The sequence below is a fragment of the Pedobacter heparinus genome, from assembly GCF_032678725.1.
Lineage (GTDB): Bacteria > Bacteroidota > Bacteroidia > Sphingobacteriales > Sphingobacteriaceae > Pedobacter > Pedobacter heparinus_A.
In genome coordinates, this window is sequence record NZ_JAVTSC010000005.1 from 1 (window position 1) to 57,671 (window position 57,671).

Annotated in this window: 44 protein-coding genes (1 of these 44 running past the window's edge); 22 read left to right on the plus strand and 22 right to left on the minus strand. The window is 41.0% G+C overall.

The genetic code is table 11. From position 1 onward, the window contains the following. From R2Q85_RS09265 to R2Q85_RS09275, 3 genes are all read left to right on the plus strand, one after another. Positions 1–2,431, plus strand: a 2,431-nt coding sequence (locus R2Q85_RS09265) for a gliding motility-associated C-terminal domain-containing protein (RefSeq protein ID WP_316811491.1), incomplete at its 5' end; no start/stop codon positions are given. A gap of 11 nt (positions 2,432–2,442) precedes the next feature. Then, a complete protein-coding gene (locus R2Q85_RS09270; protein WP_316811492.1) occupies positions 2,443–3,438 on the plus strand; it encodes a type IX secretion system membrane protein PorP/SprF in 996 nt (331 codons plus the stop codon). A 90-nt stretch (positions 3,439–3,528) separates the two neighbouring features. Continuing rightward, the gene (locus R2Q85_RS09275; protein ID WP_316811493.1) at positions 3,529–4,356 is read left to right on the plus strand and encodes a TonB family protein; all 828 of its coding nucleotides are present in this window, start codon (positions 3,529–3,531) and stop codon (positions 4,354–4,356) included. Positions 4,357–4,432: 76 nt separating this feature from the next. On the opposite strand, the gene R2Q85_RS09280 is transcribed toward R2Q85_RS09275, so the two are convergent. The 10 genes from R2Q85_RS09280 to trpS form a co-directional block, all read right to left on the minus strand. Continuing rightward, positions 4,433–5,704 (minus strand): nucleoside recognition domain-containing protein, encoded by a 1,272-nt coding sequence (locus R2Q85_RS09280; protein WP_316811494.1) that lies wholly within the window; start codon positions 5,702–5,704, stop codon positions 4,433–4,435. A 110-nt stretch (positions 5,705–5,814) separates the two neighbouring features. Beyond that, positions 5,815–8,610, minus strand: a complete 2,796-nt coding sequence (locus R2Q85_RS09285; RefSeq protein ID WP_316811495.1) for an alpha/beta hydrolase family protein — start codon at positions 8,608–8,610, stop codon at positions 5,815–5,817. A 172-nt stretch (positions 8,611–8,782) separates the two neighbouring features. Then, positions 8,783–10,591, minus strand: a complete 1,809-nt coding sequence (gene yidC, locus R2Q85_RS09290) for a membrane protein insertase YidC (RefSeq protein ID WP_316811496.1) — start codon at positions 10,589–10,591, stop codon at positions 8,783–8,785. Between the two features lie 20 nt (positions 10,592–10,611). Further along, positions 10,612–12,228 (minus strand): CTP synthase, encoded by a 1,617-nt coding sequence (locus tag R2Q85_RS09295; RefSeq protein ID WP_316811497.1) that lies wholly within the window; start codon positions 12,226–12,228, stop codon positions 10,612–10,614. Between the two features lie 155 nt (positions 12,229–12,383). Beyond that, positions 12,384–13,148 (minus strand): GLPGLI family protein, encoded by a 765-nt coding sequence (locus tag R2Q85_RS09300; RefSeq protein WP_316811498.1) that lies wholly within the window; start codon positions 13,146–13,148, stop codon positions 12,384–12,386. Next, complete coding sequence (locus R2Q85_RS09305) at positions 13,149–15,929, minus strand: outer membrane beta-barrel protein (protein WP_316811499.1); 2,781 nt, start codon at positions 15,927–15,929, stop codon at positions 13,149–13,151. A gap of 518 nt (positions 15,930–16,447) precedes the next feature. Beyond that, on the minus strand, positions 16,448–16,981 hold the full coding sequence (locus R2Q85_RS09310) for a hypothetical protein (protein ID WP_316811500.1): 534 nt from the start codon (positions 16,979–16,981) through the stop codon (positions 16,448–16,450). 34 nt (positions 16,982–17,015) lie between these two features. Beyond that, positions 17,016–17,744 carry a 3-deoxy-manno-octulosonate cytidylyltransferase gene (kdsB, locus tag R2Q85_RS09315; protein WP_316811501.1) on the minus strand — a complete coding sequence of 243 codons (729 nt, stop codon included), beginning with the start codon at positions 17,742–17,744 and terminating at the stop codon, positions 17,016–17,018. A gap of 4 nt (positions 17,745–17,748) precedes the next feature. Then, complete coding sequence (locus R2Q85_RS09320; protein ID WP_316811502.1) at positions 17,749–18,363, minus strand: deoxynucleoside kinase; 615 nt, start codon at positions 18,361–18,363, stop codon at positions 17,749–17,751. Between the two features lie 46 nt (positions 18,364–18,409). Next, complete coding sequence (trpS, locus tag R2Q85_RS09325) at positions 18,410–19,408, minus strand: tryptophan--tRNA ligase (RefSeq protein WP_316811503.1); 999 nt, start codon at positions 19,406–19,408, stop codon at positions 18,410–18,412. Between the two features lie 211 nt (positions 19,409–19,619). On the opposite strand from trpS, the gene R2Q85_RS09330 reads away from it, so the two are divergent. From R2Q85_RS09330 to R2Q85_RS09355, 6 genes are all read left to right on the plus strand, one after another. Next, positions 19,620–20,354 carry a lysophospholipid acyltransferase family protein gene (locus R2Q85_RS09330; RefSeq protein WP_316811504.1) on the plus strand — a complete coding sequence of 245 codons (735 nt, stop codon included), beginning with the start codon at positions 19,620–19,622 and terminating at the stop codon, positions 20,352–20,354. Then, positions 20,351–20,641 (plus strand): Asp-tRNA(Asn)/Glu-tRNA(Gln) amidotransferase subunit GatC, encoded by a 291-nt coding sequence (gene gatC, locus R2Q85_RS09335; protein ID WP_316811505.1) that lies wholly within the window; start codon positions 20,351–20,353, stop codon positions 20,639–20,641. Before R2Q85_RS09330 ends, gatC begins: the two co-directional genes overlap by 4 nt. 48 nt (positions 20,642–20,689) lie before the next feature. Beyond that, positions 20,690–21,472: an ABC transporter ATP-binding protein gene (locus R2Q85_RS09340; protein ID WP_316811506.1), complete on the plus strand. Its 783-nt coding sequence runs from the start codon at positions 20,690–20,692 to the stop codon at positions 21,470–21,472. A gap of 3 nt (positions 21,473–21,475) precedes the next feature. After that, entirely contained in the window at positions 21,476–22,024 is a 549-nt protein-coding gene (locus R2Q85_RS09345; protein ID WP_316811507.1) for a cob(I)yrinic acid a,c-diamide adenosyltransferase, read from the plus strand. Positions 22,025–22,230: 206 nt separating this feature from the next. Then, a complete protein-coding gene (locus R2Q85_RS09350; protein WP_008240955.1) occupies positions 22,231–22,452 on the plus strand; it encodes a DUF2795 domain-containing protein in 222 nt (73 codons plus the stop codon). Positions 22,453–22,610: 158 nt separating this feature from the next. Next, positions 22,611–22,772 carry a lmo0937 family membrane protein gene (locus tag R2Q85_RS09355; protein ID WP_015808390.1) on the plus strand — a complete coding sequence of 54 codons (162 nt, stop codon included), beginning with the start codon at positions 22,611–22,613 and terminating at the stop codon, positions 22,770–22,772. Positions 22,773–22,820: 48 nt separating this feature from the next. Here R2Q85_RS09355 and R2Q85_RS09360 read toward each other — a convergent pair whose 3' ends face one another. Both R2Q85_RS09360 and queA read right to left on the minus strand, forming a co-directional pair. Continuing rightward, complete coding sequence (locus R2Q85_RS09360) at positions 22,821–23,501, minus strand: 2-C-methyl-D-erythritol 4-phosphate cytidylyltransferase (RefSeq protein ID WP_316811508.1); 681 nt, start codon at positions 23,499–23,501, stop codon at positions 22,821–22,823. 93 nt (positions 23,502–23,594) lie between these two features. After that, positions 23,595–24,644: a tRNA preQ1(34) S-adenosylmethionine ribosyltransferase-isomerase QueA gene (gene queA / locus R2Q85_RS09365; protein WP_316811509.1), complete on the minus strand. Its 1,050-nt coding sequence runs from the start codon at positions 24,642–24,644 to the stop codon at positions 23,595–23,597. Positions 24,645–24,811: 167 nt separating this feature from the next. Here queA and R2Q85_RS09370 point away from each other — a divergent pair, with 167 nt between their 5' ends. Continuing rightward, on the plus strand, positions 24,812–26,053 hold the full coding sequence (locus tag R2Q85_RS09370) for an ABC transporter permease (RefSeq protein ID WP_316811510.1): 1,242 nt from the start codon (positions 24,812–24,814) through the stop codon (positions 26,051–26,053). 241 nt (positions 26,054–26,294) lie between these two features. Here the strand turns inward: R2Q85_RS09370 and R2Q85_RS09375 are convergent, their stop codons facing one another. Further along, positions 26,295–27,488 carry a pyridoxal phosphate-dependent aminotransferase gene (locus R2Q85_RS09375; protein WP_316811511.1) on the minus strand — a complete coding sequence of 398 codons (1,194 nt, stop codon included), beginning with the start codon at positions 27,486–27,488 and terminating at the stop codon, positions 26,295–26,297. Between the two features lie 135 nt (positions 27,489–27,623). Here R2Q85_RS09375 and R2Q85_RS09380 point away from each other — a divergent pair, with 135 nt between their 5' ends. The 4 genes from R2Q85_RS09380 to R2Q85_RS09395 are packed head-to-tail and all read left to right on the plus strand — an operon-like array spanning position 27,624 to position 30,919. Next, positions 27,624–28,604 (plus strand): cation diffusion facilitator family transporter, encoded by a 981-nt coding sequence (locus tag R2Q85_RS09380; RefSeq protein ID WP_316811512.1) that lies wholly within the window; start codon positions 27,624–27,626, stop codon positions 28,602–28,604. Then, complete coding sequence (locus R2Q85_RS09385) at positions 28,601–29,041, plus strand: NUDIX domain-containing protein (protein WP_316811513.1); 441 nt, start codon at positions 28,601–28,603, stop codon at positions 29,039–29,041. Before R2Q85_RS09380 ends, R2Q85_RS09385 begins: the two co-directional genes overlap by 4 nt. Next, positions 29,038–30,306, plus strand: a complete 1,269-nt coding sequence (bioA, locus tag R2Q85_RS09390; protein ID WP_316811514.1) for an adenosylmethionine--8-amino-7-oxononanoate transaminase — start codon at positions 29,038–29,040, stop codon at positions 30,304–30,306. The genes R2Q85_RS09385 and bioA overlap by 4 nt, the downstream gene beginning before the upstream one ends. A 1-nt stretch (position 30,307) precedes the next feature. Further along, complete coding sequence (locus tag R2Q85_RS09395) at positions 30,308–30,919, plus strand: hypothetical protein (protein WP_316811515.1); 612 nt, start codon at positions 30,308–30,310, stop codon at positions 30,917–30,919. Position 30,920: 1 nt separating this feature from the next. Here R2Q85_RS09395 and pdeM read toward each other — a convergent pair whose 3' ends face one another. Genes pdeM through R2Q85_RS09415 form a run of 4 tightly spaced genes read right to left on the minus strand, consistent with a single transcriptional unit; the run spans position 30,921 to position 36,731 of the window. Further along, entirely contained in the window at positions 30,921–31,556 is a 636-nt protein-coding gene (pdeM, locus tag R2Q85_RS09400) for a ligase-associated DNA damage response endonuclease PdeM (protein ID WP_316811516.1), read from the minus strand. Then, positions 31,553–34,075, minus strand: a complete 2,523-nt coding sequence (locus tag R2Q85_RS09405; RefSeq protein WP_316811517.1) for a ligase-associated DNA damage response DEXH box helicase — start codon at positions 34,073–34,075, stop codon at positions 31,553–31,555. Before R2Q85_RS09405 ends, pdeM begins: the two co-directional genes overlap by 4 nt. A gap of 29 nt (positions 34,076–34,104) precedes the next feature. Then, the gene (locus tag R2Q85_RS09410; protein ID WP_316811518.1) at positions 34,105–35,712 is read right to left on the minus strand and encodes an ATP-dependent DNA ligase; all 1,608 of its coding nucleotides are present in this window, start codon (positions 35,710–35,712) and stop codon (positions 34,105–34,107) included. After that, positions 35,709–36,731 (minus strand): ligase-associated DNA damage response exonuclease, encoded by a 1,023-nt coding sequence (locus tag R2Q85_RS09415; RefSeq protein ID WP_316811519.1) that lies wholly within the window; start codon positions 36,729–36,731, stop codon positions 35,709–35,711. Before R2Q85_RS09415 ends, R2Q85_RS09410 begins: the two co-directional genes overlap by 4 nt. Positions 36,732–37,148: 417 nt before the next feature. On the opposite strand from R2Q85_RS09415, the gene R2Q85_RS09420 reads away from it, so the two are divergent. From R2Q85_RS09420 to R2Q85_RS09450, 7 genes are all read left to right on the plus strand, one after another. Beyond that, a complete protein-coding gene (locus R2Q85_RS09420) occupies positions 37,149–40,364 on the plus strand; it encodes a TonB-dependent receptor (protein ID WP_316811520.1) in 3,216 nt (1,071 codons plus the stop codon). 6 nt (positions 40,365–40,370) lie between these two features. Continuing rightward, positions 40,371–42,260 (plus strand): RagB/SusD family nutrient uptake outer membrane protein, encoded by a 1,890-nt coding sequence (locus R2Q85_RS09425; protein ID WP_316811521.1) that lies wholly within the window; start codon positions 40,371–40,373, stop codon positions 42,258–42,260. A 43-nt stretch (positions 42,261–42,303) separates the two neighbouring features. Then, the gene (locus tag R2Q85_RS09430; protein WP_316811522.1) at positions 42,304–43,497 is read left to right on the plus strand and encodes a DUF5000 domain-containing lipoprotein; all 1,194 of its coding nucleotides are present in this window, start codon (positions 42,304–42,306) and stop codon (positions 43,495–43,497) included. Between the two features lie 28 nt (positions 43,498–43,525). After that, positions 43,526–44,656 (plus strand): DUF4998 domain-containing protein, encoded by a 1,131-nt coding sequence (locus tag R2Q85_RS09435; protein ID WP_316811523.1) that lies wholly within the window; start codon positions 43,526–43,528, stop codon positions 44,654–44,656. A gap of 198 nt (positions 44,657–44,854) precedes the next feature. Continuing rightward, positions 44,855–47,182, plus strand: a complete 2,328-nt coding sequence (locus tag R2Q85_RS09440) for a TonB-dependent receptor (RefSeq protein ID WP_316811524.1) — start codon at positions 44,855–44,857, stop codon at positions 47,180–47,182. A gap of 4 nt (positions 47,183–47,186) precedes the next feature. Further along, positions 47,187–47,969 (plus strand): DUF4249 domain-containing protein, encoded by a 783-nt coding sequence (locus tag R2Q85_RS09445; RefSeq protein ID WP_316811525.1) that lies wholly within the window; start codon positions 47,187–47,189, stop codon positions 47,967–47,969. A gap of 78 nt (positions 47,970–48,047) precedes the next feature. Next, positions 48,048–49,268 carry a GAF domain-containing sensor histidine kinase gene (locus R2Q85_RS09450; protein ID WP_316811526.1) on the plus strand — a complete coding sequence of 407 codons (1,221 nt, stop codon included), beginning with the start codon at positions 48,048–48,050 and terminating at the stop codon, positions 49,266–49,268. On the opposite strand, the gene R2Q85_RS09455 is transcribed toward R2Q85_RS09450, so the two are convergent. Then, complete coding sequence (locus R2Q85_RS09455; protein WP_316811527.1) at positions 49,244–50,113, minus strand: aldose 1-epimerase family protein; 870 nt, start codon at positions 50,111–50,113, stop codon at positions 49,244–49,246. The genes R2Q85_RS09450 and R2Q85_RS09455 overlap by 25 nt on opposite strands. A 92-nt stretch (positions 50,114–50,205) precedes the next feature. Here R2Q85_RS09455 and R2Q85_RS09460 point away from each other — a divergent pair, with 92 nt between their 5' ends. Further along, positions 50,206–52,167 (plus strand): PAS domain-containing protein, encoded by a 1,962-nt coding sequence (locus R2Q85_RS09460; RefSeq protein WP_316811528.1) that lies wholly within the window; start codon positions 50,206–50,208, stop codon positions 52,165–52,167. Between the two features lie 30 nt (positions 52,168–52,197). Here R2Q85_RS09460 and R2Q85_RS09465 read toward each other — a convergent pair whose 3' ends face one another. The 4 genes in view from R2Q85_RS09465 to R2Q85_RS09480 are tightly spaced (at most 19 nt apart) and all read right to left on the minus strand, a layout consistent with a single transcriptional unit that may run on beyond the window. Beyond that, on the minus strand, positions 52,198–54,375 hold the full coding sequence (locus tag R2Q85_RS09465; protein WP_316811529.1) for a S9 family peptidase: 2,178 nt from the start codon (positions 54,373–54,375) through the stop codon (positions 52,198–52,200). A 4-nt stretch (positions 54,376–54,379) separates the two neighbouring features. Next, on the minus strand, positions 54,380–56,245 hold the full coding sequence (locus tag R2Q85_RS09470; RefSeq protein WP_316811530.1) for an LTA synthase family protein: 1,866 nt from the start codon (positions 56,243–56,245) through the stop codon (positions 54,380–54,382). A 10-nt stretch (positions 56,246–56,255) separates the two neighbouring features. Then, entirely contained in the window at positions 56,256–56,933 is a 678-nt protein-coding gene (locus R2Q85_RS09475; RefSeq protein WP_316811531.1) for a hypothetical protein, read from the minus strand. 19 nt (positions 56,934–56,952) lie between these two features. Beyond that, positions 56,953–57,671, minus strand: partial view of an enoyl-CoA hydratase/isomerase family protein gene (locus R2Q85_RS09480; protein ID WP_316811532.1) — the 3' portion only. Its footprint extends 61 nt past the window's final position; only the last 719 of its 780 coding nucleotides appear in the window; its start codon lies off the right edge, out of view; it ends in the stop codon at positions 56,953–56,955.

Here is a 57,671-nt window from a genome sequence, read left to right on the forward strand (position 1 = left end):
CGCTACAGGCAACCAGTGGTACAAGGATGGGGTAGCGATTACAATAAACGGTACTGCCAAAACTTATACCGCTACAGCAACTGGTAATTACACCGTGGTAGTTACCGATGGCAATACCTGCCCAAGCCCAGCTTCAGCAGCGGTTCCGGTTACAGTCAACCCATTGCCAGACCAGCCAACAGTTACAGCTGCTGCTACAGGAACAACCTTCTGTATTGGTGGTTCAGTAGTGCTGACTTCTTCATCAAATACCGGCAACCAGTGGTACAAGGATGGGATAGCTATTACAGTTAATGGTACTGGCCAAACTTATACGGCTACTGAAACCGGCAATTATACCGTTGTGGTAACCAATAGCAATACCTGCTCAAGCCCTGCTTCTGCAGCGGTTCCGGTTACAGTAAACCCATTGCCAACAACGCCTACAGTAACAGCGGAAAGTAACACGATATTCTGTATTGGTAGTTCTGTAAAACTAATCTCCAGTACATTAACCGGCAACCAGTGGTACAAAGACGGTAATCCAATACCTGGGGCAACCAATAAAACCTATACTGCAACAGCAACCGGATCATATTTTACAATTGTAACCAATGCAAACGGATGTAGCAGCCTTCCATCAGCTGCTATTCCGGTAACGGCAAGCCTGTATCCAGAAATACCGGCTATTTCGCCGGCAGGCGCCACTACATTTTGTGAAGGTGGAATCGTCACCCTAACCTCTTCATCCGAAAACGGAAACCAATGGTACAAAAACGGAACACTCCTTCCGGGTGCAACGGGGAAAACCCTGGATGTAAACCAGATTGGTGACTATACCGTAAAAGTTACGAATGAAACCGGTTGTGCCAGTACCATATCAGCTTTAACAAAGGTTACTGTAAATCGTGTACCAAAAGGCTTTGACGACAACATCAATTCATTAAGCTGTTCGCAATCTTCATTTAGCTATAACCTGCAGGCAAAAAATGTAAACAATACCCTAAAAGGAGGTAATGCAGTTGCAGCAAACTTTACCTGGACTGTCAATTCAACTATGTCAGGTGCAGTTAATGGTTCCGGAAAAATCCTGAATGCAACACTGATTAATACCTCAACCACGGAGCAAACTGTAGTGTACATGGTAACTCCAACAGCCGAAACTGGAGGCTGTGCGGGCCCGGCATTTAAAATCAGTGTTCGGATACCAGCCTGTGTGGATATTTCCATCAGCAAAACAGCAGATAAAAATGTGGTCTCAGCAGTTGGTGATCACATTAATTACACCATTACTGTTAGCAATACAGGGAACGCAAATCACTACAACGTATTGGTTAACGATCCATTACTGGGAGGGTCACTTACTCAACCAACCGGCGACAACGGGAATGGCATACTGGAAAAAGATGAAAGCTGGACTTACAGAGGAACTTATACAGTTACGCAAAATGATCTTGATCTGAATGGAATCCCCGCAGCCAATACCGGGAAAATTATCAATACTGCAACAGTAAGTTCGCAGGCATACCCACAATCAAAATCAGCTGTTGCCGAGGTGGGCATCAATATCAATCCGTCAATAGCATTGCTGAAAACAGGGGCCATGAACCGAGGGTTTAAAACCATGACTTATACCTTCAGCATCATTAATAATGGAAATGTGACCTTATATAATCTTGCAGTAAAAGATCCTAAAATCCCAGTGTTAATTGCCTTAAAACAAACTACGCTTGCACCAGGAGCTTCAACAACTGGTACAGCGGAATATACCATCACCAATGAAGAAAAGATTGCGGGTAGTGTTAGCAATACAGCAACGGCAGCAGGATTTACAAAAACAGGAAACCGGGTTACAGATGTCTCGGGCACTGCCGAAAATAATGACGATCCTACGGTAATCGATATCACAAGATATCCAATCGCCATAGATGATTATGCCAGTACCATGGCAGAAGCAGAGGTAGCCGTGCCGGTAATAAACAATGATCGCCCTGCGCTCTTCCCTTTAAACGCGGCAACATTAGAAGTGAAAAGCCAGCCTTCAAACGGAAAATTATTGCTTAATAAAGATGGAAAAGTAGTGTATAAACCAAATAAAGGATTTTTCGGTATAGAGAAGTTTACGTATAAGGTAGATGATGCAAATGGCTTATCGTCAAATATTGCGATAGTTACCATTAATGTTGCGCCTCCGGATCTGGATATCCCAAATACGTTTACCCCTAATGGGGATGGTAAGAATGATACCTTCCTGATAACAGGTCTGGAAAATTACGAGGGTGTAAGTCTTTTTGTTTACAACAGATGGGGAGATGAGGTTTATAAAAATAACAATTACAAAAATGAATGGGATGGCAATGGCTTAAACGATGGTACTTATTTCTATGTGTTGAAACTAAGAACCGGAGCTAAGGAAGAATCGAGACGGAGCTGGATATTGATAAAAAGATAAAAATATAAATAATGAAAACTGTAAAGTGTTTAGTCGTTCTCTCGTATCTCTTCTGCATGCTTGCGGGGCGGTGCATTGCGCAGCAGAACATCCAGTTCTCTCAATATGTATTTAATAGTTTAAGTGTAAATCCTGCCTATGCGGGGTATAAGGAAGAATGGTTTGCCCAGCTTGCCTTACGATCTCAATGGGTTGGGGTAGAAGGTGCTCCACAAACGGGTACAATTTCTATTGATGGAATTGTAGATCCCCGGGACAGGAAAATGGGGCTTGGTTTCCAGATTACTTCTGATAAGATAGGACCTCAATTTACTACTTCGGCAACTGCAAATTATGCCTATAGGTTACAGCTTAACCAGGATGATACACAGCGGTTAAGTTTTGGAATAGGGATTGGCGTTGCACAATATAGCCTGAAAGGGGATATGATCCGGACTTCTGAGCAAGGCGATCAGGCATTGGCAGATGGCAGTGATAACCGGATTGTACCAGATGTGCGCCTGGGTATATATTATAATTCTGATTTTTGGTATCTGGGTGTTTCCCTGATGGATGCTTTTTCAGGCGCTGACGTGAACAGTACTGTCCCTTCAGGTTCCTTTAACATTGTGCGTAGCCGGCATGCTTACCTCATTGGCGGGGCCCTGGCTAACATCTCTCCTGATGTAAGGCTACGACCAAGCCTGATGATCAAAGAAGATTTTAGAGGGCCTACAAGTGCTGATCTGAATGTTATGGCCATATTTAATGATAAACTCTGGTTAGGAGGCTCTTACAGAACAGGTTTTGGCTTATGGAAAAAACAATACGAACAACTTAACCTTAGCAAGCAAAATTCAATCTCGGGTATTGTGCAGGTGTTTGTTACGGAACGATTCCGCATGGGCTATTCTTATGATCATGTAACCAGCAAGCTTGGCAGTAATCAGAATGGCTCTCATGAATTAACTTTGGGCTTAACCTTTGGCCGCGTACCCAGATCATTCATTTGCCCAAGGGTATTTTAATAGCATTATTTTTTATCGCTTATGGAATGACCAGGAATTTAGCATCCATACTTTAAATGTTATGGTATTAACCTTCTAAATTCTAAAGCAATGTTAGGTTCAAAAATCGATTTATTTGGCAATGAATGGCTGGATGTAGTATTTGATCAAAAAAACAAAACCTATGGCGCCTATGCGCTCAGGAGACAAAATTCATCAGATACAGTTAGGGCACTTTTTATCGCGGGATCACTGTTTATCCTGCTCTTTTTATCACCTAAGATCATTAGTTTAATTAAGGGAAACGATACAGTTGATGTGGTACCTGATAAAATAATAGATCTTACACTTCAGTCGCCTCCCCCAATAAATCCTGAAATGCCACCACCGGCAGCAATTGAACCACCTCCTGCAAAGCAGGATCAGGTTAAATTTCTTCCGCCTAAAGTTGTTGAGGATAACCTGGTAAAAGATATAGATCCTGTTCAGATCAGTGAATTAAAAGACGCGACCCCAGGGCAGAAAAATGTTATTGGTGAACTGGACGGTGTGATTGTTATAGAAGGGCCAACTGGAAAAGGACCAAAAGACGCTATTGCAACAGAAGATAATACTGTATATGATGTATTTTATGCACTTGAAGTACAACCTACTTTTCCTGGCGGAATGGACAAATTCTATGCCTATCTGTCAAAAGCTATAAGGTATCCTGCTGCTGCCCAGGAGATCAATCTGCAGGGTAAGGTATTCCTCTCTTTTATTATCGAGAAAAGTGGAGTGCTTACTGATATTAAGATAGAAAGAAAATTGGGCTATGGTACAGATGAGGAAGCCCTAAGAGTTTTAAAAGCAAGCCCTAAATGGATGCCAGGCATTCAAAATGGAAAAGCAGTGCGTGTAAAATATAATATCCCTATTAGTTTTTCAATGGCCCAATAAAGTATACAGTACTGTAAATAATCGATCAAATAAAAAGAGCTGCATAAAGCAGCTCTTTTTATTTGGAAGTATGCTGTTAACCAAAAAACATATAACATAGTCCGATAGCGGTACAAACACCAACCAGGTCCGCAAGTAACATTGCACCAATTGCATAGCGGGTATTTTTAATATTTACGGCACCGAAATAAACAGCAACCACATAAAAAGTAGTATCAGAAGAACCTTGAAGAATGCTTGATAATCTGCCGGCAAAGGAATCGGCACCATGTGTAGTTATCGTGTCAACCATCATACCTCTTGCACCACCGCCACTTAATGGCCTGATCAATGCCGTAGGTATCCCGTCTATAAATCTTGAATCGGCTCCAAGTATCGTGCAAACATGTTTCAGCGCGTTGATAATAATGTCAAAAGTTCCGCTGGTACGAAGTAACGAAATGGCAATAAGCATTCCTACCAGGTAGGGGATAATTCTTATGGCTGTTTCAAATCCACCTTTGGCACCATCTATAAAGGCATCAAATACGTCTATGTTTTTATAAATACCACCCAGTACGATGAGTAAAAAAATCAGCAGCAGCAAGCCATTGCTTAATATGCCCGAAAAAGACTGCAGCTCCTTTGTATTTAAGGTAATCAGGTATAAAACCAGGGAGGCAATTACTGCAGATATACCCAGTACCCAGGCCAATATCGCCGGCTGAAAAACGTTGATCTTCTGTTTAAAAGAAACGATCAGCATAGCTGCCATAGTGGCCACAAAAGTAGCAATCATGCAAGGGATAAAAATTTCTGTGGGGTTGCTTGAATTTAAAGAAGCCCTGATGGCGATGATGCTTACGGGAATAAGTGTAAGGCCAGAGGCATGCAAACATAAAAACATGATTTGCGCATTAGAGGCGACATCTTTGCTGGGATTCAGTTCCTGTAAGCTCTCCATGGCCTTTAAGCCAAATGGCGTAGCCGCATTATCCAGCCCCAGTAAATTTGCTGAAAAATTCATCACCATGTGGCCTGTAGCAGGATGTCCTTTTGGTACGTCTGGAAATAATTTAGAGAAAAAAGGACTGATAATTCTTGATAGCAACCTGATGCCACCTGCTTTTTCCGCAATACTCATAAAGCCCATAAACAGCGCCATTATGCCTATCAGTTTCAAACATATATTTACGGCTGTCCAGCAGGTTTCGATAACACCATCTAATTTCAAAGGATTTGCAGCATCATCTGCCTTACCGATGATCATCCAGTTAAAGATTTCACTTTGTCCAAAAAAGAAACACTTTATACTTGCTACTACAATTGCGATTACGATAAAAGCCGACCAGATTCTGCTTAATGCCATTAAAAATGATTTAGTTCAGGTCTTAAATTTAAAGTTTTGATTCTAATATCCCGTTTTTAAAAGATAATATTATTTCAACTTTTAAAAAGAGTTTAAATGTGGTTTTTGTATTAAGGTTTTTCATCTGTCAGTTCAAATCCCCATGTTTTGCCTTTTTCTGTCGCAGGTATGCCATTTACCATCCATACCGGTGCTTTTGCACCCTTTAAATAGTAGTCGAAAAATTGCTGTTCACGAATTTGTATGTCTTTTCTATTTTGGCGTTGCATTAAATTATGGGCTTCGCTATTGTAATTTAACAGCCAGGCTGGCTTGCCCAATCTTTTTAAGCCGGTAAACATTTCAATGCCCTGATACCATGGCACGGCGCCGTCAGCATCATTTGACATAATCACAACTGGCGTGGTTACGTTGGGTAACTTAAATAAGGGCGAATTTTCTATATACAATTCTGGTTTTTCCCATAAAGTAGCGCCAATCCGGCTCTGAGTTTTTTCATACTGAAATTGTCTGTTCATCCCACTGTCCCAGCGCATCCCGCCATAAGCCGAAGTCATGTTCACTACAGGGGCACCAGCCCATGCCGCTGCGTACATATTTGTTCTTGTGATCAGGTGAGCCACCTGGTAACCGCCCCAACTTTGCCCTTGTATGCCTATTTTAGTGGTATCTACCCAGCTGTTTTTCTTTAATGCTTCAACCCCTGAGTTGATAAATTCTTCTGCAGAGCGACCTGGGTAACCGTTTTCGTAACTGATGTCTGGAGTAAATACCAGGTATCCGTTACTTACAAAGTAAGTAATGTTTAATCTGGATGGGGTGGGGGCCGGTGCCTGATAAGTATACAACCCATCCGACAGTTTCTCGTAGAAATAAGCGATCATCGGATATTTTTTTGCCGGGTCAAAGTTTTCCGGCTTATAAAGTATGCCTTCTGCGGGATAGCCTTTAGGTGTAGTCCATTTTACGAGCTCTGCGGTACCCCAGTTGTAGTTTTGCTGCTGAGGGTTGGTGCTGCTCAGTTTTACCTGGGTTTTCATATCTGAGGATACGAATACATTTGGAGAGGTGGTGTAATTTCCTTTGTCAAAAATTAAATGCTCCGCATCCCGCGCCTTAATCAGACTGGAATATTTCATTTTCTCCATCACTACCAGTTCCGGGTTTTTAGTATTGTCAATGTCTTTTTTATAAAAACCGCTTTCTTTGGTAAGGTTGTTAAAGGCATTAAGCCAGATGTTTCCCCTTTTGCTTAAAAACCTGCTTTCGGGATCTAATTTTTCATAACGGAAGGTGATCTTGTTTTGGCGCCCAAATCCGTTGGTGATATTTTTAGGCTCATTTTTTCCATCGGGAGAAAATTCCCATATATCGTATCTATCATAAATCAGAATGGCTTTATCGTCTTCTGTCCAGGCGGCAGCCCCATAGGCTGAAGGATCATCAGGAACATCGTTTTCTTCATCTGCAAATTTAATGTTTAAGCCATTGTTTAAATGGGTAACCTTTGTGGTAAGTATATTGTAGGTATACCAGTTGGCCGTCTTTTTGTCAAAATAGAGCACATATTTTCCGGCAGGTGAGGCAATGGCAAAACCGGAAAGGCCTTCAATGATTTTTTTTCTTGTACCGGTTTTGGTGTCTATTAAATAATAATCTCTGATAGAACTGGCCGTCCATTGTGACTGGATCCTTTTGCCATAATCTGTGTAAGCAAGTGCAAAGTTGGCGTTACCTTCAGCTACAGGAATCGCGTCAGGAAGTTTTGTATCTGCTAATGGAACAATCTTTGGGTCACTGTTAAATATTTCCATAACAGATAAGTAAGATCTTTTTAGCTCGGTTTCCATATTTTTGAGCTGCATAGGTTGCAGATAGTCATCTTTATAGCCCCAAATATCGAGTTTGGCATTTTCAAAGTCTACCAGCGTAGTATCCTTTGGTTTTTTGACAGGGGCAATACCAAAATATAGCTTATTGCCATCCTTACTGAAATTCAGTTTACCATCGCCACTAACTGCCCATTTAGCTGGCATTCCGGTAATGGCATTATCTACCAGGATCTGTGCGGTATCCAGGCTTGGAGAATTATAATAAATATTGAAATCTTTGATTTCTTTTTTCTCCGGGTTTTTTTCACCTAAAAAAACAAGGTATTCACCGTCATCATTAAAAAGGAAATTTTTAAAATTGCCTTTGCCCTTTACCAATGTATTTACAGTGCCTTTTTCTGTATGGAAAAGGAATACGCCTTCTGCCGCTGTTTTATCTTTTTTTGATCCGGTACAGGCAAAAACCAGTTGTTTGCCGTTTTTATTAAAGCTGTAATCACTTACATAATTAAAGGTACGTTCCACGCCTGTGAGTAAGTTTTTTACTACCAGATCGGTACCTTCCTGTTTGGCCTTGGTATCCGGTTCATCTGTTTTTGCTTTTTTGGAGGTGTCTACAGGTTTTTCCAGCAGATAGGCTATCCATGAAGTACCTTTTTCAGGGATTTTATAGGATTTTACGCTGGCTATTTTTTTTATAGCCTGATTGCCAAGATCGATAATACAAAGAGAATCTTTGGTCATCTCATTTGGTTTTTTCTTTTTTATCCGGCTTTCACGGATGTCTTTAAATTGCGGCTTGATCACCAAAGCGGCATATTTTGAATCTGTACTAAATAACAGGTTCGTGCCCCTGGCTATGTTAACTTTGGTATTTGTTAAAAGATTGTTTAGATATAAGGTTCCGTCACCTTCTTGTTTTACGATGGAGTAAGCAGCCCATATGCCATTATTTGACAGCTGTTTTGTGCCCACTGATTCCCAGCTGTCGTATACCGTATGGTTTAAGGGTTTCTTTTGGGCATAAGTTAAACTTGAAAAAAGAAGGAGGGTAATGCTTAAAAATCTATACATAAAATTGGAGTAGCTGGCTTCGTGCCATGTCAGTGATAAAAGTCTAAAAAAAATGTTACAAATAGTTATTGTATGTCAATTTTTACAATTGCAGGGCCGGTTTGATAGAAGATGGTAAACAAAGAAGCCATATCATTTTACATGATATGGCTTCTTTTATCAAAAAATAATTTTACTTATTCTTTTTTTGTTGTGCGGCTGCTTGTTGTTGCTGGCGCATATAGTCTTCTAATTTGGCACTGAATCCAGATTTCTTTTTCTTTTCTACCGGTTTTGCTTTATTTTCCTGCAATGTTCTGTGGATCTTTTCATCATCAACCATTGTTTTGATCAGGAATTGCTGAGCAAAAGTCAACATGTTAGCCAGGAAGTAGTAGTAGTTTAATCCTGAAGGGTAGCTGTTCAGTACGCCCAGGAAGATAATTGGCATGATATAACCAATATACTTCATTTGTCCCGTTGCCCCTGATATCTGGTTATTGAAATAAGTATAGATCAGCGTAGAGATGGTCATTAGCACACACATCAAACTCAGGTGATCACCAATAAAAGGGATGGTAAAGCCAAATTTGATGAAATCATCGTAGGTAGAGAGATCTTTCATCCACAAGAATGATTCACCTCTTAGCTCAAATAAATTAGGGAAGAAGAAGAAGAAGGCCATTACAAAAGGCAGTTGTAAGAGCATTGGTAAACAGCCTCCAAGTGGGTTTACGCCCACCTGTTTATAAAGTTTTAAATATTCCTGTTGTAAAAGGGTAGGGTTATCATCACCAACTTTAGCTTTAATCACATCCATTTCCGGCTTCAATATCCTCATTTTAGCCATGGAAAGGTATGATTTATAGGTAAGCGGAGACATGGCCACTTTTAACGCGATGGTTAGCAGTAAAATAATTACGCCGTAGCTCCAGTCAAAGCTTTCCAGAAATTTAAACACTGGCAATACAATAAACCGGTTGATATACTTAAGCGGCCAGTAGCCCATATCTACCTGTTTTTCCAGTTCGTAACCCTGTGCTTTCAACGTATCGAATTTGTTGGTCCCGAAATAGAAAACCATGGCATAGCTTTGTGCGGCAAGCTGGTTAAAAGGCAGGACCATATTGGCACCATACCATTTAATTTTTCCTGGCTCGGTACTTACTTTAACTTCAAGATCTCCTTTTTCAAATCCATCTTTAGGTACCAAAGCTGCTGAGAAAAACTGTTGTTTAAAAGAGATCCATTCAATTTTTCCTTCTTTTAGTTCTTCTTTCTCATCTTTGGCTATGCTCAGGTGATCAGGATTCTTGTCTGCATACTTATAGTAAGGAGCAGAATGTTCCTGTTCTTTTTTGCCTGATTTTTCCTGTTCAAGCAAGGTGGCTTCCCAGTTTAAAGCAATGGTATTATTTTGAATAACCTGGTTTAAGCCGTTTAAATTTATGTTAAAACTAACCTGACTGCTGCCTGGCTTTAAATTATAACTATATTCAATGTACTTATCGGCCGAATAATTGGCCCGCATGGTAACCAGACCATTGCCAGGTACCACGGTAAAATAAAGATCGTTTGTACTTACAATTTTACCGCGGATGTTTAAGTTTAAACCAAATTTATTCTGATCTCCATCAAATAAAATTACAGGTTTTCCATTATAGGTTTGATGCCCTTTAACTTCAACTGACAAAATTTTACCGCCTTTATTGGTCAGCGTCAGTTTTAAATTTTCATTTTCAAGTACACTTGTTTGTGCCGTTCCGGTAATGTTTGCTCCAAACGGACCATTTAAAGCTGCTGAATCAACAACAGGTGTAGCTGCAACAGCAGCAGCTACAATAGGTGCGGGAGTATTGACAACTCCGGCCTTTTTAGCCGAGTCAGCAGTAATTCTTTCCTGTTCTTTTTTTATTTCAGCCTCACTTGGCTTAAAAAAATAAAAAGAACCGGCTAAAACGATCATGATCAGGAATAATCCTGTAAACGTATTTCTATCCATTATTGTTAATTAAACGCGTATTATTTTGTTTTCTTCTTCGCAAACTCCATCGCAGCGGCGACAAATTTAACAAAAAGTGGGTGAGGATTAGCAACTGTTGATTTTAATTCGGGGTGAAACTGTCCTCCAACAAAGAAAGGATGATTTTTAAGCTCTACAATTTCGACCAGTTTACTTTCCGGATTTACTCCGGAAGCGATCATGCCAGCCTCTTCATACTGCTCCAGATAGGCACTGTTAAACTCATAACGATGTCTGTGGCGTTCTGTAATGTGTGTTTTTCCATAAGCAGAATAGGCTTTTGTACCTTTTTTAAGGTCACATGGATAGGAACCCAGACGCATCGTTCCACCTTTAGCTGTAATGCTTTTCTGATCTTCCATCATGTTGATGACAGGATGTACAGTTGCTTCATCAATTTCTGTAGTGTTTGCCCCGGTCAAACCGAGTACATTCCTGCCGAATTCAATTACAGCACACTGCATGCCCAAACAGATTCCAAAAAATGGAACATTGTTTTCCCTTACATATTGAATGGTATCTATTTTTCCTTCAATTCCTCTGCTGCCGAAGCCAGGTGCAACCAGCACACCATCCAAATGGGCAAGACGTTCTTTGGCAGTGTCCGGATAGATTGCTTCAGAGTGAATGTACTCTACTTTTACTTTGCATTCGTTTTTAGATCCTGCATGTATAAAAGACTCAATGATAGATTTATAAGCATCAGGTAATTCCACATATTTACCAACCAAACCAATTTTTACTTCAGAAGTCGGGTTTTTTAAGCGGCCAAGGAATTCCTTCCAGCGCTCCATATCCGGTTCATTTTTTTGCGCCAGTTTAAGTTTGCTCAATACAGTTTTGTCCAGCTGCTCCTTCATCATTAAAAGTGGAACGTCGTAAATGGTAGAAGCATCAAGAGATTCGATTACTGCATTTACATTTACATTACAGAACAAGGCTATTTTTTTACGGATATCCAAAGAAATAGATCGTTCCGAACGGCAAACCAGAATATCTGGCTGGATACCGTATTCCAGTAATGCTTTAACAGAGTGTTGTGTCGGTTTGGTTTTTAACTCTCCAGCAGCTGCAAGGTAAGGAATCAGGGTTAAGTGGATAACGATGGCATTGTGTGCTCCTTCTTCCCATTTAAACTGGCGTACAGCCTCTATGAATGGCAGAGATTCAATATCACCAACTGTTCCACCCAGTTCGGTAATTACAATGTCGTATTGGCCGGTTTCGCCCAGTATACGCATGTTTCTTTTAATCTCATCGGTGATGTGCGGAACCACCTGAACGGTTTTGCCCAGATATTCCCCTTGTCTTTCTTTATTGATTACATTTTGATAAATGCGTCCGGTGGTAATGTTGTTTGCCTGTGAAGTGGCAACGTTTAAAAAGCGCTCATAGTGGCCAAGGTCAAGATCTGTTTCTGCACCATCTTCGGTAACGTAGCATTCCCCATGCTCGTAAGGGTTTAATGTTCCCGGATCAATATTGATGTAAGGATCGAACTTTTGGATGGTAACACTATAGCCGCGTGCTTGTAATAACTTGGCTAATGAAGCGGAGATGATGCCCTTGCCTAATGAGGAAGTAACACCGCCCGTAACAAAAATATACTTAGTCATGTTTGTGATTTTCTGAAATAAAGCAGTAATTAAATTGCTGTCTTATTGTTTTTGTACGGGATACAAAGTTAGCAAATAAAACTGAAGCGGGGAGGCAATTTTTATAAATATTCCCTATTGATAAAAAAAGGTTTAAAATCTTATCATAGAAAATGTTAGAGTGTAAAACCATAAAGCCTTTTCCTGGTTTCCTCTGTTTTTTCTTTTTTATCGACATCGTAGCGGGTAAATAATTCGACCAGTTTTTTTAAATCTTTGGCTGTTTCTATCTTTTTCCCTTTTGATGGCGGCACAATTTCTGACTGGTGATTGGTAAAGCTTTCTACTTTTGTAGCAAACCAGGTGGTGTTGTAACGGGGTATAGCCAGCCCCAAAATCACGCCCGGTAATCCGGTAAATCCTTCAGGCCCCCCTCGCAGTAAAATTTCATCTGTATAAAAGGCAACTACATATACACTATCGTAAATTACTCCAATTGCTTTTCTGCATTCGTAACCGGCAATATTTCTGAGCTCGTGCATGATTTTCCAATCCAAATGGGGGATAGTATCCGATAGCAAGTAATCGTCGTCCATAATGTTGCGCTTTAATATGCGTTGGTTTTTGCTGTAATCCGTATAAATTTCGTTGGTTTGTCTGCCCAATGAAAAGGGGAAAAAGCTGGTGTTGTTATCCCGATCTTCTTTTTTTTCTGGTTTAAACAAAGAACTGTTCTGGTCAAAAATAAATTGCCATTCACTGGTCGCGTATTTCTGCATTTTTGCCTTGGCTTCTTCGGGAACTGTTGAGTTGCCCAGACTCCTGATCACATTGATTTTTTTTTCAAACGTAATTTTGCCATAAGTAATAAATACTTCCTGCGCTTTAAGGTCTGGAAATGGAATCCATAACAGTAGTAAAACAAGGGCTTTTAGGTTCATCTATCGTTTTTCAGTGGTTTTTTTGATAAAATTACCACTTATATTCCAGTTTAACCCAATCAACACATAACGCGGAATATAGCTGAAGGTATCTTCACTCGTGAGGTTACCTCCAGCAAATCTATTGTATCCGATTCTCTGGTTCAGGATATCGGTAACGGATAATTTAATTTCAAGCGCCTCACTTTTAAGTAACTTGGTTGATAAATAGCTGTTCCATATGGCGGTATTTATATCTTGTCCAAATGAGGCGTTTGCAGGACGAAAGGCCAGAGAAAAGGAAGTATTAAATTCGAATTTAAGCGGCAATTGCAGTGTTCCTGAAAATTCATGGTTATGGGTAACATTTCTGCCATCGTCAATTTCTCCGATAGATGATTTTCCCGTCATCAAAGAGGCTGATGGTATATAGCTGAATTCTATTTTCTGTGTATAGTAATTTAACGATCCCCTTAAGTTGTATTGTGTGTTTGCTGCTTTGTTCTGGGTAGCGTTTATAATGGCAATCGTATTTGACCTGTTTATACCCAGATCGATGCCAAAGCGCAGGTGTGATTTAATGAAGCCTTTGGAATAGCTGAGGTTTCCACTAATGGAGTTGTTACCACTGGCGTTAACAAAGCTGGATATCCTTTTGTTGAATTCATCAACGAGTTCTGTACTTACGATCGCGTTATTGGTAAAACCATAGTTAAAGTAAGCAGATATATATTGATCTGATTTAAACTGAAAGCTGTTGTAGGATATTCCAAAACTATTGGTAAATGAGGGTCTTAATGCAGAATTTCCAATAATCTGGTACAAGGGATTGTTGATCTGTCTTACCGGTTGTAGCTGATCTATACTTGGTTGCTGCATGTAGCCATTATAATTTACAGCCAGAGTGGTGCCGGCATTAACTTTATAAAATATATTGGTTCTGGGCGAGAGGTTAAGGTAGTTCCTTTGAAAATCTGTTTGCTGATCCAGATCCTTCAATTCAAAATTGGTCTGTGTAGCTTCCAGTCCGCTTGATATGGAGAAATTGTCATAACTGTACTGCAGGATCATTTTTCCAACATTGGAAAAGTTTATAAATTTAAAATTGTTACTCAATGAGTCAATTTTTCTGGCATCAGTTCCTATATTATCGAAAACCAGGCGGTTGCTACCTGAGGAAATAGTCTTAAAGCTATAACCAGCTTCAAGTGTCCATCTTTTAGAGATGCGATCGGTATAGTTCACTCTGGTGCCTAGTGAGTTTTGATTTCCGCTATTCCTTTTTCTAAGGTCAATATCTTCAATTCTGTCCAGTATGCCATTGCTGTCAAAGTAATTGGTAAGGTTAGAGCTGTTTTCTGTACTTTTAATAGTCTGGCTTTCGGGTTGCAGATCTATAGAAAGCGTCCGGCCCTTCTTTTTAAATCTTTTTGACCAATTGATATTTCCGTTAAAGGTTTCGCTGTTTCCTTGTCCGGTATTTTCCTGGCTATTCTTGCTGATAAAAAAGCCATTGCTGGTGCGTGTCTCATTGCTGCTTACAGAACTACTTTCGTTCCTGCTCTTACTGAGTCCAAATGATACTTTTAAGGTGGATTGCAGATCGATGTTGTAGTTGTATGTACCTTTTAAAGACTCGCCGGTGATACTGGTGTTGTTATCTGTTTTTCCCGCACTTAAAAAAATGGTTTCATTGGGTAGTAATTCCTGTGCATTTGCTGTTGTATGGTTAATATTATTGTTGTCAAAGCTTTTAAAATTAACTTTAATGCCCATTTTATTCTCGTTAAATTTATCGGAATAATATGCGCCAAGACTCAGGTTGTTTGGTAAGCCACCCGATGCAGAAATATAATCGTCGTCATCATCGCTGCCAGAAGCGTACATAATTGAACTGCCATCATCACCGACTTCAATCACATCATATTCCTCTCCTTTTAGCTTCCGCATGGAGTTATTGATCTTAGATTCATTATTTAAGCTGGAATAATTGCCATAGATGGCAGCCTTTAGTTTGTTTTTAAAAAGCCCCATCATACCGCCGTAATCTCCAAGGTTATGCATGTTTGAATTCAGATCGACGGTAGAAAGATAGCCATTTCTGGCATTTTCTTTTAACTTAATATTAATGGTTTTGTTTTTTATACCATCGTCTATTCCGGTAAGATCAGAACTTTTACTTTTTTTATCGTAAACCTGTATTTCATCCACTGCATTTGCCTTCAGGTATTTAGTAGCAAGCAGGGGGTCATCTCCAAAAAATTCATCTCCATCAACCAATACAGTTTTTACCAATTTTCCCTGGGCTTTGATGGTTCCGTTTTTATCTACATCTATGCCTGGTAACCTTTTTAAAAGCTCCTGCACATTGGCATTCGTTCTGACAGCAAAGCTGTCAGCCTGAAAAACCAATGTATCGCCCTTCATCCGTACAGCACTTTTTGCCTGGATAATAACTTCGTTTAAAACCTTAGATTTCAATTCCATATTGATGGAACCTAAATCTATATTTGAACTGTCAGATAAGCGCAGATTACGAATGTAATCGGCCATTTTAGGATAGGATATTAGTATTTTATAATCTCCCTTCAGCAGATTTCTGAGCTCGAATTTTCCATTTCTGTCTGCTCTGCTTGTTTTTACCAATATGGAATCTGATGATCGGATTAGTAAAATTGTACTGTGTTCCAGCTTTCTTTTTTCCAGGGTATCTGCAACAAAGCCCCGTATATTTGCTTTTTGTGCCGAAACGGTAAGAATAGAAATTGTTAAAAGAATAAAAATGAAAATCTTCTTCAGCATAAATTACCGGGTAACCACCGTGTCGAGTTCTTAAAGCTAAGAACTATTTTCCTGTCCGCATTAATTTTTCCAAATTATCTTTGTTTTTTGTATTCGACAATCCAGATGTACAAACACAATTTTATGGATTCAAACGATGGGGTCAGAAAAGGTGTATTTTATCAGTAAAAGCCGCATTTAACAGGTGTATTATACCTAGCAAACAGGTATGGTACACCTATAAAACACCTATATGTTATTCAGCTGAACAGGATAGTAGATTTAGGAGCGGTTTGTAAAAAAAAGCCCGAAAAATATCGGGCTCTTTTGTAAAAGTATATTTGGTTAGAATATGCTGGTTTAAAAAAAATCAAACTTCTTATTTGCTGTTTGATTATATAAACATAATATAAAATTTATAACAATCATAATATTATTTTTATTTTTTTTTGATGAGGTTCAGATAGTATCGCTGTCTTGGCTTTACACATGCTTCAACCCTGCAGAAAAGCGGTTTTTAGCAATAAAATTAAAATAGGCTATTTACAGCAATTGTAATAGGGCTTAACTTTTTTTTCCGTTTCTGACCAGGCTATATATACACTGGTCTCTTTTCCAGAACGGTACTTGAAACCATTTAAAGCCGATTGTTTCAATTCGTTATAAAAATTTATATCCGGCGTGTTTTTATCCGGCTGCTCATTTTCTGTTACTGCTGGTTCCAAAAAATTCTCCTCTTCTAAAAAGAGCTGATATTCATCCTTTATAAAGGCCAGCTGCGTGCGTTCTTTTTTTAAGTCTACACTGGATTTATAATTGGCAATCAGATCCGTTGCTTTAAAATCTTTACTATAAATGAGTTGTCCATGGTATGAGGTGATGGTGAACCTGATGGCAATGTCTTTTAAGGTAGCTCCTATAAGTGCAACCTTAAATGTATCTGCTTTTAAGGAATCGCTAAAGGGTTTCAGTACCATCTTGTCGGCTGTTTTACCCAGTTTTTGTTGATCTGGAGAACTGCATGCCATTAGCAATCCGAAGGCAAATAGAATCAGGATTAGATAATTTTTCATACTTACAGCCTAATATAATAAATAATGAGATTGTTTACCTGGCAATTTTATCCAGATCTTCCGGGGTATCTATTGCAATGGTTTCAATTGCAGTGATCCTGGTTTGAATGGTGTAGCCATTTTCTACCCATCTCAATTGTTCCAGGCTTTCCGCCATTTCCAGTGAAGAAGGTTGAAGTTTAGTGATCTCGAGCAGGGCAGCGGTAGTATAGCCATAAATTCCAATGTGTTTATAGAACTGATGTACATTTAACCACTTGTCTTTGTCTGCGTTCCTGATATATGGAATAGTATGTCTGCTAAAATAAATGGCTTCCTGTTTGCTGTTAATCACAACTTTCGGGATGTTATTGTTAAACAATTCCTCTTCCGTATGGATTTTTTTAATCAGCGTAGCCAATTGTACATTTTCTTCTTCAAAGCAGGATACCAGCAGGTCGATTTGTTTTGGATTAATGAATGGCTCATCACCTTGTATATTAATTACGATATTAAAATCAGGAAAACGCCGGGTAACTTCGGCGCATCTGTCAGTGCCGCTTTGGTGTGCACTTCCAGTCATTACAAACTCGCCTCCAAAGCCGCTTACTGCCTGGGCAATCCGTTCATCATCGGTTGCTACAACTACTTTGGTTAAACTGTTGGCTTTTGAAGCTTGTTCATAAACCCTTTGGATCATGCTTTTGCCTTGGATTTCAATTAAAGGCTTGCCAGGAAAACGTGTAGACGCATAACGAGCAGGTATAATGCCAAGTACTTTCATGTTACTAAAACAAACCGTTAATTTCTGCTTCTATGGATTGGATAATGCTGCCCAGATCCTCAGGATTGTTGCTAAAATCTAATTTGTCCTTATCCAGGATCAGTAATTTGCCCAGGCTATAGTTCTTGATCCAGATTTCGTACTTTTCATTTAGTTTAGATAGATAATCAATGCGGATGCTGGTTTCATATTCCCGTCCTCTGCGCTGGATATTATTTACCAGTGTGGGCACAGAGGCGCGCAGGTACACCAACAGGTCGGGTGGTTTAATAAAAGAGGTGATGTTTTCAAATATGGCTTTGTAGTTTTGGTGATCTCTTGTGGTCATTAAGCCCATTTCGTGCAGGTTATCAGCAAAGATGTGTGCATCTTCATAAATTGTCCTGTCCTGAATAACGTTCCTGTTAAAGTTTTGTATATCTACAATTTGCTGAAAACGACTGTTTAGAAAATAGATCTGCAGGTTAAAGCTCCATCGCTTCATGTCGCTGTAAAAGTCTTCCAGATATGGATTATTGTCTACAGCTTCATATAAGGCTTCCCAACCATAATTTTTTGCAAGTAAACCGGTCAGGGTGGTTTTTCCTGCGCCAATATTTCCAACTATCGCTATGTGCATACTTTATTCTTGTAGATCAGAAAGGTAGTAATTTTTATCTTTATTATTAAAATGATTTGAAACCAATCAATTCCCTAACATCTCTAATGGTTTTTTGGGCACTTTCCCTGGCTTTTAAAGCACCATGTTTGGCCACCTGACGTAAGTAAGAAGTGTCTTTAGATAAATCCTCAATGCGTTCGCGAATCGGGGTATTGAATACAATCATATCTTCGGCAAGTTGTTTTTTGAAATCACCATATCTGATTGCCATCCTGTTGTACAAATTGTCAAAATGAGCAAGGGTATCAGCCGGAGAAACAATTTTCATCAGGTCAAATAAATTCTGGATGGCTTCTGGCTTGGCCTGGTTTTCTTCAGTTGGCCCGCTATCTGTTACTGCACGTGATACTTTTTTGCGGATAATCTCAGGGCTGTCTGCCAAATAGATACAATTGCCATCCCCACTCGATTTGCTCATTTTTCCATTTCCATCTAAACCAGGTATTTTAACCAGGTTTTGTGCATAGTTAAAGGCAAAAGCTTCCGGGAAATAGGTTGAGTTGTATAACCTGTTGAAACGGTTCCCGAAAGTTCGTGTAAACTCAAGGTGTTGTTCCTGATCCTTTCCAACAGGCACTTTTGTAGCCTTATGAATCAAAATGTCGGCTGCCATCAGGGTAGGATAAGTTAACAAGCCTGCATTTACGTTGTCGGGATGGGCCCTTACCTTATCTTTAAATGAAGTACTTCTCTCCAGTTCACCCATATAGGCGTTCATATTCAGGTACAGATAGAGTTCGGCAACTTCAGGAACATCGGACTGAATATAGATCGTTGTTTCTTCAGGGTTTATTCCGCAGGCAAGGTATTCTACCAGTACGTGCCTTACATAGCCGTGCAGGTCCTGAGGTGTAGGATGTGTAGTTAAAGAATGAAGGTCAGCAATAAAAAAATAGCAGTTATAATCGTACTGCATTTTTACAAAATTGGTTACCGCGCCAAAATAATTTCCCAGGTGTAATTGTCCTGTAGGACGAATCCCGCTAACTACCGTTTCTTTCATTCGTATTTTTCTGTTTTATTTCCAGAATCCTATTATAAATTCAATATCAATACTCAATATAAAAGATTCAAGAGGCCGAAATTAATAAAAAACCCTAATTTGGCCTGCTTATAATTTCTTTTTTTATATATAATTTCATTCTTTATCGTTTAATTGCATTTACATGTGCATTTTAGTATTTGCATCACCTAATTTTTATTTTTGAATGCCCATGGTCAGTATCCTCAAGCAAGTACATAGAGTTTATTCGGTTTTTATCATTCTGCTGTTTGCCTTGCTTTTTTATCCTTTCTACTACCTGTCAGCAAAAAATACTAAAACTTATGGTTTGCTGAACCGGCTGCGCAAACTGAACAGCAGCATGTGTGCTTTTTTTATAGGCGTCATATTCCGTTTTAGTTTTGAAGAACCTTTATCCGACGATCAGACTTACATTTATTGTGCAAACCATACTTCAAATCTTGATATTATGATCTTATGCTGCCTGGCAAGGGGTCGCTTTCATTTCATGGGAAAAGATGAATTGCTTAAAAATCCGGTACTTAAAATATTTTTTCAGACCATTGATATTCCTGTGAATCGTGAAAGCAAGATATCAGCGTTCCGAGCCTTTAAGCGGGCGGGTGAAAATCTGGAAAAGGGCATGAGCCTGATCATTTTTCCGGAAGGCAGAATAGATGATGAACACTACCCGCCAAAATTAATGTCATTTAAGAACGGACCTTTCAGATTGGCCATTGAAAAGAAAACCGCGATAGTTCCGGTGAGTTTGACCAACATCTGGAAAAGGATGTGGGACGATGGGGTAAAATATGGTTCCACACCAGGTGTATGTGATATTTATATCCATAAACCGGTTTTAACTACAAATTTGACAATAAATGATTCAGATGAACTAAAAGACCGTATTTTTGACCTGATAAATAGTAAACTTGCTGATAAATGATTATAGATAAGCAAACCATACATAAAGTTGCAGATTTAGCCAGAATTGCAGTGAATGAAGAGGAGATCGCAGCATTGATCCCAGACATGAACAAAATCCTTACGTTTATGGAAAAGCTAAATGAACTGGATACCACTGGTGTTGAACCGCTGGTATATATGAATGCAGAAGAAAATGTTTGGCGTGAGGACCAGGTAAAACAGGAGATCAGTGTGACAGATGGACTGAAAAATGCTGCTGTTCATAATGAAAATTTCTTCCTGGTACCAAAGATCATAGAAAAATAGCTGATTTGTAACATTGGTCAGGCAGGCGTTGTCTAAAAACAAAAAACAATGGAGAAAGCCTTGAAAGTAAAGCTTGATAAAGCGTTAATAAACATAAAAGATATAGGCCGTAAATACGTGATAGGTTCCGAAGTGATTCATGCGCTGAAATCGGTTACGCTGGATATTCATAAAGGTGAATTTGTTGCGTTAATGGGCCCCTCTGGTTCGGGAAAATCTACACTCATGAATATATTGGGCTGTTTGGATACACCAAGTAAAGGTCATTATATATTAAATGGTACCAATGTGAGCCAGATGTCTGATAATGAGCTTGCAGAAGTTCGTAATAAAGAAATTGGCTTTGTTTTTCAGACTTTCAACCTGTTGCCCCGGTCAACCTCGCTGGACAATGTAGCGCTGCCATTGATTTATGCAGGAGCTAATAAAAAAGAACGTGAGACCCGCGCGCATAAAGCATTGGAAAACGTAGGACTAGGTAACCGGGTAACACATAAGCCCAATGAATTGTCTGGCGGACAACGCCAGCGTGTGGCTGTTGCACGGGCATTGATTAATAATCCTTCCATTATCCTGGCCGATGAACCTACAGGAAACCTGGATACCAAAACTTCTATTGAAATTATGGGGCTTCTCGAGGAGATCCACAGCAAGGGGAATACCATCATACTCGTAACCCATGAAGAGGACATTGCTCAGCATGCACATCGCATTGTCAGGATGCGTGACGGACTGATTGAAAAGGATTACCTGAATACAGATATCAAAACAGTATCGCCCCGCCTGTCCGGGCTAAAAGAAAAAGGCGATGATTTCGAAACCATAAATTAATTTATGAAGATCTACACCAAAACTGGCGATAAAGGACTTACCTCCTTAATAGGGGGTACCCGTGTACCTAAATATCACCTCAGGATTGAATGTTATGGGACAGTAGATGAATTGAATTCCTATATCGGGCTGATCATGTGCCAGGATATCGAGCCTCGCCACCAAAAGATATTAAAAGAAATACAAGATCGTCTTTTTACCGTTGGGGCATCACTGGCTGCAGATCCTGAAAAATCGAGAATGAAAATTCCTGATCTTCATGAGAATGACATCAGTTTGCTGGAAAAAGAAATGGATGATATGAACGAAGTGTTGCCTGAATTGAAACATTTTGTCCTTCCTGGCGGAAATACGGTGGTTTCCTATTGTCATATTGCCCGTTGTATATGCCGCCGGGCCGAGCGTTTAACTGTTCATCTGGCATCAGATAGCTTTGTTGACGAAAAAATGACTATTTATTTGAATCGTTTAAGTGATTATTTGTTTGTTTTGGCACGAAAACTGAATTCAGATGCTAAAACGGAAGAAAATATCTGGATTCCAAGATTGTAATCAGGGGGGATATAGCCATTTCAAATGGTGGCTTTTGTAAAGGATTTATGACTTTTAAACAGGCAAATCACCTTGATTGACGGTTAAAACAGATATAACTGAAAAACAAAGTTATAGTATTGAAATAGTTGAAAAAAATTTTGTTTTGCTCATGTTTTTTAATATACTTTTGCGAAATAAATTTGAATAACCTAATAGTAAGAAATATGTATTGGACATTAGAACTCGCATCGCACCTGGAAGACGCTCCATGGCCTGCAACAAAAGATGAATTGATTGATTATGGTATACGATCAGGCGCACCTGTAGAGGTGATAGAAAATTTACAAGCTTTGGAAGATGATGGAGAACCATACGAAACCATAGAGGAAATTTGGCCTGATTATCCAACGAAGGATGATTTTTTCTTTAACGAAGATGAATACTAAGATTTAATGGAGAACCCATAATAAATTTTAAATGGCCCCGGAACCCGGGGCCATTCTTTTTTAGAAACTTTTCGGACAAGTAATTGTTAATGTAATGTCATGGCTGGTTAAAAAAGCGGTGTCATTACATTTAAACATATACCTAAAAATTAAACGTTATGGGAAATCTACTTTATCTTGTTGCTGTAGTATTGGTAATACTATGGATTATTGGCTTCTTCTTTAATGGTTTCGGACCAAATGTAGGTGGGTTAATTCATATTCTGTTAGTAATCGCAATCATCGCTATTTTACTCAAAGTAATCAACAGAGCTGCATAACAGCAGGTCCTTTGCCATGGGCTTGAATTACTGTCCTGGCAAAGGACATTACATAGCAGGTGTTCTTTTTTTTATAAAGACTGCTGCAATTTCCAGGTCTTCAGGATAGGTGATCTTGATGTTTTCCCTTTCTCCTTCAATCAGGTTTATTTTTGATCCTGCATATTCAACAACCGAAGCGTCGTCTGTAAATTCATTTCTGAAGGGCGCCTGGTAAGCTTTTTTGAGCAAACTGACATGAAATGTCTGAGGGGTTTGTATCAGAGCAAGCTCCGCTCTGTTAAGTGCTTCATTACCTTGTACCGTAATTTTTCTAACTGAATCGGTGGGTTTAATACCAGTTATACAGTTGCCTGTTTCTTCAGCTACCTGGTAAGATCTTGTAATGAGCGCTGCTGAAACCAACGGCCTGACTGCATCGTGAACTGCTACGATTCCTTTTCCCTTTATGACCTTTAACCCGTTTTTTACGGAATGGAATCTTTGTTCACCGCCACTTATGATTTTGTGAGGAATGTCAAAACTGTACTTCAGGCAAAGTGTTTCCCAATAACTGTGCTGGTGTATATTCAACACCAGCAATATTTCGGGTTTATAGGTACTTTGATCAAAAGCTGCAATGGTATGCATTAGTATCGGTTTGCCATCCAGCAATAAAAACTGCTTGGCAATAATGCTTTGCATTCTGTTTCCCGAACCTCCGGCTACTATAATCGCATAATATTTCATGTTATACTGCTTTTAAACAAAAATAGGAGATTTAAACCGATATGGTTTCAAACCTCCTATTGCTATTTTAATATTTTTTTAACTAATTCATCGTTAGATGATCAGCATGGCATCGCCATAGCTATAGAAACGATATTTTTCTTTTAAAGCTACCTCGTACGCATGTCTTACGTAATCATAGCCACCAAATGCGCTCACCATCATCAACAAAGTAGATTCCGGCGTATGGAAATTTGTGATCATTGAATTTGCAATGCTGAAATCATAAGGAGGGAAGATGAACTTACTGGTCCAGTCGTTTGCTGGTTTAAGCATTCTGCCCGAAGATACGGCAGATTCTATCGCACGCATAGAAGTGGTACCAACAGCACAAATCCTTTTTTTACGCTCTATGGCTTTGTTAACGATATCTGCATCTTTTTGCTCAATGATAAATTGCTCCGAATCCATTTTGTGTTTGGTCAGATCCTCAACTTCTACAGATCTGAAGGTACCTAAGCCAACGTGAAGGGTTACTTCCGCAAAATTGATACCTTTTAGTTCCAGGCGTTTCATCAGTTCCCGGCTAAAGTGTAAACCTGCTGTAGGAGCAGCTACAGCACCTTCATGCTTGGCAAAGATCGTCTGATAGCGTTCCTTATCCTGGGCGGTAGCTTTGCGCTTGATGTATTTTGGCAATGGTGTCTCACCTAAAATCTCAATATTTTTTCTAAATTCCTCATCAGTGCCATCAAATAAGAAACGGATGGTACGGCCACGTGAAGTGGTATTGTCAACTACCTCTGCAACCAACAGGTCGTCATCACCGAAATATAATTTATTTCCAACGCGGATTTTTCGGGCAGGGTCAACTAAAACATCCCATAAACGAAGTTCTTTATTCAGTTCCCGTAACAAGAATACTTCGATTGTTGCTCCGGTCTTTTCTTTATTTCCGTATAAGCGGGCAGGAAAAACTTTAGTGTTGTTCAGGATCATAACATCCTGATCATCGAAATACTCTAAAACATCTTTAAATATTTTATGTTCAATTTTGCCACTATCCTTATGTAAAACCATTAAACGGGCTTCGTCTCTTTGTTCAGAAGGATTGTTGGCAACCAGGGATTCCGGTAAATTAAACTTAAATTGAGATAACTTCATATGTTTTGATGTGATATTTAAGGGCGCAAATTTACAAAATATAATCTTTATTAGTATATATTTCTTTTGACTGCTTTTATATTTTGCATTTGTTTACCGGGGTTTCAGATTTTTATAATTATAAATCAATTGCTGTAACCTTTTTTGGTAGCTTTGGTCTAAACGTTATGATTATTTTCAGACTAATAGGCGAAAGTTTTCGGTTCGCGGCTGATGCACTGCGCCAAAACAAACTGCGGACAATGCTTTCCTTACTGGGAATCACCATTGGTATTTTTGCAATTATATTTGTGTTTTCGGCTGCGGATACCTTTAGAAGCAAGCTTCAGGAAAGTATTGATAAACTAGGCTCCAAAACAATCTTTGTTCAGAAATGGCCATGGGGTGGTTTTGGAGATTATCCCTGGTGGAAGTATGTCAACCGTCCGGAACCCTCTTTAAGGGATTATACTGCCTTAAAGGAAAGGCTTGAGCATGCTGAAGGCGTTTCCTACGAGATCTATGCCGATAGCAGGACGGTCAAATACCGCAGTAATTCTGTAGAAGGTGCGGGCTTAAAAGCGGCATCACAGGATTTCAATAAAACCTGGACGATAGATTTTCAGGAAGGACGGTATTTTACAGAGAATGAAGGGAAATCCGGCTCCCCGGTAATTATCCTTGGCGCTGATATTGCCGATGGCTTATTTAACGGGGAACCTGCCATAGGAAAAAAAATAGTAGTTATGGGGCGCCGTTTAACGGTTGTTGGCGTTTTTAAAAAGGAAGGGGAGGATATGCTGGGTATGTCGCAGGATAAGAATATTCTCATTCCTTTAAACTTTGCAAAAGGTTTATTTGATGTGGAAAGCGGACGTTATGATCCAACGATAACTGTAAGAGGGAAGGAACACATTGCTTTAGAGGAGATAGAAAGCGAAATACAGGGTGCAATGCGTGCGATACATAAGATAAGACCTGGAGCTGATGAAGATTTTGCTTTAAATAAAAGCACCATTGCTTCTGATCAGTTAGATAAAATGTTTACGGTCGTTAATTGGGCGGGATGGATTATTGGCGGTTTTTCTATCCTGGTAGGCGGATTTGGTATAGCCAACATCATGTTTGTATCGGTAAAAGAACGGACCAATATCATTGGTATCCAGAAATCGTTGGGGGCTAAGAATTATTTTATTCTGTTACAGTTTTTGTTTGAAGCCATAGCATTGTGTTTGCTGGGCGGTTTGCTGGGTTTGTTACTGGTTTATATCGCAACATTGATTTTTGGAGCGTTCGGTTTTGAAATGATATTGTTTATGAAAAATATTGTATTGGGGATAGGGGTGTCGTTATTGATCGGTACAATATCAGGGTTTTGGCCGGCGTATTCGGCGTCGAGGTTAGATCCTGTCGAAGCGATCCGCTCCTAATATGAATCCCTCTGGGCTAAAAAAGAATCATGACCACTCGAAAGCTGGAATATTTGCCCTGAAGAAGGGCAAACAATCCTATGCTTTCTCCTGGCACATGCTTCTTTTTTAACATGTCGGATCAGCATAAACTCGCTATTCTTAGGTCTATGTTAAATCTTATAATAAAAAGGCCAGGCTCAATACTTGAGCCTGGCCTTTTTACTTCTTTATTGATTCTTATAATAACCTTTATTTTTGTTTAGCTCAGTTTAGCTAAAGCTGCTTTTATTCTTGAAACGGCATCTCTCAGTTTATCTTCTGCTGCTGCATAAGACAAACGGATACAGTCTTCATTACCAAAAGCTTCACCGGTAACGGTTGATACATGCGCCTCGTTCAATAAATATAAGCTCAGGTCTTCTGCTGTGTTGATCACTTCATTTCCGTTCTTTTTGCCAAAGAAAGCTTTTACTTCCGGAAAGAAATAAAATGCTCCGTCAGGAAGATTTACTTTAACACCCGGAATTTCCTTTAATAAAGCATATACGATATCTCTGCGTTTTTTAAATTCTCCTACCATTTGGTTTACCGATTCTAATCCACCCTGATAGGCAGTTAGTGAAGCACGTTGTGCAATAGAACACGTTCCGGAGGTAATCTGACCTTGCAGTTTATCGCAGGCATTGGCAATTTCTTTATTTGCTGCCATATAACCAGATCTCCAGCCGGTCATGGCATAAGATTTTGAAAATCCATTGATCAGGATTACCCGGTCTTTTATCGAATCAAATTCCGCAATTGATGCATGTTTGCCCACAAAGTTGATGTGCTCGTAGATTTCATCAGAAATGATATAAATATTTGGGTGCTTCTCAAATACAGCTACCAGATCAGCCAGTTCTTCCTTGCTGTATACAGATCCCGTCGGGTTACAAGGAGAAGAGAACATGAACAATTTGGTTTTAGGGGTAATTGCCGCTTCCAGTTGTTCGCCTGTTATTTTAAAGTTGTTTTCAACAGTTGCATTAATGAAAACAGTTGCTCCCTCAGCCAGTTTGATCATTTCTGAATACGATACCCAGTAAGGAGTAGGTACTACCACTTCATCTCCTGGATCAACCAGGCACATTACGGCATTTGCCAACGATTGTTTAGCACCTGTAGAAACTACAATCTGGTCAAAATTGTAAGTTAAGCCGTTTTCCCTTAATAGTTTTTCTGCAATTGCCTTCCGTAATTCTGGATAGCCTGAAACAGGGCTGTAGTAAGAAAAATTGTCGTCAATAGCCTTCTTAGCTCCTTCCTTAACAAAATCTGGTGTAAAAAAGTCTGGCTCCCCAAAACTGAGGTTGATAACGTCTATCCCTTTTGCGGACAGTTCTCTTCCTAACTTGGCCATTTTAATGGTTTGTGACTCAGATAGGTTGTTGATTCTTTTGGATAAAAATGTCATAGTAATTAATGCGAAGGCAAATTAAATTTTGTACAGAGGCAAATATATGAACCTCATGCCATTATAAACTAAAAAAAATACTTTTTAATATAAATTGACAGTTAAACAGTATTTTTGGCTGCTAAACACAGCAATTTGCAACCTCAGAAAAAAGCCATATTAACCGCATTGTGCATTAGCATTGTGCTGATGCTGGCAAAATTTGTCGCTTATTTTATTACGCATTCCAATGCCATACTTACTGATGCAGCAGAAAGCATTGTGAACGTATTGGCCAGTAGTTTTGCATTCTACAGCATTTACCTGGCTACTTTGCCTAAAGATGAGAACCATCCCTACGGACATGGAAAAGTAGAGTTTTTTTCGGCTTTTATAGAAGGTACACTCATTGCAATTGCAGGTATTATCATTGTTTTTAAATCAGGATATGACCTGATATATCCCAAGCCCATTACACAGCTTTTTGAGGGTGCTGCTATTATCGGTGCTACCGGACTGGTCAATCTTGTTGCCGGATACTATCTGATCAATACCGGTAAAAAACATAAATCAATTACACTCGAAGCAGATGGGAAGCACCTGCTTACAGATGCCATAACCAGTGCAGGTCTGGTGATAGGAATTGTACTCATTAAGCTTACTGCGATTTACTGGATGGATAGTGTGATCTCCATTTTACTAGGCTTGTATATCATTTACAATGGCTACAAGTTAACCCGCAGGTCAGTGGGCGGATTAATGGATGAAAGTAATAGCACACTCGTAGAAACAATTATTGAGATCCTGCAACAAAACAGAAAGGATCCCTGGATAGACGTCCATAATCTGAGAGCGCAGCAATATGGTGCAGACCTGCACATCGATTGCCACATCACCTTGCCTTATTACTTTGACTTGAACAGGGTACACCAGGAAATATCCGACATTGATAAAATGATCAATGGCAATGCAGACCGGAAAACAGAATTGTTCATTCACGCCGATCCCTGTTTACCAGCCTGTTGTAATTATTGCCGGATGAAAGTATGCCCGGTAAGACAGGAGCCTTTCAGGGCTGAGATTAAATGGACAATTGAGAACGCTACCAAGAACCAAAAACATTTTGACCAGCAATGAGCTATTTTAACGTAAGGGTATACGGTTTATTAATAAATGACAGCAATGAAGTGCTGATCAGCGACGAGCAATCGGGTGGAAGGACCTTTAGTAAATTTCCCGGTGGCGGACTGGAACTTGGGGAAGGCCTGATCGATGCCCTGAAAAGGGAGTTTATGGAGGAGTGCAATGCAGAAATAGAAGTGCTGAGCCATTTGTACACTACCGATTTTTATGAACAGTCTTCTTTTAACGACAGCCAGATCCTCAGCATTTATTACCTGGTAAAAGCAAGCCACCCGCTGCTGCTCAGTTTTAAAACGAACTTGTTTGATTTTGATGAAGGTGCCTTACAATCTTTCAGGTGGATCAGCCTTGATGTACTTAAAACTGATGACGTAACCTTTAAAACCGATAAGACTGCTATAGAACTTTTGCTTAAACAAATTAATCCATGAACTTAGCTGAACGCGATGAGAAAGTAATCTGGCATCCCTATACCCAAATGAAAAGTCCTTTGCCGCATATCCCCATAACGAGGGGCGAAGGGGTATATCTTTTTGATGAAAACGGAAAGAAGTATATAGATGCGGTTTCGAGCTGGTGGGTAAACATTCATGGCCATGCACATCCGTACATTGCAGCAAAAGTAGCCGAACAGTTAACTACCCTTGAACATGTGATCTTTGCAGGTTTTACGCATGAGCCTGCTGTTCAGCTGGCCGAGCGTTTATTACCTTTATTGCCAGGCTCGCAGGAAAAAGTATTTTACAGTGATAACGGATCTACCGCGGTAGAAGTCGCTTTGAAAATGTGCCTGCAATATTGGGTAAATACCACAAAGAAGCCGCGCACAAAAATCATTGCCTTTAAAGATGCCTATCATGGTGACACCTTCGGTGCCATGTCGGTAAGTGGGCGGAGTATATTTACCGAGCCCTTTAATCCGCTGCTTTTTGATGTAGAATTTATTGAACTACCCAATGCACAAAATATAGCCCAGCTCAGATCTAAGCTCAATTACCTTTCCAATGAGGTAGCCTGTTTCATTTTTGAACCTATGGTGCTTGGTGCCAGTGGTATGCTGATGTATGAAGCACAATACCTCGACGAATTGATCGAAACCTGTCAGAAACATGGCATACTCACCATTGCTGATGAGGTGATGACAGGTTTCGGCCGTACAGGCAAGTATTTTTCCTGTGAGGCACTGCAAAACAGGCCTGATATATTTTGTCTGTCTAAAGGCTTAACCGGTGGCACCATGCCTTTGGGAGTTACTACCTGCAACAGCAAAATTTTTAATGCTTTTTTAAGTGATGATAAGCTCAAAACCTTATACCATGGACATTCCTTTACCGCTAATCCCGTGGCCTGTACGGCAGCTTTGGCCAGTCTGGATATTTTGCTGCAACCCGAAACACTGCTCCATATCAAAAGGATAGCAAGCAGGCACCAGGAGTTTGCCGAAACCATTCTGGGGCATCCCAAGCTAAAAAATATCAGGCAGAATGGTACCATACTGGTTATGGAGTGGGAAACAGGAGGGGATACCTCTTATCTGAACGGGCTTCGTGACCGGCTTTATCTATATTTTCTGGAGCGTGGCATTGTATTGCGCCCCTTGGGTAATGTATTATATATTTTGCCGCCTTATGTCATCAGTGATGAAGATCTGGCGTATATTTACCAAAATATTTTACAGGCATTAAACGACATATAATATGCAGCTTCAATCTATCCTAGAAAATATAGTGAGCGATAATTTACTACATGCCAAGTGGTTAAATACTTTGTCCTATATGGAAAATGCCGGTGCAAAGAAAATTTCCGCTTCTGAACATAAGGAGCAGGTGAACCTGATCATTCTCAAGCATGCAGCCGAAGAACACCGCCATGCCTATTATCTTAAAAAACAATTGGATAAACTGGATGGCAACCTTTGTAAAACGTATACCAACGATGAACTACTGACACCTAATCATACCAAATTTTACTTAAATGCTTTAGATGTTGCAGTTTGCCGCTACCTGAAACAGCATTTCAACTTAAGTGGTTATGAACTGAAGTTTGCCGCTTACCTGTTTGTTACTTATGCTATAGAAGTTCGCGCCGATGAGCTGTATCCGGTTTACCAGGATGTTTTAACCAGGGCCAAAAGCAAAGTAAATGTAAAATCTATCATACTCGAGGAAGAAGGACATTTAGAAGAAATGCTGAACCAGTTGAAAACGTTTTCTGCAGATTGGGAAGAACATGCAGGCCAGGTGATTAAGATAGAAGAGGGAATGTTTGACAGCTGGATCAGTAACCTGGCGGAACAGGCCTTGAATTAGGCTAAACTTCCATTACTTTATCAGGAGTGATGGCATAAAACCGGTCTCCCTCTGCTGCGGTTAATAGTTTTAATCCTGTAAAAACACTAAAAGCGGGTAAAACAGCACAGTGGATGCCAAAGTAAAAGCAAGGGAATTTTAATCTTTGCCGGGCTTTACCATATAAAAGTACTCCAGGATGGATGTGACCCGAAATGTTATAATATTCATCAAATACCAGGGGCTTGTCATGTATAAACCTAAATGGATATTGTAAAAATTGATGCTGGTGCACTGTTATGCCCAAGGCCTGATAATCTTCGTTCTTCAAGCTGTCATGGTTTCCTTTCACCAGCACCACTTTTAAATCCGGATAGGCGCGTCTCCATTCCATAAAAGCATTGGCATCACTGTTGATGTTGTGATGAAACATATCCCCGGTAACCAGCAGCGTTTTTGGTAAAAATGCGGCCATTAAATGATTCAATCGCTGCAGGTCTGTTAACCCAACTGTTGCAGGCACCTGTATGCCATGCTTTCTGAAATGTGCAGATTTACCTATGTGCAGGTCACTCAGGATCAGCATCTGCTGCGTTTCCCAGTATATTGCCCTTTCTTTGCTAAGAATCAAGTTTTCTCCTCTGCAACTAATGTTCATGCTTTTCGGTGTTTTCTCTCTGTTTCTGAAGTCATCCTTTCAATTCGCTGGCTCAATTCTTCAGAGCTCATGCTGTCCCTTAAACTATCTACTTTAATAGGGAAACACAGTGGAGTATAACGTTCAGTTTTAGTTACTATTATCTTGCTGGTCTGTATACGCTGCAACGCTGCTGCCAGCCTCGGCTCTTCTATCTGCTGGTAAAATGCTTCATCGTAAGCTTGCTGCAACAATAAATTGTTTTTATCGTAATCACTAAATACATTAAAAAACAGGGCGGCAGAAGATTGCAAATGTTTATTCGCAATGTATTTTCCGGGAAAGCCCTGGAATACCAACCCGGAAATGCAGGCAATATCCCTGAACTTGCGCCTGGCCATTTCTGTAGCATTGATGCTGGCTACAATATCTGCTGCCAGGTTTTTCGGTGTAAATAAGGTCTTTATGTCATTTTCATCCAAAGGGATGGCCTGTTCGCTCAACAGTTCAAAACCGTAATCATTCATCGCAATAGAAAAAGATATAGGTTTGGTTTTGCTCAGGCGATAGGCAATCAGCGCAGCCATAATTTCATGTACCTGACGCCCTTCAAATGGATAGGCGAAAAGGTGATGTCCATCTTTCGTGTTGATCAGTTCTATCAGGAACTCATCATCTTTAGGTACATGAGATACTTTTTCCTGCCGTTGAAATAAAGGAAATATAAAGTCCAGCTCTGCATCCCCGTGTGTTTTATCCAATGTTTCATTGTATTTTTTTCTCAGGATGGCCCCCAGATTAGCCGTCAGTGAAATCCGGCCACCCATCCAGCTGGGAGTTATGGCTTTTTTTAGTTTACTTTTACGTACGATGACAGTCATTTCCTTTACCATGATGAATTCAAGTACCCTCCCGGCCAAAGTAAAGCTGCTGCCAGGTTTCATTTTCGAGATGAATGATTCTTCGATCATACCAATATAGCCACCTGTAATGAATTTAACTTTCAGCATCGGATCACTCACTATAGTACCGATATGCAAACGATGGCGCATGGCGGTCTGCCTGCTTTCTACTTTCCAAAGTCCTTCAACCATACTAACTTTACTAAATTCATTATAGGCAGTTAAACTGTCGCCACCAGTGGTAATGAACTGCATGATCCAGCTCCATTCCTGTGGTAATAATTCGCTGAAGGCATGTGTTTCCTTTATTTCAAAAAAAAGCTGGGCCTCGTCAAAACCATCACCAACAGCCAGGGTAACCAGGTATTGGATCAGCACGTCAAAAGCCATTACCACGGGTTCCCGGCTCTCTATATTTTGTGTTTTTGCAGCTTCCTTAATGGCTGCCGCTTCTACCAGTTCCAGTGCATGTGTAGGTAAAAAATAAATAGTAGATGTTTCATAAGGAGAGTGGCCGCTGCGGCCGGCCCGCTGTAAAAAACGCGCTACACCTTTAGGTGAGCCGATCTGTACCACCGTATCAACTGGCTTAAAATCTACACCCAGATCTAAAGATGAAGTGCTGATCACGGCCTTTAAAGCTCCGGAATGGAGTGTATCTTCGATCCAGTTTCTGAGTTCGTAATCAATAGAGCCATGATGGATTGCCAGTAAACCAGCCAGGTTCTCATCCAGGCCCAACAGGGTTTGGTACCAAAGTTCGGCCTGTCCGCGGGTGTTCGTAAAAATCAGTGTCGTTTTGCTTTTGTATATGATTGGGAGTAATTTTTCGGCCAGCTTATGTCCCAGGTGTCCTGCCCAGGGTAATAGATCAATATGATCCGGTAAAATTGATTTGATGTCAATTTTCTTTTCAAGATCGGCCTTGATGATGGTTTTCAATACATCAGGATAAGGTACCAATACCTCCATGGCTTGTTCCATATTGCCAATGGTTGCTGAAATGCCCCATATCCGGAGTAGCCTTTCCGGATGTCTTTCTTTTAACAGGCCTTTTATCCTGGATATCCCCAGTTCGGTCATTACTCCGCGTTTGCTGCCCAAAAGTTCGTGCCATTCATCTGCTACAATACATTGCAACTGGTCAAAATAACTAAAGGTGTTTTTCTGGGCTAGCAACAAATGGATACTTTCGGGGGTGATGATCAATACTTCCGGCATTTGCTTCTTTTGCTTCAGTTTTTCATTTTGGGGTGTATCTCCGTTTCTTACCCCAATGTGCCAGTCCAGTTCCAGTTCCAGGCAAACCTCGCGCATAGCGCGGGCAAGGTCTTTAGCCAAAGAACGCAAAGGAGTGATCCAGATGAGTTTTAGTCCAGGAGCAGGTTTCTTATGAAGCTTGGTTCTTTTGTCTTTAAGTCGCAGGGCTTCCAGATCAGCACGGGTATTCAGCTCGTCAATTACAGCCGCTAAGAAAATCGAAAAGGTTTTGCCAAATCCCGTCGGTGCATTGACCAGGCCGCTATAGCCTTCAGCATAATATTGCCAGGCATCCGTTTGAAAGGTAAATGGTTTTTTTTTGCTTAATTTTAACCATTTAATTACCCGTTTGTATCCTTTGCTTGTTTCCAGTTTCATCTTTTAATAAGCTGCATAGCGCTTTAAATTTAGGTTTTTCCGGGTAATAATGTAGCTTGTAGCAATTGCCGTAAATCATCAAGGGTATTGATCTCGTCCGCTTTTTTATCTTTTCGCCACCTGGCAATCCGGGGAAACCTCAGTGCCAGGCCAGCTTTATGTCTTTTGCTTTCAGCAATCCCCTCAAAGGCAATTTCAAATACCAGTTCAGGTTTTACTGTTCTTACCGGGCCAAATTTTTCCACAGCATTTTTCAGTACAAAGGTATTTACCTCTTTAATTTCTTTATCCGTTAATCCAGAGTAGGCTTTTGCAACAGTGATCAATTGATCACCATCTCTCACTGCAAAAGTATAATCTGTATAAAAATTTGCCCTTCGTCCACTGCCTTTCTGTGCATAGATCATCACGGTGTCAACAGTATATGGGTTAATTTTCCATTTCCACCAGTCTCCGCGCTTTCTACCCGAATGATACAATGAATCTTTTTTCTTTAGCATGATGCCTTCGCTGTTGATTTCACGTGCCCGCTGCCTGATCTCTGCCAGTTGTTCCCAGTTATCAAATGATATCAGCGGCGAAATCTGTACTACATTTTGAGTGCTCAACCGGGAGATTACCTTCTCCAGCAGCAACCTGCGTGAAGCCATGGTCTCTTCTCTGAGGTCAGTTCCTTCATGTTCCAGTAGGTCATAGGTATAAAAGCCTGTAGGTGCATCGTTCAACTGCGACTTGTTAATGGTCTTCCTGTTTAGGCGTTGCTGCAAAATGCTGAATGCCTGTACTTTTCCATTCTTCACTGATAATATCTCTCCGTCAAGTACAGTTCCGTCGTCCAGCTCTTCCAGCAAAAAATGTAGTTCGGGAAACTGATCGGTTACCAGTTCCTCGCCCCGTGACCATATAAACAACTCCCCATTCCTTTTTACAATCTGTCCTCTTATACCATCCCATTTCCACTCCGCCTGCCAATCCTCCGGCAAACCCAAACCTGCAGGTTCTGCTTCCAGTGCATAGGCCAGGCAAAAAGGATAAGGCCATGAATTATCAGTGTTCACATGCGTACCTCCTACCAAATCCTGGAACGATAGCTCATATGGCTGCCATTTGCCCATGATGCTGTGCATGATCTTGCTGCTGTCTATGTCGCTTTGCTTAGCCAAAGCGTTGACCAGCATTTTATTAGACACCCCAATTCGGAAATTTCCGGAGATCAGTTTATTAAATATGAACCTTTCCTGTGTTTCCAGGCTATCCCATGCATTCAAGATAAATTCTTTCTTGGCAGCGTCATCCTTTCCATGCAATAAAGCAAGGTCATTGATCCATTCATGCAATTTGCGATTGGTCACCCGCGAAGCAGGAGGTAATATCAACGCAATTGTCTCACTCAAATCGCCCACACTGTGGTAACTCTCTGCAAAAAGCCATTCCGGTATCCCGCTCAGCTCAATTGCCCATTGTTTGATCAGGGCCGTATTTACCGGCCGCCTGGGTCTTTTGCCCGTAAACATGGCAATTACGTAGGGTTTATCCTTGTCATCAGCCTCATTAAAGTAATCAACCAAAGCGGTTATTTTATCATTCGTCTTGTTGCTCAGCTCAAGTTGCTGGATCAGTTCTGTAAAACGTCTCATTTCGCAACCTCCAATACTTCCTCATCCTCTTCTTCACTGCCATACTGCGTTGTTACTTCTTCAGATTCGATTCCAATTTCGTTAAGATATTTAGAGAAGGTTGCACTAAAGCCATGGGTTACAAATACTTTCTCAGCCCCAGTTGCCTTAATGGCTGATAACAAGCCTGGCCAATCTGCATGGTCACTTAGTGCGAAACCTGCATCTGCACTTCGCCATCTTCTACTGGCCCTTACCTGCATCCAGCCCGAACATACACCCGTTGCAGCATTAGTTAAGTTTTTTATCCATCTGCCTTCGGCGAGGGCAGGAGGGACAATCAGGATTCCTTTCTGCAATTCTTCTTTCTTCAGCTCAGCAGTAATCCTGATGCTTTCAGGCAAATCCACCCCAGCTTTTATAAAACGCTCGTTCAGGTTAGCGATTGAATTGTGAACATAAATAGCGTTATAACCAGCCAGACCTTTTATCAAACGCTGTGCCTTGCCCAAACTATAGGCCACCAGCACACTGGTTTTGTTCTTATCATGGTTATCAGAAATCCAGTCCCTGATTTGCGAAAAGATCAGTTCCTGTGGCTGCCACTTGTAAATCGGCAATCCGAAAGTACTCTCAGATACAAAAGTATGACATTTCACAGGCTCGAAAGCGGTGCTGATCCCATCATCTTCCACTTTATAATCACCGGATACCACACAGATTTCACCTTTATATTCCAATCTGATTTGCGAGGAGCCGATAACATGCCCGGCAGGAAATAAACTTACCTTAACTCCGTTGATGCTGATCTCTTTATAATAGGGAAGCGTTTCGACCTTTAATTCCATCCCTAATCGCTGATCTAATATAGGTTTGGTGAGTTCATGGCACAGATAAGCCTCATTACCCCATTTTACATGATCAGCATGTCCATGGGTAGTGATCGCCAGTTTAACCGGTCGCCAGGGATCGATATAAAAATCGCCCTGCTTGCAGTAGATTCCTTTATTGCTGAAACTGATCAATCCCATTTGATTCATTAACAAAAAATTTATGGATAAGTTTTTTGTGCTTGTTTTTAGGATTGAGTATAGGCAATTTTCTACTTCCAGCTTGTTTTTATTTGTTTAATTAAAATTTATTTTGTGTTGCATTAAGCTTAATATTTACTTAATATTCTTTTAAAGTATTTAAAATACTTTCGTTTTGCAGGACAGTGCATAACAGTTGTTCATCTAATAGTTAATAATTTAGATCAACCAAATAAATAAACCATGACAAAAAATCTTTACACCACGTTGTATCGCCATCGGCGATACGCCCCCATTTAAACATTTTTTTAACATTAATTGTCTTTAAATCATGAATTAAAAGCCTTGATCTTTTGTCGTGCTTGCCGGTTATATGATCCGGTCATCCTAAAAAGTAAAGTGTTCATACACCATTTCTAAAATTATATGAGAAAACAAATACTCGCTTTCATAATATTACAAATGTTTGCTTTTGCTTACATGTCCTATGTAAGCCCAGTCTATAGTAAAACTAAGCCCGGTACTGCGGCAGTTTTTAAAAAGAATAAACCAGTTGGAATAACGTTAAGAAAAGACATTACCGGAACAGTGCGAGACTCCATTGGTGTGATGCCTGGAGTATCCGTTAAAATAAAAGGAAGTACCAATGGCACCACCACAGATGGAAATGGGCGGTACATTTTAAACGTTCCTGATGAGGCTGCCGTATTGGTGTTCTCTATGGTAGGTTACGCCACACAGGAAATTCCGGTAAGCGGAAAAACCGTGATCAATGTTACCCTTAAGCCATCTCAAAATGCATTGGATGAGGTTGTGGTTGTCGCTTTTGGAACCCAGAAAAAAACAGACATGGTGGGCTCGGTTACTTCCATCAGCGCAAAAGACCTGAAGGTTCCTTCCAGCAACCTGACTACCGCACTTGCGGGTCGCGCGGCAGGGATCATAGCTTACCAGCGGAGCGGGGAACCCGGACAGGATAATGCCGATTTCTTTGTCAGGGGCATTACTACTTTTGGCAGCAATACCAAACCGCTGATACTGATAGATGGGATGGAGCTGACCTCGACAGACCTGGCCAGGCTTCAGCCGGATGATATTGCCAGCTTTTCCATCTTAAAAGATGCTACTTCTACAGCTGTATATGGCGCAAGGGGTGCTAACGGTATTATCCTGGTTACCACTAAACAAGGTGCTGTCGGCAAAGCAAAGCTGGCCCTGCGCCTGGAAAATTCTGTTTCCAGCGCAACTAAAGACCTGGAACTGGCTGACCCCATTACCTATATGCAACTTTCTAATGAGGCTATATTAACCCGTAACCCCCTTGGAACCCTGTTGTATTCGGAAGAAAAGATTGCCAATACCATTACAGGTAAAAACCCGCTCGCGTACCCCGCCAACGACTGGAAGAAAATGATGTTTAAAGATAATGCAATCACACAACGTGCCAATCTGAGCATTAGCGGTGGTGGTGGTGTGGCCAAATACTTTGTTTCTGGTGCCTATAATAAGGATAACGGAATGCTCAATGTAGACAACCGCAACAATTACAACAACAACATCGATCTTAAAAGTTATACGCTGCGTTCAAATGTGACCATCGACGTGACCAAATCAACTGAAATGATTGTACGTTTAAGTGGAAACTTTGACGATTATACCGGGCCAATCGACGGCGGTTCGGGCATGTACAGAAAGGTGATGCGTTCTAACCCAACCTTGTTCCCCGCTTATTTTCCTATTGATGAGCAGCATAAATTTGTAAAACACATTATGTATGGAAATTTTGGTGCAGGGAATTACCTTAACCCTTATGCCGATATGACCAAGGGCTATAAAGATTATTCCCGGTCACTCATGCTGGCACAACTGGAAGTAAAGCAGGATCTCGCTGCACTTACGCCGGGCCTTTCTTTCCGGACCATGTTAAATACCAACAGAACCTCCTATTTTGATGTGAGCAGGTCGTATATCCCATATTTATATACGCTTGCTGGTTACGATCAATTAAATAATACTTATGCAATAACCAATTTAAATGAAGATACCGGCACAGAATATCTGGGCTATAGCGAAGGTGAAAAGCAGGTAGAAACCTCTTTTTACCTGGAATCTATGTTCAATTACAGCCGTAACTTTAATAAGCACGGTTTAAATGGTTTGCTGGTGTACCGGATGATGGAAAACAGGGTGGCCAACGCCGGAGATCTGCAGGAATCACTGCCTTTCAGAAACCTGGGTGTGTCGGGAAGGGCAACTTATTCCTATGACAACCGGTATTTTGCTGAATTCAACTTTGGTTACAATGGATCTGAACGTTTCCATGAATCCAAACGTTTCGGCTTTTTCCCTGCAGGGGGAGTAGCCTGGAACATCTCTAACGAAAAATTCTTTAAAGAGCTTAAACCCATATTCAGCAATTTAAAATTGCGGGCAACTTATGGTTTAATTGGTAATGATGCCATTGGTGATAAAAAAGACCGCTTTTTTTACCTCTCTAATGTAAATATGAATACCGCTGCAAGAGGTGCTGTTTTTGGCAATGGACAGGGACCGATGTTTTCTTTAAACGGTGTTTCTGTATCCAGGTACTCCAATGCCGACATCAGCTGGGAAACTGCAACCAAGAAGAACTTTGCACTCGAGATCGGTTTGTTTAACAAGCTAAACATCCAGGCAGAGTATTATACCGAAATGCGTGACAATATTCTGATGTCCCGCTCAGTTCCGGTAACGCTGGGTTTATCGGCACCGGTAAGGGCCAATGTGGGTAAAGCCAGTGGCAAAGGGACCGATATATCTGTTGATTATACCGAGAATTTAAGCAATGGGATGTGGTTTTCTGCAAGGGGAAACTTTACCTATGCCAGCAGTAAATACCTGGTCTATGAAGAACCGCAGTACAATGAATTTTATCGCAGCCATGTAGGTTACCCGCTCAACCAAACCTACGGTTATATCGCTGAACGTTTATTTGTCGATGATGCCGAAGCATTAAATTCACCTAAACAAAACTTTGGGGAGTATGGCGGCGGAGATATTAAATATACCGATGTGAACCGGGATGGGCAGATCACTGATGCAGATAAAGTGCCGATTGGTAACCCTACAGTTCCCCAGATCATTTATGGTTTTGGATTTTCTATGGGCATTAAGAACTTCGACTTCAGCGGATTTTTCCAGGGCCTGGCCAACGAATCCTTCTGGATAGATGCAGAGGCAACTTCACCATTTGCCAATTACAGGACGCAAACTGAAATAGACAATGGCACACTTGCCGGCAGGGTGCTCAATAATCAGCTGTTAAAGGCTTATGCAGATAGCCATTGGTCTGAAGATAACCGCAATGTATACGCTTTATGGCCAAGGTTAAGTCCGGAGATCAATCAGAACAATGCACAAACCAGTACCTGGTTTATGCGCGATGGTTCCTTTTTACGCTTAAAAACAGTGGAAGTAGGGTATACCTTACCTAAAAGCTGGCAAAAAAAGGTGCGTGCCAGTACTTTCAGAATATATGCCAGCGCAACCAACCTGTTAACCTTCAGTAAGTTTAAGTTATGGGATGTAGAAATGGGTGGAAACGGTTTGGGCTATCCGCTGCAAAAAGTATTTAACCTGGGTGTAAACATTACTTTCAATTAATAAGTCATGATGAAAAAATATATAACTAAAGGCCTGCTTGTTATCCTCGTTTTAGCAGCGCTAAGTTCCTGTAAAAAGTACCTGGATGTTGTTCCCGATAATGTGGCTACGATAGAAAATGCCTTTACTATGCGCAGTCAGGCACAAAAATTCTTGTTTACCTGTTATTCTTATATGCCTAAAGAAGGTGACTTGGCCGATGATCCTGGAATCCTTTCCGGAGATGAGATCTGGGATGTTCCTACCAAAGGCGCTTACTTTTTTATCGCCAGGGGTTTTCAAAAAACCATAAGTCCCTATGGCGACAGGTGGACCAACCTGTACCGTGCGCTGCGCGACTGCAATATTTTTCTTGAAAATGTAGGAAAAGTGCCAGACCTGAATGAAGAAGAAAGGGCACGCTGGATTGCAGAGGTGAAATTTTTAAAAGCCTATTACCATTTTTATCTGGTACGTATGTACGGACCTATTCCGCTCATCAAAAATAACTTGTCTATTGATGCCGATGCTACTGTAACCAGGGTTACCAGGGATCCGGTTGATTCCTGCTTCAGCTATATCAAACAGCTGCTTGATGAAGCCAGCCCTTCACTTCCGCCAATAGTGCTTAACCCTACAACCGAGGCCGGACGCATTACCCAGCCCATTGCACTGGCGCTTAAAGCCAAGGTGCTGGTTACAGCTGCAAGTCCGCTTTTTAATGGAAATACTGACCAGTCGACCCTTAAAAACCCTGATGGTACCCAGCTCTTTAACCCTACCTATTCAAAAGTCAAATGGGATACTGCCGTGGTGGCCTGTAAAAGGGCTATAGAATTGTGCCATTCAGTAGGAATGAAATTGTACGTCTATAATCCCGATTTTCAGCAATTCAACCTCACCAGTACCATTAAAACGCAGATGAACATCAGGAACAGCTTTGCCGAGAAATGGAACAGCGAGATCATCTGGGCAAATACACAGACGCTGGTTGCAAATGCAACCCTGCAGGTTCTGGCTGCTACCTGGTGGGACCCACTATTGCTGGATAACTCTGCTGTACGTGGCGAATTTTCTCCGCCATTGAAAATTGTAGAACAGTTTTATAGCAAAAACGGGGTGCCGATTACAGAAGATAAAACATGGGATTACAATGGCAGGTATGGTTTGCGTACTGCCGTTGAAAGCGAAAAACTGTACATCAAGAAAGACTTTGAGACAGCAAAACTGAATTTCGACAGGGAACCAAGGTTTTATGCTGACCTGGGCTTTGATGGCGGAATATGGTATGGTCAGGGAAAATATGACGACAGCCAGGACCTGTTTTACCTTCAGGCTAAATTTAAACAAAGAAATGGTGTAGGTAAACCCAATTACGGTACAGTAACAGGGTATTACGTAAAAAAGTATGTGCATTTTCAGAATGTGATGGTTGCCGCTGCCTATTCCACAAATCCATTTCCATGGCCGGTAATCCGTCTGTCCGATCTTTACCTACTGTATTCAGAAGCACTGAACGAATCACTGGCCGCACCTGACGCTGAAGTTTATCAGTATGTAAACCTGGTGCGTACGCGGGCAGGGTTGAACAGTGTAGAATCATCATGGACTAATTTTTCCAGCAACCCTTCAAAATACACCAACAAAGATGGCATGCGCGATATCATTCACCAGGAAAGAAAAATAGAACTGGCTTTTGAATCGCAGCGGCTTTGGGATTTGCGCCGCTGGAAAGAGGCAGCTAAAGAGCTCAACCAGCCCATTACTACCTGGGACCTGGGGCAGGAAACATCGGCCGGGTATTACAGACCGGTAATCCTGTTTAACCAGACTTTTGGTTCAAAGGATTATTTCTGGCCAATTAGTGAAGCCAACATTACTGCGAACAGAAACATCGTCCAGAATCTTGGCTGGTAAAAGCTATTCTATGTATAACCATCATTTTATAAACAAAATAAAGATGAAGAAACTATATTTTATTACATCAGTTTTAATTGCCTCTTTATTGTACGGCTGTGCAAAAGAGGAAAGAGAAGACCATATAGACCCCAATGCACCTGCGCCTGCACAAATCAGTAATGTTACGGTAAGGGCCCAGCCGGGAGGGGCAAAACTTTCCTATAAGATTCCACAGGATGCTAATCTGGCGTATGTAAAGGCAGTATATGAAATACAGCCCGGTGTTTTCAGGGAAGCAAAATCGTCCATATATGCCGATACATTGGCTTTGGTTGGTTTTGGTGATACCAGGGAACATGAAGTAAAAGTATATAGTGTTGGGAAAAATGAGAAAGAATCAGTGCCTGTACTGGTTAAAGTCATACCTCAAACCCCGCCCGTAGCTTCGGTATTTTTAACACTGGATCTGGTTTCTACCTTTGGGGGTGTAACGGTAAGTTTCGATAACCTCACTAAAGCCAACCTGGCCATAGAAGTAATGGTAGATACGACCGGACAAAATACCTGGGCTCCGGTAAGCACCTATTATACCGCTGCAGTAAAAGGAAAATTCTCGGCCAGGGGAATGAAAGATCAGGAAAAGAAGTTTGCTGTGTATCTGCGTGACCGCTGGAACAATAAATCGGATACACTGACAAAAGTGCTGACCCCTAAATATGAAACACAAATACCAAAAACAGGCTGGGTGTCTATGCAAATGAAATTAGACTCCTGGCAACCGGTAAACTCCGGTTATAGTGTATCCAAAATATGGGATGGCAAATGGGCGGTGCTGACGGGCGATAGCTTTGCCTCGCCTAACGGCTCACCGATTCCTTCCTGGTTTAGTATAGATCTGGGCAAGAAAGTATTACTCAGCAGGTTTAAGGAACATCAGGCGCCCACATCACATTTATACTTCGGCTCAGCTGTAAAGAAATTTGAATTGTGGGGCTCTAATGCGCCAAGTCAGGATGGTAGTTTTGATGGCTGGGTGTTGCTGGGGGCATTTGAATCTTTTAAACCTTCCGGGTTGCCATTGGGACAAACTACTGCAGAAGATAAAAACTATGGTAACTTTCTGGGCGAGGATTTTATGTTTGAGGAAACACCCCCTGCTATACGCTACCTGCGCTGGAAAACCATAGAAACTTATAGCAGTACAGGGCAGATCGTTATTGGCGAGCTTACCTTATTTGGCGAAATACAGCCTTAACATTCATCATAAACATAAATATAAAGTAATGAAGAAAATATTTCGTTATACCGTATTACTAGCCTTTGCTGTTTGTGTGCTTGGCAGTTGCAAAAAGATGGACGATATCTATAAAGATTTCGTCGTTCCGGGTGGGCTGACTTATGCAGGCCGGGTAACCAGTCCCGTAATTCAGTCTGGCCGTCAAAGAATTAAAATTTCCTGGCTAAGAGGGGCAGATCCCAATGTAAATCAGGCCAGGATTTTTTGGAACAACTATACCGATTCTGTGAATGTGCCGATCCCGGCAACAGGGGATACCATTAGTGTCATCATTGGCAACCTGGAAGAAAAGCCCTATACTTTTGTGGCGCGCACGTATGACAACAAAGGCAATAAATCTGTACCTGTAGAGCTGCTGGCTGAAAGCTTTGGTGACAAATACCAGTCATTTTTGGTTACCCGTCCGGTGGTTCGGAGTGAAAATGTCGGGCCGGTACTGACTATTGACTGGAGCAATGCCAACAAAAGTGGAGGAGCTTACGTAACTGAGGTGGAGTATACCAATACTGCCAATGCAACGGCAGTTAAGCGTTTTAGTGTAGATGAACTGTCTTCAGTAATTTCAGATTATAAACCAGGTACCACCTATAAGTACAGGACTGAATATCGTCCTGGCGCCAGTATTGACCCCTTTTATACGATGGGTTATACCACGCAGCTTGTTGCTTTTAAAATACCAAAAGCAGGGCTGGTGGTTACTGCCGATTCTTTTGCGGCTACATCTCAGCTCGCAAATGGTGGTGGCCCTCCTGGATATGCATTTGATGATGATCTAAATACCTTCTGGCATACGCATCACACACCGACACCAGTTGCCCCATTCCCACACTGGCTGATGGTTGACCTGAAGAAAACTTACAACATCACCAGGGTTGAACTCACCTGCAGGGCAGGTGCTACGGGAGTGACCAATAGCTTTACCACATTTATCCTCCAGGGAAGCATGAATGGCACAACCTGGACGGATTATGAAACGTATACCCTGGTGCAGAAAGACCAGGCCCAAAACTTTGCATTTAAAAGTATACCAAAAATGCGTTATTTCAGGATTTATGCTACCGCAGGAGGGGCGGTACATACCAGTTTGGCAGAGTTTAGTGTATTTGGATACGAATAAGTTTAATTTGAATACAGGATCATTTTAAAAGATCCTGTATTCACTTATTTTTTTCTTGCAAATATAATGGCCAGGTTCGTTGTGGCATTACGAATCATTTACCTCATTCCAAGCAATGGGAAGATCAGCCGAAACTAATTACCAGCTAAAATTGCTGATACGGGAATTCTTTCTATTTTTACAATTCATGATGTAATTATGCCATACACCAATAGAATTGTACTGATCCTCTTTATCATAGCTCAATTCCAGTTTGTATCTGCTCAGCATAAAAAAACGGTTAACGGAAATGTAACTGATGCCAAAACGGGCGAAACACTGATTGGGGCAAGTGTTAAACTTGCCGGATATACAGCTGCGGGTACTGTAACCAATGCATATGGCTTCTATTCTATAAATACTACCGAAGGCGATTATGAAATCTCTGTCAGTTTTATTGGCTATAAAACCATTAAACAAAGCATCACAATAACAAAAGATACCAGGCTTAATTTTGCAATGGAAGCCGATAACCAGCTTAATGAAGTGGTGATTTCGGCTACAAAAAGAGATGAAAATGTGAGCAGTCCGCAGATGGGGCTGCAAAAAATAGATGTACGCGAAATCAACAATGTACCCGTATTGCTGGGCGAACGGGATATCCTTAAAACCATTCAGCTTTTGCCAGGTATCAAATCAGCCGGCGAAGGTAACAGTGGTTTTTATGTAAGGGGAGGATCTACTGATCAGAACCTGATCCTGCTGGATGAGGCGCCTGTTTACAATGCCTCGCATTTACTGGGTTTCTTCTCTACTTTTAACTCCGATGCGATAAAGGATGTGAGCGTTTACAAAGGCGGTATGCCTGCACAATATGGCGGTCGGCTGGCCTCAGTACTGGACATTAAAATGAACGACGGGAACCGTAAAGCATATACTGCAGAAGGAGGGATAGGTTTAATCTCCTCGCGGCTAAAGGTAGAAGGGCCAATTGTAAAAGACAAGGGATCTTTTATGGTAAGTGCCCGAAGAACTTATATGGATGCCTTTCTTTCTTTATCGCCGGATAGTAATGTAAACAGCAATATCCTCTTTTTTTATGATGTAAATGCGAAGGCCAATTACCAGCTTGATGAAAAGAACACTTTATATCTTTCGGGGTATTTTGGCCGGGATAAACTAGGCATAGCAGATACTTTTGGCTTCAACTGGGGAAATGCGACCGTCACGCTCAGATGGAACCATTTGTACAGCAACAGGCTATTCTCTAATACTTCCCTCATTTACAGCAATTACAATTACGTGATCCAGAACTTTATGGAGGAAAACAATTTTGAAGTAAATTCTGCGATCAAAGACTTCAATTTAAAGCAGGATTTCGAATATAGCTTAAGTAATACCCATAATTTAAAATTCGGCATAAATGCCATCCATCATACCATTGCACCAGGCAAACTCACAGCTTCTGAAACCTCCAGTGTAAATGAAACCAATTATGAAGACCGTAAAGGACTGGAAACGGCCACTTATATTTCAGATGAATGGACTGTAAATAGCAAAATGAACATTGTTTACGGGCTGCGGTTAAGCAGTTTTTCTTTAATGGGGCCGGGCAATATTAAAACTTATGATGCCGATGGGAATACCATCAGCACTACGTCTTACAAAGCAGGGGAGTTTGTAAAAAGCTATTTTAACCTGGAACCACGGGTGTCTGCCAGTTACCAGCTTGGCACTTCAAGCTCCCTGAAAGCCGCCTACACCCGTAATGTTCAAAATGTACACCTGATGTCCAATTCAACCTCTACTTCCCCTACAGATCTGTACATCATGAACAGCAACAATGTAAAACCGGAAATTGCCGATCAGCTTGCGGCTGGATATTTCAGGAATTTTAACGACAATAATTATGAATTTTCTGCAGAAATATATTACAAATGGATGCAGAACCAGATTGAGTACAGAAGCGGGACCGATTTAAGGGGCAACGGAAATGTGGAGGCTGATTTATTGTATGGTGATGGCAGGGCATACGGACTGGAGCTGTTTTTTAAAAAGAGATTTGGCAGGTTTAACGGTTGGGTAGGTTATACCTGGTCGCGTACAGAAAGACAGTTTGATGCCATCAACAAAGGCAGGTGGTTCTATGCCAAACAAGACCGTACGCATGATTTATCACTCGTGGGCATTTATAAGGCCAGTACCCGCTGGACTTTTTCTTCCGTTTTTGTTTACAATACAGGCAATGCTGTTACTTTCCCAAGTGGCAAATACCAGATCAACGGACGAACCGTTTTTTATTATATGGAAAAGAACAGTTACCGCACTCCCGCATACCATCGTTTAGATGTATCGGCTACGCTTGAAGGAAAACCAGGAAGGAAACTGCAGTCCAGCTGGTCTTTTGGTATCTATAATTTGTATAACCGGCAAAATGCTTTCTCTATTGATTTTAAGGATGACCCTGATGATGCAAGCAAAACGCAGGCCGTGCGGACCACCTTATTTGGAATTATCCCTTCCGTAACCTGGAACTTTAAATTTTAGCCTGATGAATGATATAAAAATAAAGGTTTTGTTGGCTGCAATGTTGTTCAGCAGTTGCGAAAAAGTGATTGACCTGAAACTGGACAACGCTGAGCCCATTGTTGTTATAGATGGCGGGCTGAGCGACCAGAATGAAAACCAGGTGGTCAAAGTATCAAAAACCTATAATTTTACTGAGCCTAATAGGTTTAATTCGGTAACTGGCGCTAAAGTAGTACTCACCCGGCCCAATGGCAGTACCATCAATTACAATGAGGTTTCTCCAGGAGTATATCAAAGTGCCCGGTTCCGGGGAGTGTCTGGCACTACCTATCTTTTAGACGTAACGGTGGATGGAAAAACGTATAGTGCAGCTTCAACTATGCCGGCTAGGGTAGTACTGGATTCGCTGACATTTAAACAGTTTAATTTTTTTGGTAAGATAAATACTTATGTTGCTGTTAATTACCAGGATCCACCAGGTGTAGAGAATCAGTACCGTTATATTTTAAAATCTAAGGGTAAAGTAGAAGAAGATATGGTGAATGAAGACCGGTTTAATAATGGGAATCAGGTAGCTGACGTTATTTTCTATAAACTCGATGACCTGGTCCCGGGTGATAGCATCCACGTCGAATTTCAGTGCGTAGACCGGAATGTTTACAGGTACTTTTATAGCCTGGGCCAAAATAATGGCAATGGCGGACCTCCGGTATCGCCTGCAAATCCCCTTTCTAATTTTAATAATGGTGCGCTGGGCGTTTTTAACGCCTATACATCCAGCAAAAGAACTGCAGTGATTCAGTAGTGCTTTATACTTTGTTTTCCCAAAGAACAATGTTAACTTTATGATATCTCTATTAATTAATCTCTATAAGTTAATCCCATGGCGATCCATACGGCTCAAGATCTGGTTTCAGTTGAAGATGAAAGGATTAAAACATTGTACAAGTACGATTTGCTGGATACACCTTCGGAGGTACCGTTTGATAAACTGACACGTCTGGCCGCAAATCTGCTTAAAGTACCCATTGCCATCATATCCTTAGTAGATAAAGAACGCATCTGGTTCAAATCAAGATTTGGGCTGGAAACCCAGCAAATAGACAGGGAAGAGGGCCTATGTGTTTCTGCAACTTTAGCTGATGATTTTTATCTGGTTGAAAACGCGGCAACCGATCCGAGAACAGCAGGACACCGTTTTATAACCGGTGCTTTTGGATTAAAGTTCTATGCCGCATACCCACTTAAAACCAGGGATGGTTACAACCTGGGCACTTTTTGTGTAATTGGTAAAGAGCCCAGAACGCTGAGTGCCGAAGAGTCGGAGATTTTAAGGGACCTTAGGGATATTGTGATGGATAAAATTGAGCTCAGACTGGCGTCTAAAACAGCTGCTGCCCGGCAACACCAATTGTTAAATACCACTGTACATGATCTGAAAAACCCCTTAACAACTATTCCCGTTCGGGCCGACCTGATCAAAATGAAAAAAAATGACCCGGATATGGTAGACGCCATGTGCGATCAGATTAAAATAGCGAGTTTAAACATGGTTCGGATTATTGACGAACTCCTGCAATCGGGCAGTATGGAAGCCGGACAGATCCATTTGCTGCTGATGAAGTTAAACGTTTCACTTTTGGTGAGTAATGTCGTGGCCATGAACCAGCCTCTGGCAGAAAGAAAGGGGCAGACTATTTATTTCAGTGCAGAAATGGATGTAATGATCCAAGGTGATGAAGGCAAACTAAACGAGGTGTTGGATAACCTGATCAATAATGCCATCAAATACGCGCCAGCGGATACCAATATTTATGTGCGTGTAAAAACACGTATCAATCAGGTATTGATTGAAGTGGAAGACGAAGGACCCGGATTAACAGCTGAAGATAAAACGCAATTGTTCCAGCGCTTTACGCGTTTAAGTGCCCAGCCTACCGCCGGTGAACACTCTACCGGCCTGGGCCTTTCCATAGTAAAGGTCCTGGTTGAGGCGCATGGAGGAAGGATCTTTGTAGAAAGCGAAGGCGGAAAAAATAAGGGCGCAAAATTCAGTGTTGAACTGCCAATGCTAAATCATCAAAAACATTCTACTTCCCACTGACGGGTAAAAGTTTCTTTTGGGCTTAAAGCTACAATGCCTTCCTTGTTTTCAAGCTGTTGCTGGTGATGGGTTCCATCTGCAATGCCACACCAGGGCTCCAGGCAAATAAAATCCGCATTTTTAGCTGCCCAGATGCCAAAGAAAGGAAAATCCTTAAACCTGAAATGAATTCCATGAGGTGTTTTATGATTGGACAAGGTGATGCAATCACTCTTTAAAGTTTTAAGTACTAAGGCATCATCGTAAAAAAGTTCCTGTTTTAAAGGAAGTATTCCATTGTTTAATTCGATAACTGCTGTTTCATTGTCAATCAGGTCATTTTTAACCCTATGATAAGCCAGTATGCTGTCTTTGTTAAACGCTAAGAAATAATCGCTATATCCCAGTTCATCTGTTGTAGCGGCTGCGAATGCAGGATGTGCACCAACAGAAAACAGCAGTGTGCTTTGATCAGCAGGATTTGAAACTTCGTAGCTGCAGGAAAGGCTTTTCCCAGAGAGTTTGTAGCGTAACTGCAGTACAAAACGGAAAGGATAAACCTTCAGCGACTCCATATCTTCAGTCAGGGTAAATACAACTTCAGTGGCACTGAGCTGATTTACCTGGAAATCTTTATCGCGTGCAAAGCCATGTCTGGATAAATGGTATTCCTTTTCCTGAAAATAATAAGTATTGTTTTTCAGACTGCCCACAATCGGGAAAAGCACCGGGCTAAATTTTCCCCAATAATCTGGATTACCGCTCCAGAGGTAATTGATGTTGTCTTTTTTGCTTTTTAAGCTTTGCAGCTCAGCACCCTTGCTTGCAAATGAAGTATAGAGGTATTCGTTTTCCAGGAAAATCATATCAGGTAAAAATAAAAAAAACCTTTTGTTATCTTAGTTGTGGTATTAAATTCTGTGTATATTTCTTATGCTGTTGAATTACATCCGTTTAAATGGGATTTAAAGAGGTTATTCTTGAAAAAACAAGTCAGTTGCCCGGTAAACCCAGGACGGCCGGGGCCATTGTTTTCATTTTTCTACTCCTGATCATCAGTCTGATCACGATGCAAAAGTACCAGATCATTAAAGAGAATGAACGGCAGGAAATGTTAAGCATCTTAAATGTCGTAAAACAAAATATAGATCAGTCTTTGAAAAACAGTTATACGGCAGCATTAACTTTAGCTTTAACCCTTAATGATGAGGGAAAGCCTGTAAACTTCGAAAAAATAGGCGCAGAGCTGGTGGGTTCAAATGTAATGTTGCAGGCCGTGGAACTGGTGCCCAACGGAATTATACAATACGTTTATCCTTTAAAGGGTAACGAAATGGTACTGGGAATGGATGTTTTTAAAGCAACCAACCAGGTGGCAGCTGATGCACTAAAAACAGTTGAATACAAAAAAATGTACTTTTCCGGGCCGATAGAACTCCGGCAGGGCGGAAAAGGGATTGTTGGGCGGATACCATTGTTCAGGGAACAGAAATTCTGGGGATTTTCGGCTGTAGTGATCAAACTGGATGCATTTCTGGAACAGGCAGGTATTTATAACCAGCGCAATAAGAAGTTTTATTTCCAGTTCTCGAAAGTCAGTGCTGACGGAGAAGTATTTTACTTACCAGGAAAAAAGGAATTTAATACACACCCTTATGAAAGTATTTTTTTTCCTGATGGTGACTGGAAACTGTATTTAATTGTTACGGACAGGCATGCTATATTTTTACAGCTGATTTCTTTAATTGTGCTGGGATTGGCCCTGGCCACAGTTTGTGGATTACTGACCATGAAATTGGTTAAAAAGCCTGCAGAGCTGATGCAATTGGCAGACAGGCAGACCAGGGATTCGCAGCAAAGAATTGGTTCATTGATAGATACCATTGATGGAATTGTCTGGGAAGCTAACCCTGATAATTTTGAATTTACTTATATCAGTAAAAAAACGGAGCAGATACTGGGCTATACCGCTGAAGAGTGGATGGACTCGCATACATTCTGGGCAGATCACGTGCACCCTGATGATAAAGACTGGGTGGTTAATTATTGTTTAGTATGCACAAAAGCACTTCAATCACACGATTTCGAATATAGAATGATGGCTAAAGACGGTTCTGTGGTATGGCTAAGGGATATTGTAAATGTGATTACAGACAGCGAGCGGCCGGTTTTGTTAAGGGGCATCATGATCGACATTACAGGACATAAAAAGGCAGAACAAATACTAAACGATTCATTTAACCTGGTCAGTGAACAACATAAACGCCTGATCAATTTTTCTTATATCGTATCTCATAACCTGCGCTCGCATACCAGCAACATTCAGGCTATTTCAGAGCTGATGGGCCTGTCAGATTCTGAAAGTGAAACCAGGGAGTTGGCCGGTTTATTAAAGCGGGCTTCAGCTTCGCTGAACGAAACCCTCATGAATTTAAACCAGGTAGTCAACATTCAAACCAGCATCAATTTGAGTACCGAAACCCTTAATCTCAAGGAATATCTCGGTAAAACAATCGGGACATTGAACGAACAGATTGTAGCAAAAGATGCGAAGGTTTTGGTACATGACGCTTGCGACGTAGGCGTAAATTATAACCCGGCTTATCTGGAAAGTGTGTTGTTGAATTTTATATATAATGCCATCAGGTACAGCCATCCCGACAGAAAGCCGCTTGTAGAACTCACCTGCTTCCTGGAAAATGGTCAGCAGGTGCTTCAGGTTTCAGATAACGGGATCGGTCTGGATCTGGATAAACACAGGGATGAACTGTTCGGTATGTACAAAACATTTAGTGGCAATGGAAGTTCAAAAGGCATGGGTCTTTTTATTGCTAAAAGCCAGATTGATGCCATGGGTGGAAGAGTAACCGTGAGCAGTGTTTTAAACAGTGGCACAACTTTTAAAATATATTTCAAATAGACGCGGGAAGGAACAGTCCCCGCGTTTATTTTATTTCCCTCCCGGAGGGCAATTTCGCCTTAGAAACTCTGTATAAGTTAAGGAAAGGTGTTCTGAGGTGCCCTCACCTTCATTAATACTATGGGTTCTGTTGGGGTAAGACATCAATTGAAATACTTTTCTGTTTTTGATCAGCTCATTGATCAGCATTTCTGCGTTCTGATAGTGTACATTGTCATCACCTGTTCCATGGATGTACAAGAGTTTGCCCTGAAGGTTTTTAGCGTAGGTCACCGGAGAGCCTTTAATGTAGGCTTCTTTGGTTTTCAAAGGGGAGCCCATATACCGTTCCTGGTAAATGTTATCGTAAGTTAACTGGTTCGCCACTGCAGCAATGGCAATACCTGTTTTATAAATTTCCGGATATTGGAACATCAGGTTTAAAGTTGAGGAACCACCGCCGCTCCAGCCCCAGACAGCGATACGGTCTTTGTCTACAAATGGCCATTGCAGTATTTTTTTAGCCGCCATTGCCTGGTCACGAATGTTCAGTACACCAATGTTTTTATAAATACTCTTACGCCATTCGCGTCCTTTGGGTGCTGGTGCGCCCCTGTTTTCAACGGAAATATAAATGTAACCATCTTTGGGCATATCGCCGGCATACAGCCAGTTCATCCCTGCACCATAGCTATCCTTGACGGTTTGTGAAGCCGGTTCCCCGTACACATAAAATACCACCGGGTATTTTTTGGTCTGGTCAAAATTATCAGGTTTTTTCATCCAGCCATCCAGCGTTATGCCATCTTCCGTAGTTACCTTAAAAAACTCTACTTTATTTTTAGGGGGCTTAATACGGCCCAGCTGGTTGGTAATACTGCCATCCATAGTTAAAGGATTTAAAGTAGTCAGCTTCATCCACTCTGTAATAGGCGGAACGGAGGCCGTACTGTAAGTATGGCGGGCAAATACAGCATTTGGCGAAATTTCATACGTGTGCGTGCCTGGAAGGATAGAAGGAGTAACCATTTCAGGTTTTCCGCCGCCGCTTAACTTAATTTTGTACAAATACTTTTGGGTTGCATTTGCCGGAGACGCCATATAATACAACAGGTTGTTTTTTTCATCAGTCAGCGATTTTTCTATCACATCAAAATCTCCTTTGGTAAGGAGAGTTTGTTTTTTGCCATCTTTACTGATCCGGTAAGCGTGGCGCCAACCATCTTTTTCGCTCATCCAGATAAAAGCTGTACCCTCAGTAACCCAGTCCCAGTTTTGGTCACCGGCATCTATCCAGGCCTTATCTGTTTCCGTAAGGATGTTTTGTACCGCTCCGGTTGCAGAATTGGCGATAAATAGTTTGCTCACATTCTGTTCCCTGTTCAATTGCTGTAAAATGATTTCGTTCGTATTCGGCACCCATCCCATTCTGGGAATGTAGTTTTGAATAGGGTCTCCGGGTATATTCAGCCATTTGGTTTGTGCGGTAGCGATGTTTACTACCCCAACTTTGCAGGAAGAGGGATCTTCACCGACCTTCGGATATTCCACCGGAATGGTGTATGCATAGATGGAGTCCGTATTGTCTATCATTAAGAAGTTTTTGATTTTTGTAGCGTCAATTTGCCAGTAGGCGATAGATTGCCCATCGGGGCCCCACCTGAAACCGTCCCGGCAGTCAAATTCTTCCTCGTATACCCAGTCAAATGTACCATTGATGAGTCTGTCCGTACCGTCTGTAGTTAAAGTCTTGCTGCTTTTGGAATTTAAATCGTCCACATACAGATTATGCCTGCTCACATAGGCTACTTTATTTCCATCAGGTGAAAATTTGGCGAACATCAGCGAAGAAGCAGGTTTGTCTTTTCCAACCTGGGTCATGGTATTTGTCTTCAGATCGGCAACAAAGTAGTCGCCACGGGTTTCATAGCGCCAAACTTTTTTGCTGTTGGTATAAAAGAGTACTTTAGTCCCGTCTTCTGAAAAGAAGAAATCTTTTATGCTGCCAATGTTTTGCTGACCTGAAGCGTACAATAAATCGCGGCTCACAATGGTTTTTCGTTCATTCTGAGGCAGGGAGACCGATACCAGTTCTCCGTCCATCAGCTGATAATAACCGGTTCCATCTCTGGTCCACTTAATTTCAGGCTTGTCTTGTGCATGGGTTTTACCGTAAAAGCCAATTAATACGACTAGTGCCAGTTTAAAAACGATGTTTCTGAAATTCATTTTATTAAAGTTCTATAAATTGACGATATACATTTTGCAGATATGCTTTTGCATGGTCAAGCGTTTTTGCAGTTTGGCCCTGATCTGCTGCATTGCTGTTATACAATATTATTTTGCCTACATTATCAAATGTAACACATTGTTGGTTATCAATAAAGCCCATTCCATTATCCCAGCTAAAAAATGCAAAGCCTTTGGTATATGGGTTCAGCAGATTTTTACTCCAGGTAAATTCCTGGGCAGGTAGCTTAAGCTGGGCAAGTAAAGTGGCTGCGATATCTGTCTGGCTGCCTACCCCGTCAAATTTCTTGCCCTTAAATTCATCTTTAATCACTGCTCCATAAAACAGGAGTGGAATATGGTAGCGCTGGGGCACAAAAATGTCCTGCCTGTTTTTCGGGAGTATATGTCCATGATCGGCCACAAATATAAACAGGGTGTTCTTGTACCAGGCTTGCTTCCTGGCATTTGTCAAATAAGCATGGATACAGGAATCGGTATAATAAGCGGTGCTTTTAAATTTGGCTACATTATCCGCTTTGCCAAATTTAGGTGTACCTGGCACCTCATAAGGTTCGTGATTGGTCAGGGTAAGCAATGTAGAAAAGAAAGGCTGTTGTTCTTTGTTTAAGTCGGTTATTTGCCTGGCAAATACCAGCTCGTCGTATTTACCCCATGGAGATTTCATCTCGTCACCTTTAAAGCTGTTTTTATCGATAAGCTTCTGGTAATTGTGACTCAGGATAAAAGCCTTGTAATTGTCGAATTCTGATTCACCTCCATAAAAGAAAGAAGTGCGGTAACCATTTTTAAATAATACCTGTGAAATGGCGGGTATTTTCTGCATTTTTTCTGGCCATTTCACAATACTTCCGGCTGCCAGGGTGGGAAAACCTGCTAATGTGGCTACCAGGCCTTTATCCGTCCGGCTTCCCGGAGAATAGATCTGACTAAATAGTACACCTTTGTGCATCAGGCTGTCGAAATGAGGCGTGATCCCATCTTCATTGCCCAGGGTTTTGGTCAGGTCTGCAGTAAAGCTTTCTATAATTACCAGTACAACATTAGGGCGCCTGGTATTCAATATGCTAATCGTGGTATCTTTTGCAGTGCTGTACAGTGCTTTAGTGTCCTGCATTGCCTGCTGCCCGTCCAGGTATAGATAAGGATTGCGTTTGGTCATTTTAGACGCAAGTACACTCGATAATAAATTCCATTCTGTATTTACAGCAGCCTGGTTGAGCACCTGTTCTTCTGAAAAATAGGCCCTGCTTTGTGTAATGGGCGATTTACCCAAACCCCCTCTGATCAATAGGAAGTTGCCTCCAACTAATACAAGGCATGCGATCATCCTGATCCAGATGGGCATGGCTGCAAAGGTTAATTTTCCGGAGACCACAAATCGCTGCAGGAACAGTCCCAATGCGATCAGGAGGATCAGTAAAGAGATGGATAGACCAACAGGAGAAGAGGCACTGGAAGCCATTGCTTCCCTTGGTGAGTTGAACGCAAAACCAAGGGCCTTGGCATTTACCTTGCTTCCCCATTCTCTGTAGATGTTGAAATTCACCACAGCGAGGATGCTGAACAATACGATAAGAATTTGGTTATAAACAGAAAGCCATTTCAATTCTACTATTTTACGACCATTTAAGAGCCAGTATATATAACTCAAAAGCGGAATGACGGCCAGGTAAGCTGTCATAGACAAGTCCAATGAAATGGCATGGTAAAAAGTAGCTGCCCTTTCAGAAAAAGGAACCGAGGTCAATTGCCGGTGATAAATGAATATAAATATCAGGCGGTCGATAAAAAAAAAGAGCAGCCAGAACAAAAAGAAGCGTAGAAAAAAGAGCAGACTTTTTAGCATAGCAGCAAATTTAGCGGCCAGCCCTCATGGCATTTAACTCAGCCAGGGTTTTTAACTCGTATCCTTTTGGTACATCAAGCGAAAAAGGGCCGGTTTTTCCTTCTTTCACATTTTTTAAAGTGGTCAGTGTTTTCACGCCATCCTGAATATTCACGAACTTCACAGCAGTAGCGTTCAGCTCACTGAATCCACGGGGATTTGCGCCCTTAGGTAATTTGATTTCTGTTGTAGCCCACAATTCATAGTCAGCTCCATTGTTGTCTTTATAAGTATATTTTTCAGCATTATAACCAGCCATATCCTGCTTTTCTCCCGTGGCTTTAAAAGCACTGAATTTTAAAGAGCCATATTGTTTGTCCAGGTCTTCCTTGGACATTTTCGCAGCATACTGCTTTTGCATCATCGGAATGTCTACAAGGATCAGCGCATTGTTAACAGCTGCGTCGCTAATTACTTTTAACATCGCCATACCCATGTCTATTTGCACTTTGGCAAAGCTTCCGTTAAACTCTACTTTGCTCTCTGATGGCAATAGGGACGTATCAATAGCTTTTTTCTGTTCATCTGTCAAAAGATATTCGACACCATAAGTAATTGTTCCGGCTTCAAAAGTTTTCTGAGCTTTAGCTATGATTGCAGTTCCTATTAAGATAATAGCAAGAACGCCTGTCTTGATCGATTTAAACATATTTTTTATATAATTTAGTTTACCAGTTCATTTTTTCTTTGCTGATAAAGGCAGCAATACCTTTTTTGAAATCTTCGCTATCCCTTACCCGGGCATTGAGCTGTACAGCTTCAGTTAAACACTTATCCAGTTCAGGATTGGTTGTACGGCCGATCAGCTGCTTCGTTACCATTAACGAATTGGCTGAAGCTTCATTGCACAAATTTAATGCAAAATTACTCACATTAAGACTGATATCTTCCTTGTTTGTTACAAAAGTGATGAGGCCAAAGTTTAAAGCCTCCTGTGCAGAAAACAGCATTCCGGTAAGCAGTAATCTTTTGGCAATAGTTTCACTTGTTTTACGGAGCAAAAAGCAGGACACTATAGCTGGTACAAAGCCAAGTTTTACTTCCGTATAGCCAAAGTTTGCTTCGGGTACAGCAAATATAATGTCACAAACTGTTGCAAGGCCACAACCTCCTGCAATGGCGTGTCCTTCAACCTGGGCAATTACTATTTTTGGCAAGTAATAAATGGTGGTAAATAAGCACTTTAAGTGCTCAGAATCAGCCAGGTTTTCTGCATAGTTGTTTTGCTGAAGTTGCTGAAGATAGGCCAGGTCTGCCCCTGCACTAAATGTAGTGCCATTGGCCTTTAAAATAATTACTTTCACTTCCACATCTTCCGAGGCTTTTACGAATGCGCTGATGAGTTGGGTAATCAGGTCCGGATTTAAAGCATTGCGTTTTTCCGGGC

Coding starts and splice junctions, on each gene's coding strand:
- R2Q85_RS09270 (WP_316811492.1), top strand. CDS start 2,443: ATGAAAACTGTAAAGTGTTTAGTCGTTCTCTCGTATCTCTTCTGCATG.
- R2Q85_RS09275 (WP_316811493.1), top strand. CDS start 3,529: ATGTTAGGTTCAAAAATCGATTTATTTGGCAATGAATGGCTGGATGTA.
- R2Q85_RS09280 (WP_316811494.1), bottom strand. CDS start 5,704: ATGGCATTAAGCAGAATCTGGTCGGCTTTTATCGTAATCGCAATTGTA.
- R2Q85_RS09285 (WP_316811495.1), bottom strand. CDS start 8,610: ATGTATAGATTTTTAAGCATTACCCTCCTTCTTTTTTCAAGTTTAACT.
- yidC (WP_316811496.1), bottom strand. CDS start 10,591: ATGGATAGAAATACGTTTACAGGATTATTCCTGATCATGATCGTTTTA.
- R2Q85_RS09295 (WP_316811497.1), bottom strand. CDS start 12,228: ATGACTAAGTATATTTTTGTTACGGGCGGTGTTACTTCCTCATTAGGC.
- R2Q85_RS09300 (WP_316811498.1), bottom strand. CDS start 13,148: ATGAACCTAAAAGCCCTTGTTTTACTACTGTTATGGATTCCATTTCCA.
- R2Q85_RS09305 (WP_316811499.1), bottom strand. CDS start 15,929: ATGCTGAAGAAGATTTTCATTTTTATTCTTTTAACAATTTCTATTCTT.
- R2Q85_RS09310 (WP_316811500.1), bottom strand. CDS start 16,981: ATGAAAAATTATCTAATCCTGATTCTATTTGCCTTCGGATTGCTAATG.
- kdsB (WP_316811501.1), bottom strand. CDS start 17,744: ATGAAAGTACTTGGCATTATACCTGCTCGTTATGCGTCTACACGTTTT.
- R2Q85_RS09320 (WP_316811502.1), bottom strand. CDS start 18,363: ATGCACATAGCGATAGTTGGAAATATTGGCGCAGGAAAAACCACCCTG.
- trpS (WP_316811503.1), bottom strand. CDS start 19,408: ATGAAAGAAACGGTAGTTAGCGGGATTCGTCCTACAGGACAATTACAC.
- R2Q85_RS09330 (WP_316811504.1), top strand. CDS start 19,620: ATGGTCAGTATCCTCAAGCAAGTACATAGAGTTTATTCGGTTTTTATC.
- gatC (WP_316811505.1), top strand. CDS start 20,351: ATGATTATAGATAAGCAAACCATACATAAAGTTGCAGATTTAGCCAGA.
- R2Q85_RS09340 (WP_316811506.1), top strand. CDS start 20,690: ATGGAGAAAGCCTTGAAAGTAAAGCTTGATAAAGCGTTAATAAACATA.
- R2Q85_RS09345 (WP_316811507.1), top strand. CDS start 21,476: ATGAAGATCTACACCAAAACTGGCGATAAAGGACTTACCTCCTTAATA.
- R2Q85_RS09350 (WP_008240955.1), top strand. CDS start 22,231: ATGTATTGGACATTAGAACTCGCATCGCACCTGGAAGACGCTCCATGG.
- R2Q85_RS09355 (WP_015808390.1), top strand. CDS start 22,611: ATGGGAAATCTACTTTATCTTGTTGCTGTAGTATTGGTAATACTATGG.
- R2Q85_RS09360 (WP_316811508.1), bottom strand. CDS start 23,501: ATGAAATATTATGCGATTATAGTAGCCGGAGGTTCGGGAAACAGAATG.
- queA (WP_316811509.1), bottom strand. CDS start 24,644: ATGAAGTTATCTCAATTTAAGTTTAATTTACCGGAATCCCTGGTTGCC.
- R2Q85_RS09370 (WP_316811510.1), top strand. CDS start 24,812: ATGATTATTTTCAGACTAATAGGCGAAAGTTTTCGGTTCGCGGCTGAT.
- R2Q85_RS09375 (WP_316811511.1), bottom strand. CDS start 27,488: ATGACATTTTTATCCAAAAGAATCAACAACCTATCTGAGTCACAAACC.
- R2Q85_RS09385 (WP_316811513.1), top strand. CDS start 28,601: ATGAGCTATTTTAACGTAAGGGTATACGGTTTATTAATAAATGACAGC.
- bioA (WP_316811514.1), top strand. CDS start 29,038: ATGAACTTAGCTGAACGCGATGAGAAAGTAATCTGGCATCCCTATACC.
- R2Q85_RS09395 (WP_316811515.1), top strand. CDS start 30,308: ATGCAGCTTCAATCTATCCTAGAAAATATAGTGAGCGATAATTTACTA.
- pdeM (WP_316811516.1), bottom strand. CDS start 31,556: ATGAACATTAGTTGCAGAGGAGAAAACTTGATTCTTAGCAAAGAAAGG.
- R2Q85_RS09405 (WP_316811517.1), bottom strand. CDS start 34,075: ATGAAACTGGAAACAAGCAAAGGATACAAACGGGTAATTAAATGGTTA.
- R2Q85_RS09410 (WP_316811518.1), bottom strand. CDS start 35,712: ATGAGACGTTTTACAGAACTGATCCAGCAACTTGAGCTGAGCAACAAG.
- R2Q85_RS09415 (WP_316811519.1), bottom strand. CDS start 36,731: ATGAATCAAATGGGATTGATCAGTTTCAGCAATAAAGGAATCTACTGC.
- R2Q85_RS09420 (WP_316811520.1), top strand. CDS start 37,149: ATGAGAAAACAAATACTCGCTTTCATAATATTACAAATGTTTGCTTTT.
- R2Q85_RS09425 (WP_316811521.1), top strand. CDS start 40,371: ATGATGAAAAAATATATAACTAAAGGCCTGCTTGTTATCCTCGTTTTA.
- R2Q85_RS09430 (WP_316811522.1), top strand. CDS start 42,304: ATGAAGAAACTATATTTTATTACATCAGTTTTAATTGCCTCTTTATTG.
- R2Q85_RS09435 (WP_316811523.1), top strand. CDS start 43,526: ATGAAGAAAATATTTCGTTATACCGTATTACTAGCCTTTGCTGTTTGT.
- R2Q85_RS09440 (WP_316811524.1), top strand. CDS start 44,855: ATGCCATACACCAATAGAATTGTACTGATCCTCTTTATCATAGCTCAA.
- R2Q85_RS09445 (WP_316811525.1), top strand. CDS start 47,187: ATGAATGATATAAAAATAAAGGTTTTGTTGGCTGCAATGTTGTTCAGC.
- R2Q85_RS09450 (WP_316811526.1), top strand. CDS start 48,048: ATGGCGATCCATACGGCTCAAGATCTGGTTTCAGTTGAAGATGAAAGG.
- R2Q85_RS09455 (WP_316811527.1), bottom strand. CDS start 50,113: ATGATTTTCCTGGAAAACGAATACCTCTATACTTCATTTGCAAGCAAG.
- R2Q85_RS09460 (WP_316811528.1), top strand. CDS start 50,206: ATGGGATTTAAAGAGGTTATTCTTGAAAAAACAAGTCAGTTGCCCGGT.
- R2Q85_RS09465 (WP_316811529.1), bottom strand. CDS start 54,375: ATGAATTTCAGAAACATCGTTTTTAAACTGGCACTAGTCGTATTAATT.
- R2Q85_RS09470 (WP_316811530.1), bottom strand. CDS start 56,245: ATGCTAAAAAGTCTGCTCTTTTTTCTACGCTTCTTTTTGTTCTGGCTG.
- R2Q85_RS09475 (WP_316811531.1), bottom strand. CDS start 56,933: ATGTTTAAATCGATCAAGACAGGCGTTCTTGCTATTATCTTAATAGGA.